Raw genomic sequence first — 55,870 nt, 5'->3', positions numbered from 1 at the left:
TGAAGGGAATGGCCTGAGCGGCATGCGCGAGCGCGTCGAGGCGGTGGACGGTCTTTTCGAACTCTGTGTTGAGGGCGGGTTTGCTGTTCGGGTGTCCTTGCCGGAGCAGCTGTCATGATCAAGGTGCTGATTGCCGAGGACCAGGTGATGTTGCGCGACGCCCTGGCAACATTGCTGGCGCTGGAGAGTGATATCGAGATCGTCGGCGCCGCTGCGACCGGTGACGAGGCGCTGCGCCATGTGCGCGCGGATGCACCGGATGTTCTGCTCAGCGATATCGAGATGCCGGGCATGACCGGGCTGGAGCTGGCGGCCACAATCCGGCGCGAGACGATCCGCACCCGGGTGTTGATCGTGACGACGTTCGACCGGCCGGGATATCTGCGGCGGGCGCTGGATGCCGGTGTCGCCGGATATGTCCTCAAGGACACACCCTCACAGGAATTGGCGCAGGCTATCCGCCGTGTCGTGGCGGGCGAACAGGTCATCCAGGAGGGGCTGATCCGGGAGGCCTGGGGTGAAACCGATCCGCTCAATGACACCGAACGCCGCCTGCTTCGCCTTGCCGAGACAGGGCTGGACAGTATCCAGATCGCGGAGGCAAGCGGGCTGGCGCGGGGCACGGTGCGCAATTATCTGCACAAGGCCAGCAGCAAGCTGGGCGCAACGAACCGGGTGGAAGCTGCACGCTTGGCGCGAGAAAGGGGCTGGCTGTAACTGCCGCTTGGTCTTAAACTGGACCCACTCAAGGGAGATCCTGTTCGATGCGTATTCCTTTCGCCCTCTGGTCCGGCGTCCTCGCTGTCCTGGTCTATGGTGGCCTGTTGGCGCGTGACTTCATGAATTTCGGCACGCTGGAATTCCGTCCGGTTGTCCTGGGCATGGTCGCAGGCGGATGGCTGGCGCTGGTGATCCTGGTCGGATTTGTCGGCATGATCCGAAAGGCGACGACGTCGCGTCCGGTGGATGTTCCCAATGATGTAGCGCGTGAAATCGACCGTCATCCCGAACACTGACCGCTCATCTCGTTTTTCACACCACTGATCCCTGATCCGCTGGCACCTGCCAGGTGGTTGGGTATGGCTGGCTTCGAATTTTATTGGAGCAAGCGGTATGAAAACTCTCCTGAGCTGGGCTGTGTCCCTGTTTGTGATCACCGGTGCGGCCTTCGCCCAGACGGATGAGGCAACCCCGGCGGACGAATATGTCGAGGTCGAGCCGTCTGGCGGGGCGAGCATGCCCATGGGCTTTTACTTCCCGGATGATTTTGATCCCGACCGCGAATATCCGGTGATGATATCGGTCGGGACGTTTTTCCTGCACGACGATCCGGCGGAGTTCGGCTGGGTTGTGGTGCGTGCCGGTGTCGAGGAGCGGCAGTATTCTGTCGAGCAGTCTGCCGAGGCGCTGGACTATATCGCCTCACCTGTGAATGTGGCTTCGGACCGTTTCCACATCTTTGGCTATTCCGCCAGCAGTGCCGGTGTCTTCCGTATCGCAGCCGCGCTGCCGGATCGTTTCCGCGGCGTGCTGGCCATGCCCGGGCATCCACGCCAGCGTTCCGAATACGAGCCGCTGTCCGACATGCAGATCCGTTTCATCGTCGGCGAGAATGACGGTTACTGGCTGCGTGAGAGCGAGGCCGCCCATCGCCGTTTCGAACGCATGGGTACGGATACGGAAATCGAGATCATCGAAAACGGTGGCTATGTACTGTCCCAGCTCTCCGGCCGACCGCTCTTTCAGCGCATCGAGGCCGAGTTCGGTGAGGGCTCCCGCGCACATCACTAGATCCGCGCCAATTGTCTCCTGGTGCGAGGGCGGGCTTTCCGGGCCCGCCCTATCTTCTGGGGTCGTGCTTATTCATTGACCTTGAGCGGGCAGGGCCTAGTTTCGCTCGCAACTGTTGAGTTGCGAGGGTGATATGCGATTGAAATTCCTGCTTGCTGCGGCCGGTGGCTGCCTCACCCTGGGTGCCTGCGCGAGCAATGTCGCCCAGGTGCAGACCCTGTCCAGCTATGAGCGCCTGCAGGACGCCGAGCGCGGTCTGGTGCCGGTGCGGGAATATGCTGACAGCGCGGCCATGGCGGGCGTGGTCAGCATCTATCTCCAGCGTGCAAGCGTGGCCGCAGGTGTGGCCGAGGCCTCGGGCGTGGATGCCGAGCGGCTGGACCGGGTCGCTGGGGTGCTGTCACGCACGATGTGTCGCCGGCTCGCGCGGGGCGGTTTCGAGGTGCGCAGTGATGCAGAAGGCGCCAGCCACTCGGTTGAGCTGACGATTACCGGCTTTGACGCGACCAATCCGGTCGCTGCCGGCGCTTCCGGGATTATCGGCGTTTTTGTGCCCGGACCGCTTAACCCGCGTGTGCCGATTGGTATCGGCGCTCTCGCCGCCGAGGGCGAGCTCCTCGACGAGAGCGGTCAGCAGATCGCGGCGATGCAGTATGATGCGCGCAATCACTTGGCCTCGGGCGGCGGCACCCTGACCCTGTTGCGCGGTGATATCGGCTCCACATCCGATGGCGAGGATCTCGCCCAGTCCTTTGCGGACGCGTTCGGCGACCTGCTGGTCAATACCCGCGACGAGGCCGGCGGCCCGCGCGGGGATACGCCGCGCGGAACCTGTCCGGAATACTTCGAGGGTGAGGGCTTCGAGACCGAAGACGTGTCGCAGGACTAGTCCGGGCTCGGGCAGACGCGCAGCATGGTGAGCTGGTTGCGGCGGCGTTCGATGACTTCGAAACGCACGCCGTGGAAGCGGAAAACCTGGCCGCGTTCCGGGATGGTCTGGGCCTCGTGGATCACAAGTCCGGCCACCGTCACAGCTTCCTCGTCCGGCAGGTCCCAGTCGAGCGCACGGTTAAGATCGCGGATTGGGACGACGCCATCAACGACCCAGGTGCCGTCTTCTTCCGCTTGAATACCCTCGACCTGGATATCGTGTTCATCCTCGATCGTGCCGACAATCTCCTCGAGAATGTCTTCGAGTGTTACCAGCCCCATCAGGGCACCGTATTCATCGACGACCAGGGCAAAATGCTCGCGCTTTTCGCGGAAGGCGTTGAGCTGGTCGAGCACTTCGGTGGTTTCCGGTACAAACCAAGGATCGCGGCGAATGGCGTTGATATCGACCTGGGACGCGTCACCCTCGGCTTCGTGCAGGGCCCGGGCAAGATCGCGCACATGCAGCACGCCGGTGATGTTCTCCAGCTCGTCCTTGTAGAGCGGCAGGCGGGTATGCGGGCTGTGCAGGGCGGTGGAGACGATCTCCTCGGCCGGGCGATCCGCATCAATCATGAGGATGGATTTGCGGTGCACCATGATGTCGTCGACGGTCAGGTCACGCAGGTCCAGCACGCCACCCAGCATGTCGCGGTCATCCTTGACCACGCCGCCTTCCTCGTGGTGCAGCTCGATGGTGCCGCGCAGCTCGTCATGGGCCGACAGGACCGGGCCTTCAACCTTGGCGCCAAACAGGGTCAGCACGCCGCGCACGATGAACTGAACGCCCGCCACGATTGGTGCGAACACGCGTACGGCCAGCAGGATGGGGCGCGAGACCGCCAGCGCGAACCGGTCCGGATTGGACAGGGCATAGGTTTTCGGCAGGACCTCGGCAAAGATCAGAACCAGGAAGGTCATCACCAGGGTGGCCCAGAGAATGGCATTGCCGCCCAGCATGCGTTCGAACAATTGTCCGACGATCATCGAGGCGGCGATATTGACCAGATTATTGCCAAGCAGGATCGATCCGAGCAGGCTTTCCCCGTCTGATATCAACCGGTTGACCCGGCCGGCGGCGGGTGTTCCATCCTTCTCCAGCTGCAGCATTCGCGCACGCGACGTCGCGGTAAGGGACGTTTCCGATCCCGAAAAGAAAGCGGACAGGCACAGCAGTCCGACAATCATGAGTGCTGGTCCGACCAGACTCCAGTCAATGCTCATTTGAGCTTTGTCTCCAGAAAGGCGACGAGATCCGTCTCGTCCACATTGGTTTCAATGTAGGCGTTTCCGATGCCGCGCGCGAGGATGAGTGTGATACGCCCGTCCTGGTTTTTCTTGTCGTCGCGCATGCGGGCAACCAGCCGCCGCGCATCCCACTCCGTGTGAGCGAGCTTTCCGGCTGCGCTGGGCAGGCCGATATCGTCCAGGTGCGCGATAACCCGCGCGGCATCCTCTGCCGGGCAGACGCCCAGCTGCACCGAGTATTCAAACGCCAGCGCCATGCCGGCTGCCACGGCCTCGCCATGACGGATAACATCCTTGGGCGCCTCGGCCTCGAACGCGTGTCCGAAGGTGTGGCCCAGATTGAGCAGGGCGCGGCGGCCGCGTTCCTGTTCGTCCTCGGCGACAATGCGGGCCTTGAAGGCGACGGCGGCAGCGATGGCCTGTGATAGCGCGCGGCTGTCAAACACCTGCACGCCGATCTTTTCCAGCAAGTCAAAGAGCCTGGCGTCATCGATCAGCGCTGCTTTCACGATCTCCGCATATCCCGACAGCAGTTCGCGGTCAGGCAGGGTGGTTAGCAGGCCGAGATCAGCGACGACCATCCGGGGTTGGTGGAAGGCGCCCACAAAATTCTTGCCGTGACCGGTATTGATACCGGTCTTTCCGCCCACCGAGCTGTCGACTTGCGACAGCAGCGTCGTCGGGATCTGGATGAAATTTACCCCGCGCTTGGTCACGGCCGCTGCAAATCCCGCCAGGTCGCCAATGACCCCGCCGCCCAGGGCGATGATGGTCTCGTTGCGGTCAACATTGAGATCGAGCAGGCGGCTCACCACACCTTCCAGGCCGGCGAAACTCTTGCTCGTTTCACCCGGTGGCATGGTGATGGTTTCCACGGTGAGTCCCTGGGCCGTCAGGAGGGTTTTGACACCGGCCAGGTGGTGCTGGGCGACAATCTCGTCCGTCACGATGATCGCCCGGCCACGCTGCATCATCTCGGCGACAAGCGGAGACACCGTCATCAGCGCTTCCGGGCCGATGACGACATTATAGCTGCGCTCCCCGAGGGGAATCTCGACGGTGATCAGATCAGACATTGTTCTGATTCAAGGTTTTGAGCGCTTCGACGATACGGTCAAGGGTTCCCTGGTGGGAGCTCCCGCCCGCATCGACGTGCAGATCGGCCTCGGCATAGGCCGGCGTGCGCTTGCCGAGCAGCTCGCCCAACACGGTTCTGGGGTTCTTGCCCCGCAGCAGTGGGCGGGTATCCCGGCGTTTCACACGTGCGACCAGCGTGTCGACATCAGCTGTCAGCCAGATCGAGGTCGCATGGGCCTTGATCAGCGCGCGCGTATCGGGATCGACAAAGGCACCGCCACCCAGCGCCAGCACCATGGGCGGTTCCTGCAGCAGACGGGCGATGACCTTGCGTTCGCCCTCGCGAAAGCCGGCCTCGCCGAAATCGGCAAAAATCTCGCTGACTGAACGGCCAGCGGCGCGTTCGATCTCTTCATCGGCATCGCGGAACGGCAGATCCAGCGCCTGTGCCAGGCGGCGGCCAACGGTTGTTTTTCCCACACCCATAAGGCCAATGAGGGTGATGGTTTTATCCGGCGCGCACTGCAAACTCATATCTTTGGTATAAAGCGTCTGGAAATCGCCGCAATCGCGGTTAGGCTCTTGCGCCGAAGAGTTTGCAGTGACCATGCCGGTCACGCCAGGACACGAGGGGATATTCATGCGGGGTTTTCTGATCGGTTTTGCGGTCGTTGCGGTGCTTGTTATGACAGGTTTCGGCGCGCTGGTTCTGATCGCCAACGGCATGGAGCCCACTCGTGAAGAAGTCAGAGTAGAGTTGGATGATGATTTTCCGCGCTAGCCTGCTGGTCCTCGCGCTGGGCTCCAATGCCTTTGCGCAGGATGATATCGAGGTTCAGAGCCTGGACGCCCTGGACCCGATGGAAGTCGGACTTCCCGGCGCCATTTTCGATATGACGCTGTGGGACGGCACGACGGCCATGCTGGCCCGGACCGCGCTCAGCCAGCTGCCTGCAGCCGACAGCGAGGGATATGCTTCCAGTGCGCTGGCCGAAATGTCGCGGGCGATTCTGGTCTCGGGTGGTTATCCGCCATCTGGTGCCCGCGGAGAGACCAGCCTGGCGGCCCTGCGCGCCGACCGTCTGCTGGCTGCGGGCGGGGCCTATGACGGGTTCGACCTGCTCGAGCGTACCCCAAATCTCAATCGCAGTCCGGAACTGGCGCGCCTGCACACAGATCTGGGTTTCGCCACCGATAATGTGGAACGGGCTTGTTACACCGCGCGCGCCCTGCTGGATGAACGCGACAGCGCCTATTGGGTGCGGGTTCGCGCCCTGTGCATGGCCGCGGAAGGCCAGAACTCGGCTGCCGAGCTGACGGCTGAACTGGCCGATACGATCGAGCCCGATCCGGACTATAACCGGATGTTCTTTGCCTTCACGCTGGGGCAGATGATCGAGGACGAGATGCCGGCCGTCGACAGTGCTGTCGACATGGCGCTCTATCGTGTCACGGCGGCTGATCAGAGCGCGGGCGTTCCGTTTGCGGAAGGTACACCGGTCTGGCTGGTCAATGCGGTCGGCGAGCCGCGCCTGCCCAATTTCCTGCAGACAGATGATCCGCAAGCTGAACTCGCCCGTGCCGAGACACTGGACGGGCATCAGCGCCGGATCGCGCTGATCTCCGTGCTTGCGACACCCGGCGACAATGCCGCCGCCGCAACAGCGCTGAACCTGCTGATGACGGACGAGGCGGACCCGCTCGACGGGCTGCGCCTCTATGGCTCCGATGTGTCCAGCATCCAGGTCGATGCTGACACGCTGGTCCATGCCGAACGTTTCGCCATGGCCGCTGTCCTCGCCGGAGATATCCGCACGGCACGTCGCTGGCTCAACGGTATGGTCGATGGCCCGCCGGCCCCGGACATGATGCCGGGCGAGCTCCCGGGCAAACCCGATGTGGCGGGTGAGGCACTCGAGGGCGCAGAGGTGGCGTCGGAATGGACACCGGCATCCGCGGACCAGATCGTGGCCGTTCAACTGGCGATGGCGCTGGCGGAAGACCGGGTCGAAACGCCGTCCATGGAAGCCCTGCTGGCTGCCTATCTGGAACGTCATGGCGATACGGTGCTGGCCGATGTCATTGCCCTGCAGCGCCTCGGTGCTCCGGCGGTTGAAAACCTGCGCGGACGCCTTGCCGGTCGCGAGCCGGAAACGGTCTCGCCCTATGTGCTGGCGATGGAAGAGGCGGCTGCTGTTGGTGCCCGTGCCGAGGCCGGCCTGTTTGCCGTTGCTGCGCTCAACGCTTCGCAGGATGTCGATACCATGGCGCGCACGGCACCGGTTCTCAACGAGCTGGGACTGCGCCGGGCCATGCTTGAGCTGGTGCTTGAAAGATTGATCCAGCGATCCTCATGAGCCAGACCTCGATAGGTTTGTTCCTCGACATGATGGCCGCCGAACGTGGAGCGGCGCAGAACACGCTGGATGCCTATCGCCGCGATCTGGACGATGCTGCCGCGCGCATGGCCGCGCGAGGTGTGGATCTGGACAAGGCCGCAACAGCGGATATCGAGCGTGTGCTCGCGGACCTGCGCGCAGACGGCCTGTCACCCGCCACAGCGGCGCGGCGACTGTCCGCCCTGAAACGCTTCTACCGTTTCCTGCTCTCCGAAGGCATTCGCGCGGATGATCCCTGCCACGCGCTGAGCGGACCCAAACAGGGTCGCAGCCTGCCCAAAGTTCTCGCCGAGGCCGATGTTGATCGCCTGTTTGCCGCCTGTTCTGCAAAAACCGACGCGGCAGGATTGCGCACCCGGGCGCTGATGGAAGTGCTTTATGCGGGCGGATTGCGTGTGACCGAACTGGTCAGCCTGCCCCTCCAGGCGTTCGCCACGGGCGAGCGCATGATCTTTGTGAAGGGCAAGGGCAACAAGGAGAGGCTGGTGCCGATGACCCTGTCCGCACTGGAGGCGGTCGAGGCCTACAAGGCCGTGCGCGCCGCACACCTGCCCAAGGCGGAAGAGAACAGGAGCCGGGCCGGGAAGTTTCTCTTTCCCTCGGCGACGTCCAGGCAGGGGCATATGACCCGCGAGCGTTTCGCTCAGATCCTGCGTGAGCTCGCCATCGCAGCGGGGCTGGATCCGTCCGGGATCTCGCCGCACGTCCTGCGCCACGCCTTTGCCACCCACCTGCTCAGTCGCGGCGCGGATCTGCGCAGTGTACAGGTGCTGCTGGGACATGCCGATGTCTCGACCACCCAGATCTATACCCATGTGCTGGACGAACGTCTGAAACAACTCGTCAACTCGGCCCACCCGCTGGCAAAAAGGGGGTGAGGTGATCTTCCCCATTCATGGGGAAGTGGGCTCGCCGAAGCCTTGGCGTAGGCGAGGTCGAAGGGGGCGAGCGCAGCGAGCGAACCTCCGTCCTTCTTCGCCAAGGCTACGAAGGACACCTTTCCGGTGGGAAGGATTGTCGTCTCGCCGCCCGAGCGAAATTCCGTAAACACCCGTCCACTCCGCAAACCCTGTTCGCTTCCCCTGCACCCCAGCCGTATTGCGCTCTTGTGACACCCGTCGGGTCTGGTTAGTTTGCGGGCTCTTTTGCAGTGTTCAGGACAGTGGCACTAAATGTCTGATCCGACCCGTACCTATCTCGATTTCGAACGTCCGCTCGCCGAGCTTGAAGCCAAGATCGAAGAGCTGGAGAGTATTTCGCGCGCTTCCGGTGATGATGCGCCGGACACGGCTGAAGAGACCGCCAGGCTTCGTCAGAAGGCGGAAGAACAGCTCGCAGCGATTTATGGAAAGCTGGACCCGTGGCGCAAGACCCAGGTCGCGCGCCATCCCGAGCGTCCGCATTTCCGTGACTACCGCGCCGCGCTGATCGAGGATTTCGAGGAGCTGTGCGGTGACCGCCGTTTCTCCGAGGACAATGCCATTGTCGGTGGTCTGGGCCGTTTCCGCGGGCGTTCCGTTGTCGTCATGGGCCATGAAAAGGGTCACGACACCGAGAGCCGTCTGAAGCACAATTTCGGCATGGCGCGTCCGGAAGGTTATCGCAAGGCGATCCGCCTGATGGACATGGCCGAGAAGTTCAACCTGCCTGTTCTGACATTTGTCGATACGGCCGGTGCCTATCCGGGCCTGGGCGCTGAAGAGCGTGGCCAGGCGGAAGCCATTGCCCGCTCCACCGAGCGCTGCCTGTCGCTGGGTACGCCGCTGATCTCGGTCATTACGGGTGAGGGTGGTTCTGGTGGTGCTGTGGCCCTGGCCAGTGCCAACGTCGTCATGATGCTGGAACACTCCATCTATTCGGTGATTTCGCCGGAAGGCTGTGCCTCGATCCTGTGGAAGGACAGCGCTCGTGCCAAGGATGCGGCTGTCGCCATGAAGATCACCGGCCCGGACCTTCTGGGCCTGAAGATCGTCGACCAGATCATCCCCGAACCCATCGGTGGAGCGCACCGCCACGTGACCGCGACCATGCGCGCCGTGGGTGATGCGATCGAGTCCAACCTGGCCAAGATGGACGGTCTGGACGCCGCAGCCCTGCGCCAGAAACGCCGCGAGCGCTTCCTGGCCATCGGTCGTCTGGAAGCCGAGGCGGGCTAGCCTAGCGGCTCGCCCGCCAGCTCGGTCACTTCACAATATGAACCGTCCCTATGTAGTATTCTGCATGCCCGTTCGGCTGCGCCGCGTGTTGGCCATGCCCCCGCTTGCAGCCGATGAAAGGGCTCAATGGCGTCTCGAGAGATTGTTGTGAGGCGTGCTGAACGTTGCCCGAGCAGCTCGGGATATCGATATCTGAATTCAAGCCATCCGTAGCGCGCCGCTGTTTGAGAACCATACGACGCCAGGTGTATCGCGAAGTGCGGGTGTGGAGCGACATCCAGATCATACGACGCGGCCGACCTTGGGCCTGGGGAATATGAGCCGGCGGAGGTCGGGACAGAACGGGTTTCAGCGTAGGAAGCGTACTGTCGATCACAATAGGTTTCGGGCAGATTGTAGAGCTCCAGAACAAATTCCCAGACGGCACGATCGATCATCGAGCGCACCGCGGTCTGTACGGGTTCAAGTGCTCTTTCCCCGCCGCCAATATCGATGATTGAGCCATCGAGGAAAGCAAAAACGCCGGCCTCGACTTCTCGACCGCGGATCTGCTTGCGAAATGCCCGGATGCTGACGACTTCAGTCGAGCGCACATCAATCAATCTCAGATCAATGCCCACATCGATGATGTAATCGCTGTTGCGCAAGGTCACGCCGATGCCATCACGGTCTGCCGTATTGGCGAACGCATTATTGCCGCCGGATCTGATGTTGGGATTGTATTCGGTAATGCCGCCGACGAGGTAAAGGTCAGACCCCTGGATCTGGCCCTGCTCGATCCGGCGCAGCTGGTCCGGAGCGTCTCGCACCAGCCCGGACTGGGACAGTTCAAGTTCGACCTGGGGAATGCCCATGTCATAGCGCTCGACCAATCTTAGTCCGGACTGCCCGATCGCGGTCATGGCCATCAGCGTCGCGCCTTGTGTCAGCCGGCGGCCATTAAAATAGTCGTGCGTTCCGGTGAGGTCGTTGATATGGCCTACCGAAACGCGCGGCGCTTCAAAAGTCTGTTGACCTACAAAACCAGCCAAACAGGCCAGGCGCTGTGTGTATTCGGTGTCCGCGCCGACGATTTCGCTGCCTTGAAGCGGCGTAACATGGGCAACAGGGCGATTGGGGTCGATGGTCGATGCACAGCCTGCAATCAGCCCTGCTCCAAAGGCGCTGGCCAGGATATTACGGATTGGGTTGATCGTCATCGGAGCGTCCTTGGTGGTGGTTCACAACGGTGGCGTTTTGGTCTCCGGAATTGATCTGGTGGATGACGATTGTGCTGAACACAGCTCCGGTGATGTTGACGGAATTGCCTACGGCGATCGCCCGGGGACCCCGAAGCGCGATATGCTCCCCCGGTGAGGGCAGGCGATGGGAATGGTGCGATAGTCCCCCCGGCGAGCGGAGCGTGACCGCCTCGCCGTTGATGATGATGCGATTGTTGGATGCGTCTCTCGCGTAGGGATGGAAGGGCGCTTCATAGACTCGCATCATTTGAGCCCAGGGCTCGGTCTGCGGATGGCCAGCAGAAACCTGAGCGGCGGCCGAAGACCCGAGCGCCAAGCATGCGGATAGTAACAGAGCATTGGTTGCGAACATGTTTCCTCCTAAGACCTTCAATCAGGAGGGTGCATGAGCAGGTCCGATCGTTGCTCCAGTGCTTTTGATTCATAAAAATACATTTAAAACAATGGCTTGGTTTGTGTGGGTGCGCTGCGATAACGTTGAGTGCTGGAGTGTTGTTCGCATTTCGCCAAATGGCCGCCTCGCAATTTGCAAGCGAACCGATGCGATATGAGTTGGCGGCCATTCTGGGGAGTGGAAGGGGGCGCCAAACATATACTTCAAGGCGTTGAATTTAATCGATTTTGTTCAGCTCGCCACCCTCCCCCGAGACCGGGCTCAATTTTGAGGTCTATCGAGCGTCGTTAAACTTGAAAAAAGGGGAAAGCGAAATGCGGAACGCCCGAAAAGTCGCGCTCTTGGTACTGGCTGGAGTTTTTTTGTTGGATGCTGGCGGTGCGCACGCGCAATCGCGCAATGTCGATGCCACACAGGATAGTTGGGCTTACACGCGTGCCGAGTTGAATGCCGGCATACGGCGGATAGGCGAAAATGTCGATTTGACGACTGCGGCCATCAACAACTCGGCCTCAGTCTCGCTCAACCGAAGTGTGGGGCTCGATGTCTCCCAGATTGCGCGACAGGGTGCTTCTGCGATCAGCGATATCTCTGTCGTTGGTGTGGGGGAGAGTGTTTCCTCGACGGCCGCAGCGATCGGCAACTCGCTTTCAGTCGACCTGGATGGCGCGGTCCGCGCCGCAAGGCGTCGTCGGTCGGACGTTGAGGTCAACCAGGTTGCTGACGGTGCGACGCTGGCCGATCTGAACCTGTATCAGCTGCAGCGTGTTGGCGGCGATGTTGCCGGCACCAGTGCGGCACTGAGCAATTCCGCATCAGTCTCGGTGAACCGGATTCGGCGTGCTGAGCTGGGGATTGAACAGGTCGCTCGCGCGCCTTCGACTGCCGAGATGTATGCCCGGATATCGCGGGTCGGAGAGGATGTTAGCCTTACGACGGCGGCCATTGGTAATTCGGCGAGTTTGGATCTCGAACGAGTGCGCCGGGTTGGTATAGATGCGGAACAAACCAATACAGGTGCGCGTTTCGCGGAGCTCAGCTCTATCGTTCGCAAGGTTGAAGATGACGTAGATGTAACCGCAGCGGCCATCGGCAACTCGTTCTCCGCCAACTCGCTGCCCAGGTTGTCCCAAATGGATGCCAGCCTGGCACAGGGCAATACGGCTTATGTCGGCGCGGTTGCCGACATACGTGTCGGGGCGATCGGTGATGATGTGGCAGCCACGGCGGCTGCGATTGGCAACTCGCTCACCATAGCGACTGACGGCTTCTAGGGCTCGCCATCGATCGCAAACCTGAGGTCGCTACTGCCTAGGATCGCATGACCGGCAATCCCTGATAGGCGGTGACACGGCAATCCCCGCCGCGCGCGCGGATCTGTTCGCAGGCGCCGGAAGCCTCGGTCTCGTTTTGCCAGCTGCCAGCAAGCAGTCGGAAGACGACACCGCGATCCGGCGTTTGCAGACGGGTGATCCGTGCGTCGCGTCCGGCCAGGACATCGGCATACATGACCCGCAGCTCACGCCAGTCCTGGTTGGCCTGCCAGACGGTGTGCTGCGATGCGATGTGCAGGCCATACCCGTTGGCGGGCGGCAATTGTGCCTCGGGCAATTGGGTCTGCACCGGCGCTGCGGTGTTGGCCATTTGTTGCTGTTGTGGAGCGGGCTGCGCGGCAGGCGCAGCCGCCGCGGTCTGGCGCTGGATCGCGATGGCGGGCTGGCCCCCCACGCAGGATCCCGATTCCAGATCATAGAGCATGCCCATGAACTCGAAGACTGCGCGGTCGATCATGCTGCGTACAGCGGTCTGAACCGGTTCCAGTGCCCGTTCGCCGCCGCCGATATCCAGCACGGTGCCATCAAGGAAGGCGTAAATACCGGCCTCAACCTCTCGGCCGCGGATCTGCTTGCGCAGGGAGCGGACGGCGAGGACTTCGGTAGAGCGGACATCAATCAGGCGCAGGTCGATGCCGACATCGACGACATAGTCGCTGCCACCGACAGCCAGGGCGCCACCGGTTTCTCCGCTGGTATTGGCGAAGGCATTGGTGCCGCTGGAGCGGATATTCGGATTGAACTCGGTGATACCGCCTACGAGATAAAGATCGGCGCCCTCCATTTGTCCCTGTTGAACCGTGCGCAGGACATTTGGCGCATCGCGCAGCAGACCGCTCTGGGCATAGTCCAGCTCGACCTGGACCACGCCCATGTCGAAACGCTCAACCAGACGCATGCCGGCTTCCGACGTCGCTGTAATTGCCATCAGCGTTGCACCCTGCGTCAGGCGACGACCCGATAGATAGTCTTCTGCTCCGGTAAGGTCAGAGATGTGACCTACCGCAACACGCGGTGCCGGATAGGGCTGAGCGCGTGCATAATCTGACAGGCATTGCAGGGCGGCGCTGTAGTCGCTGGTGACTTCCATCACCGGGCTCCCCGACAAGGGCTGGACATGGGCGACCGGCTCGTTCGGGTCAATGCTTGTGGCGCAGGCCGAAAGGGTGAGCGCGCTGAGCAGCGGGGCGATCAATCGCGACATCTCAGTTCCCCCCGTCCTGTTCGGTACCATTCACATTGACCGTCTGCGATGCGTTATTGGTCTGGTTGATGATGATCGTGCTGCCAAACGTGCCGTTGATCGAGACGCTGTTACCGATGCTGACGGCCGTGACACCGGCTGCACCCAGCGTGGAGTTCGGCAGGGTGGATCCGCCCGGGCTGGCGATGCTGCCGGAGCGGCGCGCCGGATTGGATGTACCGGACCCGATCACCTGGCCGTTTATGACAATGCGATTGCCGTTCTCGTCCCGGGCCGGTGGCGTGTAGGGGCGCGAGGCGTCGCCGGCATTCATGCCATAGGGCTGGGTCTGCGGTGTGCCCTGTTGCGCGTTCGACTGGGCGTTCGCAGGCATGCTGGCGGCCAGGGCGCCCACAAGAGCTATATAATATAGTGGGTAACTCATTTTGCGCTCCAAAATAAAAACTTGACCACCACGCTGCAACGAGGGGGCCAGCAGGAGAGCGTCCGCACTGTAATTTGATTCAATTTTTAATAAAAACAACCAGTTGAGTGATTTCGCGATATTTCGTTAAGGTTAAGTCTTCGTAAATATTCACCTGAGAATAAGCCGAGATAGATAAAATTCTACAGATTTTGTCGCCTGGTGCGCGAGTTGAATATTCTTATTACGGCTATGAATTGAGTGGGAAAAATATGAAACAGTTCAAATTGGCACGATCGAAATCTTAAGACTTGATCAACCAAACGATGTGCCCGAATGAAACAAATTAAAATATTGTGTGCCGAAATTTGAGTTAATTTTGCCGCGAAAACTTGATCTTTTTAACCATTTCCTCGACGGCCGATGATTGCGGGCAAAATTCGTATTTGTTTTTAATACGATGAAGTATTTTAACCCCCAGTAAAGCTTAACGTATCGGTTACGAATTGGGTGGGCCGTCAATTGCGACTTTCCAGGTGCTGCCGGACGGGGGTTCGGCGAACATCAAGTTGGAAGGATCCACACATGACAACCAAGACTCTTTATAAGTACGCCGCGTCCGCACTCGCCCTTGCTGCTTTCGCTGGAACAGCGGTCGCCCAGGACCGCACGATCAACAATGTTCAGTCAAACTGGGCACAGGCGCGTGCGCAGCTCAACTCCGACATCGAGAACATCAATGGTGAGGTCTCGTTGACCGCTGCGGCGATCAACAATTCCTTCTCCGCGGATGTGGCCGGTGACGCCCAGATCCGCAATGCGCAGTACACGATCCGCGGTGCGGCGGCGGAACTGAACGCTGACATCGACGGTGTGACTGGCAATGTCTCAACGACGGCGGCTGCCATTGGAAACTCCGCCAGCATTGCTGCCGAAGGTGATTATGCATCCGTCAACAACTACCAGGCCGCCATTGGCAATTTCGATGCGGACCTCAATATCGGTGTTGACGGTGTCGCCGGAGATGTAAGCGGTACGGCCGCTGCGATCGGTAACTCGCTGTCTGTTGAAGTCGCCGGTTCGGGCGCCAACCTGAACAATCGCCAGTTTTTCCGTGGTGATGCCGTATCCGAACTGAATGGTCATGTCGAGAACGTGACGGGCGAGGTCGCCCTGACGTCGGCGGCAATTGCAAACTCCGCCTCGTTCCAGATCGAGTCCACCGACTGGGCGAATGTCAATAACTACCAGACCACGAATATCGACCCGCGCGCCTATTCCAACGTTGGTGTTGAGGATGTTGCGGGCGATGTCACTTCGACGACGGCGGCGATCTCCAACTCGCTCAGCGTTTCCACACTGCCGAATACGGCTGATGTGAACATCAATTCCACGCAGTTGAACAATGCCTATACCGGCGCTGTTGCGAACGCGACGATTGCGGATGTGAGCGGTGATGTCTCGGCAACCGCAGCCGCCATCGGCAACTCTGTATCGGTGAGTTCCATCACCGACTTCTAGTCCAAGCGCATTCCAGGGACGGATGCGATGACAGCCCTCAAACTCCATTGCATCCCAGGTAGCCGGTTCTGTTCCCACAGAGCCGGCTACTGCCTGTCCGCAAGGCGCTACAGCGTGATTTCAAGCCAGGGCAATTCCCGCCCCTTGAACACGTCGGACGGGCGCATGGCGACCCGTTTGGCGCCCATGTGAAGATAGGCCGGTTCGGCATAGGGATCGGACAGGATCGTCATGACCGTCTCGCCGCGGGCACGCAGCAGATCCTTGGCGTGTTCGAACAGGAGCTGGCCAACACCCTGGCCGATCGCGGTGGGCGAGATGAAAAGCAGGTCCAGCGAGCCGTGATCACTGCCCGGCTCGATCTGGCAGACGCCCAGAACTTCGCCATCCTCGCTCTCGGCAACCGTGGCACGGCCTTCGCGGATGGCCTCGGCGGTGACACGCAGATGCGGCGCGACGGCGTCCATGAATTCGGCATCATATCCCCAGACCGCCTTGGACTTGAGGCAGAGTTCGGAGAGCTGGTCTTCCTCGCCGGTACGGGCCGGGCGGAGTTTGGGGGCGGTCACGGGCGTTTGGCTCCAAAAATCAGGCGCGAGGCTTGCTGCTCGGCCGAGCGGGGGATGAAGGCTTCACTGGCACTGCCGTGGCAGTGCGTGATCTCGCCAACAAGAATGGCGGTCCCGTCAGTATAGAGGTCAACGCGCACGAATTCGAACGGCTGGGCCAGTCGCCCTGCCAGATCAAGCAGCGCGTCCAGATTGGCCGGGCAAGGATGATCCTGGTCGGTGCCCTCGTAACACAGCGAGAACGGCAGGCGATTCCACGCCGTGTCGAACAGCTGGCGTGTGTGCCGGGTCTGGCGATCCAGATCACACTGGATCATGCGAGGCTCGCCGCGATGGCAGAAGATCTTGTAATCGGTAGGCTCGGTCTGACCAAAGATCAGGGTCTCGACAATAATGCGCGGCGGCAGTCCCTGATAGTTCGCTTCCCGGCTGATCCGGTAATAGTCCTCGTCGAGCCAGCCCACGATCTCCTCGCGGTCGATCTCTTCGCCGCCTGTGCGCAGGATCACGTGCTGGCTGGAATGTGCCGGCTTGACCACGCAGATCGGCGGGAAGTCGAAACTGCGGATCTCGTCTGCCGTGTTCAGCACCGCCAGAGTTGGCACGACATGCTGCTGTCCTGCCAGCTGGGCGATATAGGACTTGGCCTCGACCTTGTCCGTCGTGCGCTTGCGCAAGGCATCGCGCAGGGTGCCATCGGTCTTGATACGGTAGAGCACATCGTTGAACAGCATCTGGTCGCGTGGCAGGCGGCCCTGGGTCCACACGAATTTGAGCGTCCCAGCCAGCCAGTCCCCGAAACCGGAAGCCGGCAGAAGGTGGAACAGCACGTTCCGTAGACGCGTCTTGAAGCCCGGACGGCTGGATCGTGGGGCATGTGCGGGCCTCGATGCATGCGTCAGATTCTCCGCTGAAGCCCCCTGAAACATCAGCCGTGACATTTCCTGTTCTGCCTCTGCGGGGTGGAATTGTTCGGACGCGTTGCCGTGAATATGGGTCAACTCCCCGAACACGTATTCGTCTCTCCTGCAGAACACATCGATGCGGACGAAATAGAAATCCCTCGCCAGGCGTTCGACATCGCGCAGAAGCGGCTCCAGGCAGTCGGGAGCGGGTCGGGTTGAGTTGAGAACCGGCATGCCCAGTGAGCAATCCAGCGGTTCCCACCGTCTGGTGTAAAAGCGCGCGAGGTCCTTGGAGTGGTTCGGTTCATGCAGGATCGCCCGCACTTTCCCCTTGAAACAGAAAAATCGGAAATCTTCCGGGTCCTCCCGGTTGAAAACCAGGGGTTCGACGATGATCTTGCGCTCCAATGGGCGGTACTGGGCCTCGCGGCTGCGCATATAGAAATCATCATCCAGCCAGGAAGCGATCATCGCCGGATCGATGGGGTCACCCTTGTAGCGGATATAGAATTTGCCACTCGAATGCGTCGCCTTGATCACACAGACCTCGGGATAGTCAAAGTTGTGGACCTCTTCCGGCGTTCGCAGGATAGCCAGGGTCGGCACAGTGTGCTCGCGGCCCACACGCTCGGCGACATACGCCTTGGCCAATTCCTTGTCTGCGGTCAGCACCTGCTGGGGCGTCGGAAAGGCCCTGTCAGTCTTCATCCGGTAGAGCACGTCGTTCAAGCGCATCTGGCGAGATGGCAAGCGCCCATTATTCTTGATGAATTTGGCGAAGGCGAAGACTCGATCCCAGAACCGGCCCCGTGGCAGGGGCCAAAATTGCGTATGCGATCGACCCTGATGCATTCTTCCTTGGGTCCCCCCCCCGAAACCTTGCAGAAGGTGTTGTGGGGCAAAGGAAACGGTGAATCAACACTTGCGCCGTTTGCGCGCGAACTTTCTCCGGCTGGAGATGACGGAACAAACAAAACAGCCGCCCCGGAAGGAGCGGCTGTTGTGATTGTCTATGCCGGTGCGGACCTAGTTGTTGAGGGCACCGTGGCAGTGTTTGTACTTCTTGCCGGAGCCACACGGGCAGGGGGCGTTGCGGGCGACACGGCCCCAGGTCTCCGGCTTGTTCGGATCCAGTGCCGTCGGGGCACGACGATGCGTCGGCGCGACGCGCGGAGCGACGGGTGCTCCACCGGGACCATCCATCTCGTTGCGGCCGGTGCGTGGATCGATATGCGTCTCGGTCAGACCCTGCGGCGGTTGTGGCGGTGCCGGTGCACGCTCGAAACGGACCATCATCAGACGCGCAGTTACTTCGGAACGAAGTCCATCCATCATGCGTTCGAACATGGTGAAGGCTTCAGTCTTGAACTCGTTCAGCGGGTTGCGCTGGGCATACGAACGCAGGCCAATCATGGAACGCATTGCGTCGAGGCCCTGAAGGTGTTCGCGCCAGTTGAGATCGATCGCGCTCAGAAGGAAGCGTTTCTCGATTGTACGCATCAGATCCGGCCCGGCCTCTTCCGCTTTTGAAGCGTAGACCTTGTCGGCTTCCGCGCTCAGACGCTCCAGGATCTCCTCGTCGGCAATACCGTCTTCCTGCGCCCACTCCTTGATCGGCTGTTCAAAGCCGAACGTCTTGCTGAACTCCTCGTTCAGGCCCTGGATGTCCCAGGAGTCCGCATAGGCTTTCGGCGGGATGTGGCGCTCCACCATGTCCTCAAGCGTCTGGTGGCGCATGTCGCTGATAACGTCAGAGACATCGTCCGCTGTCATGAATTCAATGCGTTGTTCAAAGATCGCCTTGCGCTGGTCATTCATCACGTCGTCGTATTTGAGGACGTTCTTGCGGATGTCGAAATTGCGTTGTTCGACCTTGCGCTGCGAGGTTTCCAGGGCCTTGGACATCCACGGGTGCTGGATGGCCTCGCCTTCCTTCATGCCCAGCGTGCGCATGATACCGTCAAGACGTTCCGGCGCGAAGATGCGCAGCAGGTCGTCCTGGACGGAAATGAAGAATTTTGAGCGACCCGGATCACCCTGGCGGCCGGTACGACCACGCAGCTGGTTATCGATACGGCGGCTCTCGTGGCGTTCGGTCGCGAGAACATAAAGACCGCCGGCATTGAGCGCGGTTTCCTTCTTGGACGCAATGTCAGCCACGATCTTCTCGCGCTGTTCGGCAATTTCGGCCTCGGTGAGAGCCTTGCCGGCCTTTTCCATTTCGGTCTGCCAGCCGGACAGGCGCATCTCGACATTGCCGCCGAGCTGGATATCGGTACCACGGCCAGCCATGTTGGTGGCGATGGTCACTGCCCCGGGAACACCGGCTTCCGCGACGATCAGGGCTTCCTGCTCGTGGTAGCGGGCGTTGAGGACCTGGTGATCAATCGGGATAAGCTTGAGCATTTCCGGCAGCGGACGGGCATCCGGACGACCGGTCTTCCTGAATTCCTCGACGGATTTTTCGTCCTTCGGGTAGAGATGGCCCAGCGCCTTGCGGAAGCTCGCCTTGTCGCTCAGCAGCATGGAGAGCTGTTCCGACTTCTCGATGGAGACCGTACCGACGAGGACGGGCTGGCCGCGCTCCTGGCAATCGACGATATCGTCGATGATGGAGGCGTATTTTTCCTCATAGGTCCGGTAGACCTCGTCCTCATTGTCGATACGGGCAATCGGACGATTGGTCGGGATTTCAACAACACCAAGCTTGTAGATGTCGTGAAATTCCTCGGCCTCGGTCGCCGCTGTACCGGTCATGCCGGACAGCTTGCCGTAGAGGCGGAAATAGTTCTGGAAGGTGATCGAGGCCAGGGTCTGGTTTTCCGGCTGGATCTGGGCGCCTTCCTTGGCCTCGATGGCCTGGTGCAGGCCTTCGGACAGGCGGCGGCCCGGCATCATGCGGCCGGTGAACTCATCAATCAGGACAACGGCATTGTCCTTGATGATGTAATCTTTGTCGCGATTGAACAGCTTGTGGGCCTTCATCGCTTGGTTGACGTGGTGCACGACCATGACGTTGTCGACGTCATAGAGGTCCGCATCCTCGGCGATCATCTCGCGCTCTTTCAGGATGCGCTCGATCTCTTCATTACCCTCTTCCGTCAGCAGGATGGAGCGGGCCTTCTCGTCGATCTCGAAACACTCATCGCCCAGAAGCGGAATGAGTTCGTTGATCTTGAGGTAGAACTCGGTCTTGTCCTCGGTCGGGCCGGAGATGATCAGCGGCGTACGCGCCTCGTCGACCAGGATTGAATCGACCTCGTCCACGATGGCGTAGGCGTGACCGCGCTGCACCATGTTTTCCGTGGAATGTTCCATGTTGTCGCGCAGATAGTCGAAGCCGAGCTCGTTATTGGTGCCGTAGGTGATGTCACAGGCATAGGCGTCGCGACGCTCATCCTTCTGCATGCCATTGGTGATCACGCCGGTTGTCATGCCCAGCTGGGCGTAGACCTTGCCCATCCATTCGGCATCGCGCTGGGCCAGGTAGTCGTTGACCGTGACGACATGCACACCCTTGCCTGGCAAGGCGTTGAGGTAACAGGCGAGGGTCGCGACGAGGGTCTTGCCCTCACCGGTCTTCATCTCGGCGATCGAGCCCTGATTGAGGACCATGCCGCCCATCATCTGGACATCATAGTGACGCAGGCCGAGTGCGCGCTTGGCGCCTTCCCGAACCGTTGCGAACGCTTCCGGCAACAGGTCGTCGAGCTTTTCGCCCTTTTCCAGACGGTCCCGGAACTCCTGGGTCTTGGCCTTGAGCTCGTCGTCGGACAGAGATTGAAAGTCCGGCTCTAGAGCATTGATTTTCTCTACCGTCGGTTTCATGCGACGGATGAGACGATCATTTGCGGTGCCGAAAAGTTTGCGGACGATGGACAGCATGAGTTTGTGCTTTGCGAACTATATAAAAGGGCCAGCGCTCCCTACCACGGATCTGCAAGAAGTGGCACTAACACTAGCATTGCTTTGAAACCTTGAGCTGACTTAAGGATGGGGCGAGTGTGTGTCAATCAATCGGCGCGGCTATCAGTCTTTGTTACGGGGCGGTAAGTGATGAAAATTTCGACCTTTTCTTCGGTTTCAGCCGCACTGCTACTGGTTGCGTCGCTGAGCGCGTGCGGTCCTGAGCCCCGGCAAACGACCGAGGAAATTGTCAGCGAGAGCGAGATCGTCCAGCCCGACGAGATCGATCCGGTGATCGCCCGGGTCAATGACAGCATGATCCGGCTGTCCGATGTGCATCGAGAATTCCAGGCGCGTGATTACGATCTGGCCGCAATGCCGGAGCGCGGTACGGAAGTTTTTGACGCGGTGGTTGGCGAACTGGTGGACCAGAAACTGCTGGCACTCGAAGCGCGCAGCCGCGGCCTGCACCGCAGCCCGGAAGCGCGCCGCCGCATGGCCCAGGCCGAGGAGCAGATCCTGGGCAATGTCCTGCTGGAGAGCGAGATCGACGAAGCGACTTCGCCGGAAATGATCGAGCGTATCTACCAGGAACAGGTGCGCATGGTCCCGCGTGACGACGAAATCATGGCGCGCCACATTCTCGTGGAGACCCGGGAGCAGGCCGACGCAGCCCGGGCGCTGCTCGATGCGGGTGAGGATTTCGCTGATCTGGCTGTTCGGATCAGCCTGGATCACGCCACGCGACTGGATGGTGGCAGTCTGGGCTATTTCACGCGCTCGGGTGTTTCCAGTGTTTTTGGCGAGGTGGCTTTTGCCACCCCGGTCGGCGAGGTTTCGCGTCCCTTCGAGACGGAATTCGGCTGGCATTTGCTGACCGTTGTCGATCGTCGTCGCCAACCCGCGCCTTCGTTCGAGACGCTGCAGCAGCGTATCGTCGAGATCCGGATGTTCGAGCGCATCAATGAATTGCTGGTCGAGCTGCGGGACGGGGCCGAAATCACGATCATCCAACCCGCTCCGGCGGAGGTTGAGGGCAGGGATGTATCCGATCCCAACCCTGCCGAGACGCCTGAATAAGGCTTGATTAACCGTGTTTCTGCACCGGTCTTTAAGGGAGATTGCCCATAATGAATGACCAAGGCCCCAAAAAGGTCCTCTACGTTGTTGCGTGTGCCTTGCTCGATGCGGATGGCCGCATCCTGCTCACACGACGTCCCGAGGGCAAACCCATGGCGGGGCTGTGGGAGTTTCCGGGCGGCAAGATCGAGCCCGGAGAAACGCCGGAACAGGCCGCGATCCGCGAGCTGAGAGAGGAATTGAGTGTTGAGCCCTGTGAGAGATGCCTGCATCCCTTCGCATTCGTTTCGCACCCTTATGACGATTTCCACATCGTCATGCCGCTCTTCCTGTGCCGTACTTGGGATGGTTTCCCGCAACCCAATGAAGGCCAGGAACTGGCCTGGGTCCGCAAGGAAAACCTCCGCAAATACCCCATGCCGGCTGCTGACATGCCGCTGGCAGCGGAAATAAGGGACCGGTTATGAGACAGTTGATGCGCAAATTCCTGGCTTGCGAACACGGTGGTTCGGCGATCGAGTATTCACTGATCGCAGTGCTGATTTCCATTGCCGGAGTGGCAGCGCTCATGCTGATCGGACCGGCGGTGATGACCATGTTCACGGACGCTGGCGGCGCTTTCTAACCACCCGCCTTTTCACCGGCCGAATGTTCCTTGACGCCCAGCGCGTCCGCCAGTCGTGTCGTGGCCGAGCCCGGACGCTTGGCCCGGGGCTGGTCGGGGTGCGGCGCCCAGCCGCCAAAATGCACGATCTCGAAACTTGCCCGAATCCGCCCATCCGCGTCCGCAAAACGGTCTGCGTAGATTTCGGCTGTTCGCATCATCAGGGCGCGTGTCGCCGGCTTACGGCTGCGCTCGGCGAGAATATTCGTTTCGCCCATTCCACGGAGATCGTGCATCAACTTGAAAACATTGTCATAACGCACGGTGACACGATCGATGTCTGCGACGGGCATGGCAAAGCCTGCGCGCTGTAGCAGAGCCGCCATGTCGAAGGTCCCAGCGAGGGGAGAGACGCGGGCGCTGGCACCGCCGGTCAGTTCGCTCTCGGCGGTCATCAGTGACTGGCGAAGCTCGGTCAGCGAGGCGCCACCGAACAGGGCTCCGGCGAAAAATCCGTCCGGTTTCAAGGCGCGGTTGATCTGGACCAGCACGCCGGGCAGGTCGTTGGTCCAGTGCAGGTTCATCGGCGCCAGGACCAGGTCCAGCGAATGTTCGGCGACCGGCAGGTATTCCTCATCGATGGCGAGGGCCGGGTGGCCAAGCCGCGCAGCCACTGCAGGTGCCAGATCGCTCTGGGCCAGCCAGCCAATCTTTCCGGCTGCCGAGCGCTGGGCGAGCTCCTCGCGCAGATCCGGCCCACCCCCCAGGATGAGGGCACGGTCGAAATCGCGGGTAATGCTCTCCACCCGATCCAGCATGTCGTCAAAAGCCCGCTTCGCGAGGAAGCTGTAATGCGATAGATTGCCCGCTGCGCGGTTGCGGCGGTGTTTCAGCAATGCGCGGTCGAACAGCTGGGGAGGAAGATCGGTCATGCCTGTGCATATACCCTCTTTGCCGGCGATATGAAGATGTCGGCGCCGTGGCGTGCAGTATTGAGTGAAGCCCAGAATCTGATCTGGCCACCGCTATGCCCCGTGTCTCACCAGCCGGTGCGGGCACATGGCGAGCTGGCGGCAGAGGCCTGGTCCCGCCTGCGATTTGTCGCCGACCCGCTGTGCAGGACCTGCGGGCTGCCTTTTGACTACCCGTTTGGCGGAGCCGATGTCACGGGTAGGTTTTGTGCCAGCTGCATCGCCAGACCACCATATTATGACCGGGCCCGTGCGCCACTGGTTTATGACGAGGTGTCGCGGGATCTTGTTCTGCCGCTCAAACATGCTGACCGGCGCGAGAGTGTGGAGCGTTTCGCGCGCTGGATGTGGATGAGTATCGGCCGACAGGTCCAGGATGGGGCCTTGATTTTGCCCGTGCCGCTGCACTGGAAACGCCTGATGAAGCGTCGTTACAACCAGGCGGGACTTCTGGCCCGGGCGATGGCGCGGCAGGCGGGGTTGGGTTTCGAGCCGGATCTTCTCCTGCGCCGGAAGGCGACGCCCAGCCAGGCGGGTCAGGGCGCCCGCTCGCGCAAGCGCAATGTGTCAGGCGCGTTTGAACTGACCGGTAAGCTTGAGGGCCAGGATATCCTGCTGGTCGATGATGTGCTCACCACTGGGGCAACGGTGAATGCCTGCGCCAGTCTGCTCAAGCGATCTGGATCAGGGCGTGTGGACGTCGTGACACTTTGCCGAGTTGTAAGAGAAACAGATCTGACTATTTAGGGAGCAAAGGAGAATTCTATGTCCCAAGTCACGATCTATACGCGCTCGATGTGCGGTTACTGCGCCCGCGCTGTCGCGCTGTTGAAAGAGAAGAAGGCTGATTTCACCGAGATCGACGCCGGCATGAATGCCGCGGCGCGCCGGGAAATGTTCGAGAAGTCCAATGGCAGCCGTACCTTCCCGCAGATCTTTGTCGGCGATACTCACATTGGTGGATGCGACGACATGATGGCGCTGGAACGTGCCGGCAAGCTCGACGCCATGCTCGCTGCGGATCTCTGATCCATGCGCTGCGCCCTTATCCAGATGCGTTCGGGTATCGACCCGCAGGCCAATATCGAGACGGCCTGCGAGATGATCCGTCGGGCTGCCGCGGAGGGCGCGGAGTTTATCGCGACGCCGGAGACAACTCATCTGGTGCAGAAGGATGCCGATCAGGCCTTTGCCGTCATGAAGCCCGAGGCAGATGAGCCTGCCATCCCGGCTTTCTCGGCGCTGGCGAAAGAGCTGGGTATCACGCTGTTGATCGGTTCGCTGGCCATATGGCTGGGCGAGCGCAAGGCCGCCAATCGCTCTTTCCTGTTTGGGCCCGAGGGCGAGGTCCTGGCGCGATATGACAAGGCGCACATGTTCGATGTCGGCCTGGGCCAGGGCGAGACTTATCGCGAGAGCGCAAACTATCAGGCCGGTGAGACGCTCAGCGTGACCGATCTGGGCGAGGCCCGGCTGGGGCTGTCCATCTGTTATGATGTGCGCTTTGCCTATCTTTACCGGGCGCTGGCAAAGGCGGGGGCGGAGATCATCTCCGTGCCGGCGGCCTTTACCCGTCCGACCGGGCGGGCGCACTGGGAGGTCCTGTTGCGCGCCCGGGCGATAGAGACCGGCAGCTATGTCATCGCACCCGCCCAGGGCGGGCTGCACGAGGATGGGCGCAAGACCTGGGGGCATTCGATGATCGTTGGCCCGTGGGGCGAGATCGTCGCCCAGCTGGAGCATGCGGAACCTGGTATCTTGCACGCCGATCTGGATCTGCGAAAAGTGGCCGAGGCACGCCGGCGGATCCCTGCGCTGGAGCATGATCGCGAGTTAACGCTCCAGGCAGCGTTTCGCGAGAGATTGATACGATGATCAAATACGCCCTGCTTTGCGACCAGGACCATGAATTCGAAGCCTGGTTCTCCAATTCGGCATCCTATGACGACCAGGTCGCTCGCAATCTGGTTGAATGCCCGCATTGCGGCTCGCTGGAAGTGCGCAAGGCGCTGATGGCGCCTGCGGTGCGGACCTCGCGCAAGCGCGAAGCCTCGCCGGAGGAGCAGGTCAAGCAGATGGCCTCGAAAGTTCGCGCGCATATCCGGGACAATTACGACTATGTCGGCGATGAATTCGCCTCCGAAGCCCGGGCCATGCATGAGGGCGAGAAGCCGGAACGGCTGATCTATGGGGAGACCTCCGCCGAGGAGAGCAAGTCCCTCAAGGATGACGGGGTTCCGGTAGCGCCCCTGCCGGATGCATTTGCCCCGACACCGCCCAAGAAAGCGAACTGAGCGCATGGGCGCGAATGTCGAGATCGAGCGGAAATTCCGTGTCCTGCCGGAGCGATTGCCGCCGCTGTCGGGTTTGCAGGCGAAGCGGCTCAGCCAGTTCTATCTGGGTGAGGGGTTTGATCCGGCCTTGCGTGTGCGCATCGTCGACGAGACACAGGCCTGGCTGACTATCAAGGGCTGGTCCACCGGTCTTGCTGCGCCGGAGTTCGAATACGAGATCCCGCTCGCCGATGCCCGCGAAATGGCACAGGTGCTCAGGGCGAGCGTGGTGGTGGAGAAGACGCGCTACCTGCTGCCGCAGGGCAGTTTGGTCTGGGAGCTGGATGTCTTCGCCGGCGCCAATGCGGGACTGGTGATGGCCGAGATCGAGCTGGACAAAGAAGACCAGGTCGTTGATCTGCCCGACTGGTGCGGCGCCGAGGTCAGCACCGATCCGCGTTTCAAGAATATCAATCTGGCGCTGAACCCTTATCGGGACTGGCGCGACCAGGCCTAGTCCGGCTTGCGTGCGACCATCATGTAATTCACCGAGACGTCGCTGCCGATCGAGAACTGGTCATTGAGCGGGTTATAGGTCACGCCAACCGGTGGTTCGGTTTCCATGCCGCCCTGGGACAGGGCTGTGCGGATTTCCGAGGGGCGTACAAGCTTGCCGAAACGATGCGTGCCGCGCGGCAGCCATCCCATGATCCATTCCGCCCCGACAATGGCCAGTGCAAAGGCCTTGGGCGTGCGGTTGATGGTGGCACAGATCATCAGACCACCCGGTTTGACCAGGTGCGCGCAATCAATCAGGAAAGTGTGCGGATTGGCGACATGTTCCATCACTTCCAGATTGAGCACGACATCGAATTGTTCGCCGGCCTCGAGCAATTGCTCGGCGACACCGTGGCGATAGTCGATCTCCAGCCCGACTTCCTGTGCATGCACGCTGGCAGTCTTGATATTGGCTTCCGAGGCATCGACCGACACCATCTCAGCGCCGAGGCGAGCCATGGGTTCGGAAACCAGTCCGCCGCCACAGCCAATGTCCAGCACGCGTAGTCCTGCAAAGGGTTTGTCGCCGGAGCGGTTGAAGTGCAGGCTGACGGTGTCGCGGATGAAGTCCAGGCGGACCGGGTTGAACTTGTGCAGGGGTTTGAACTTGCTGTCCGGATCCCACCATTCCGCGGCAATGCGCGAGAATTTCTCGACCTCTTCCGGGTCGATCGAGGGGCGGTTGAGAGTGTCCGGTGCGGCTTGGCTGCCCATGGCTTGTCCTTTGATATTCCCACGGTTCTGGACGGTCACGAGTCGTCGTCCCTTGCGTTGTGACATTGCATAGCGGCTGTCAGCGCATTAGGACAGGCGACGGATTGGCGCGTCGCGCCTTAATATGGCCGCAGGCCGGGGTGTAATCGAGGCCCGCGCGCAATTATATGCAGCCATAGAGCAGTCGGGGCAGCGAGGGACGGCCTGAATGACACGTGTTGTCGCCAAGTTTGGCGGAACTTCTGTGGGCTCTATCGAGAGAATTCGGCACTCCGCCCGCCTGATCCAACACGCTGTCGAGCAAGGCGAAACGCCGATCGTCGTTGTTTCCGCCATGTCCGGTGAAACCGACCGCCTGCTGGGCCTGTCCAGCGAACTGGGTGGTGGATTGGGCGATCGTGAAACCGATGTCGCCCTGGCCGCTGGCGAACAGGTCTCTGCCTCGCTTATGGCCTTGGCTCTGCGTGAACTGGGACTGAAATCGCGCTCCATCATGGGCTGGCAGGCGCCGGTCGTGACGACGGGCCCCTGTGGCGCTGCCTCCATCGCCGACATGGATGTGCAGATTTTCGAGGACGCGCTGGCGGCAGGCGAAGTGCCTGTGCTGGCCGGATATCAGGGCATTACGCGTGAGGCCGAATTGCGGACGCTGGGGCGAGGTGGAACCGATCTGTCCGCAGCGGCGCTGGCCGCAGCGCTGAAAGCACGTTGTGACATCTATACCGATGTGGATGGTGTCTACACGACCGATCCGCGTGTCGAGCCGCAGGCGACGCGCCTGGACGCCGTCAGTCATGACGAAATGCTGGAGCTCGCCAGCCAGGGCGCGAAAGTCCTGCAGCCGCGATCTGTCGAGTATGCCAAGGCCCAGGGCGTCGAGATGAAAGTCGTCTCCAGCTTTGCCGCGCCGGGAGAAAGTCGGGGGACCCATGTTGTGCCTGAGCGAGCGCTGGGCGAGCGCCGACTGGTCAGTGGTGTGGCCTATGCCCGTGACCAGGCGCGTATTGCGCTGTTGGGCGCGACGGAGCCGAGCCGTCTTGCGGAAACCGTGTTCGAGGCGCTCGCGAATGCAGGCATTGGCGTGGACATGATCGTCCAGGCGCATGGCCGCGATGACGGCCGCCATAATCTGGAGTTTTCGGTTTCCCAGCGTGATCTCAGGGGCGCGCTGGCGGCGGTTGAAGAGGCCGCGGACGGATCCGTGCTTTCGCATGAGACCGGTCTGGCAAAGGTTTCCGTTGTCGGTGCAGGCCTGCGCCAGCGCGCCGACATCGCCCGTTCCCTCTTTGGAGTTCTCGGCCAGGCAGGAATCGCCGTAAAGGTCCTTGCAACTTCGGAGATCAAGATTTCTGCACTGATCGAGAATGATGCTGTGGAGCAGGCTGTGCGGGCCTTGCATGCAGCTTACGGACTGGACCATATCAACGCATGACCGAAACGACCCAACCGGCCGTCAGGGATCCCCGCAGGCTGCTGACGCGCATGCGCGAGCTTATGGCCGTGCAGGAAAATGCGCAGGAGCGACTGGACCACCTCACCGACATGATTTCGGAGGAGGCGGGCTGGGATGTGTGCTCGATCTACCTGTCGCGAAAATCCAGCTCGCTTGAGCTGTGCGCGACGCACGGTCTGAAAACCGAGTCCGTTCACAAGGTTCGTCTCAAGCCGGGCGAGGGCCTTGTCGGCCTGGTCGCCCGCAATGCCCGTCCGTTGACGACATCAAGCGCCAGCCAGCATCCGGCCTTCTCCTACAAGCCGGAAACCGGTGAGGAACCCTTCGACACCTTTGTCGGTGTTCCAATTCTGCGCGGTGGTCGCCTGGTGGGGGTCCTGACGGCCCAGGCGGCGGCCAAGCGGGAGATTTCCGAGGAGGAAGTCGAGACGCTGCAGACCGTCGCCATGGTCCTGGCCGAGATCGTCGCCAGTGGCGATATCGCCGAAGCCGAGGAAATGGCGGAACTGGATGTTCGCCAGTCCAAGCCGGAGCGTTTCCAGGGCGGGGCCTTCGCCAGCGGTCTGGCCAAGGGCGTTGCTGTCCTGTTCGAGCCGCATGTCGGCACGGACCATCTGATCGCCGACGACATGGAGCGCGAGGAGCTACGGCTCGAACTGGCGCTGACCGCCTTGCGGGCCGCCGTGGACGAGATGCTCGAGGGTGGCCGCGGTGCCTTTGGTGGCCCAACCCGCGAAGTCCTGCAGGCGTATCGCATGTTTGCCCAGGACCGGGGCTGGCTGGAACGTCTGCGCGAGGCCGTCCGTCTTGGTCTGACTGCCGAGGCTGCGGTCGAGCGGGTGCGAAACGAGAACCGTGCCCGCCTGATGAAATCGCCGGATCCGTATTTCCGCGATCGCCTGCATGATCTGGAAGACCTGGCCAACCGCCTGCTGCGGCACCTGGACGAGGCCTATACGGGCGCCAGCATCAAACTGCCGGACAATGCGATCATCGTGGCCCGCAATCTGGGCCCCGCGGAAGTGCTCGATTTCGATCGTGACAAGCTCAAGGGCATAGCCTTGGAGGAGGGGTCTGCCTCCTCGCACGCCGCCATCGTCGCCAAGGCGCTCGGCATCCCGCTGGTCGGCAATCTGGAGGGCGCGCTCGACCGCGCCGAGGATGGCGACCCGCTGATCCTGGATGGCGAGTTTGGCCTGCTGCACATTCGACCCACCGATGATGTTGTCGCGACCTATGACGAACGCATCGAGGCTCGTTCGGCCCGTCAGGAACGTTACGCCCAGCTGCGCGGTCCGGCCCGGACCCGGGATGGACGTGAGGTCACGGTTCAGATGAATGCCGGCCTGCTGATCGAAATGACACAGCTGGAAGAACTGGGCGCCGATGGTGTGGGGCTGTTCCGCACCGAATTCCAGTTCATGGTCTCCGATACCCTGCCGCGCCTGGACGAGCAGGCCACAGTCTATCGATCTGTTCTGGAAGCTGCCGGGGACAAGCCGGTGGTGTTCCGCACGCTGGATCTGGGCGGCGACAAGGTAGCGCCTTTTGCGCCATCAGCTGTTGAACCGAATCCGGCGCTGGGCTGGCGGGCCATCCGCATGGGGCTCGATCGGCCCGGCCTGCTGCGTTACCAGCTGCGGGCGCTGATCGGGGCTGCGGCCGGCCGGTCGCTGAGAGTCATGTTCCCGATGATCGCCGCGCCGTGGGAAATGCGCGCGGCGCGCGACATGCTCGATCGCGAACTGCGTCAGGCGGAAAAGCGGGGACACGAACTGCCCAGCGAAGTCCAGGTCGGCATGATGCTGGAAACTCCCGCCATCGCCTGGGCCATGGAACAAGTCGTTGACATCATCGATTTCGTGTCCGTCGGCGCCAATGATCTGATGCAGTACTTCTTCGCGGCGGACCGGGACAATGCCCGTGTCTCGGATCGGTACGATGTGTTGAGCCCGCCCGCCCTGGGACTGTTCCAGCAGATCAGCCAGACCTGTCAGAAATACGAGATTCCGGTCTCTGTTTGCGGTGAAACCGCCTCCCGTCCGCTCGAAGCTGCGGTGCTGATTGCTCTTGGTTTCCAAAGCCTTTCCATGTCCGCCTCAAATATCGGTCCGGTCAAAAGCATGATTTCGCAAATGGATGCGAACAAGCTTGGCACCTGGATTGCTGATCACATGAATGAACCGGTCAATAGCTTGCGTTCGATGATGCTCGAAGCAGGTGAAGAGGCCGGGCTGCCAGGTGCGGCAGTTGATAATGTGGTTAAGATTTGATCTAATCGAGGTGCGCGAGCTGAGGGGGCTATTCAGATTGCGCATTTGGGTGAGGTCGCTCTTGAAATGAGCGATGGGTGGTAATGTCGAGTCAAGCTATGAGCACGGGCTTTGTCCCAGTTGATGCTGTGTTTGCAGATGAAGGCGTAGATATTCTCCAGCTTTCTGCAGGTGAACGCCTGCGTGAGGCGCGTGAAAAAGCCGGGCTGAGCCTGGATGAGGCCGCCACCCAGACCCGTATCCGCAAGGATTATCTTGAAGCGATTGAAACCATGGATCCGCGCGGCCTTCCGGCGCGTGCCTATGCTATTGGTTATCTGCGGACCTATGCCGGTTTCCTGTCCCTGGACAGCATCGCCATCGTTGACCAGTTCAAACGTGAAGTGGATACCGAAACAGGTCGTGCCCAGCCGACAGCTGCGGCCCAGACCCGTCGCGAAATCAAGCTGCCACGCGGTGTTTTTGGCGCTGCCATGATCCTGGCCAGCGTTGCGGCTGTTGCCTTCTGGTATGCCGAGCAGGCAGGCAATGACACCGGCCTGACCAATATGCCATCGCCGCCGGACGCTGCTCCGGCCTGGGCGCGCGAGGATTTCGCCGCCAATCGCCAGCCGGTGACGGTCGCCGATATCTGGTCGGACCTGCCGCTGGGAACGGCCACCGTACCACAGGACGTGATCATGCGGGCCACAGCGCCGACCTGGTTTGAAGTGCGCGACGCCTCTGGCCGTGTGCTTTTTGCGCGTGAGCTGGCGGCAGGTGAAGCCTATCGGGCCCAGGAAGACGGTCTGACCGTTTCCGCCCGCAATGCCGGTGCCATCCAGCTGGAGGTAGACGGCGAGCTTGTCGGTTCGCTGGGCGAGGAAGGCCTATCCGTAGAGAACCAGCCGGTTCTGGCCCAGGCGGAAACTGCACAAGGTGAGCGCTAAGCGAGTTCATCCTCTCGAAAGCGCCACATGAAGCCGCTATATCGGGTCTGAAACCTGATTGGAGCGTTTTCGCATGTCCGACCTCAGCAAAGATCCGCGCAGCGTTCGTCCGTGGCGCATGATCGAGCGTCGCAAGAGCCGCAAGATCAAGGTCGGTGATCTGCAGGTCGGCGGTGATGCGCCGATTACCGTCCAGACCATGACCAATACCGTGACTGCCGATGCCGGCGCGACGATCGACCAGATCCGTCGTTGTGAAGAGGCCGGCGTCGATATGGTGCGTGTGTCCTGTCCGGACGAGGCGTCGACTGCCGCGTTCCGGGAAATCGCCCGCGCAGCGACCGTGCCGCTGATTGCCGATATCCATTTTCACTACAAGCGCGGTATCGAGGCGGCAGAGGCGGGCGCAGCCTGCCTGCGCATCAATCCGGGCAATATCGGTTCGATGGACCGGGTAAGGGATGTCGTCCAGGCCGCGCGCGATCATGGCTGTGCCATCCGCATCGGTGTGAATGCCGGTTCGCTGGAAAAACACCTGCTGGAAAAATACGGCGAGCCCTGTCCCGAGGCGATGGTGGAAAGCGCGCTGGACCACGCCCGCATCCTCGAGGATCTCGATTTCCGCGATTACAAGATCTCGGTGAAGGCGTCCGACGCCTTCCTGACCGTGGCCGCTTATCAGGCTTTGTCGGAAGCGACTGATGCGCCGCTGCATCTTGGTGTCACCGAGGCCGGCGGGCAGCGCATCGGCACGGTGAAATCCTCCATCGGTATCGGCTCCCTCCTATGGGCGGGCATCGGTGACACCATCCGTGTGTCCCTGTCGGCCGAGCCGGAGGAAGAGGTCCGTGTCGGTTTTGATATCCTCAAATCGCTGGGCCTGCGCACGCGAGGCGTCAATATCATCGCCTGTCCGTCCTGCGCGCGTCAGGGGTTTGACGTGATCCGCACGGTGCAGACGCTGGAAGAGCGTCTGGCGCACATTTCCGAACCCATTTCGCTGTCCATCATCGGCTGTGTCGTCAATGGTCCGGGTGAAGCGCTGATGACCGATCTTGGATTTACCGGCGGTGGTGCTGGCCGTGGCAAGATGTATGTCTCCGGCCGACCCGACCACAATGTCTCCAACGAGGAGATGGTCGAACATATCGTTGAAATGGTTGAGAAACGCGCTGAGGAAATGCGTGCTGAAACCGAGAACGTTTGACGCGATTTTCGCGATTTTCGCTTGCAGACGGGCGCACCAATCGTCACGGTAAAGTGATGCTTCGGGCTCAAGACAGATCAATCAGGATACCACGCGAATACTGGCTTTTGCAGAGTCGAGAGTATGCATTTGTGGTCATGGTTGCTGGCCTGTCCGTTATGCTGGTTGTGGTTTTGAATCTTGTCCTGAACGAACTCAGCCTTCCGGATTGGCCATTCAAGGTCATAGCGCTGCTGCCGATTTTTGTCGCAGCCGTCGTTGCAGCCCGGTTCACAGTTCAGCTTGGGTGGAAAGCCTTTGCTCCAACAACTGTGGAACGCGTCCGCTTTCGGCTGGCAAGGCAGCTTCCACGGTCATATTTCCGGGCCAAGCGATTGAGCGGCGCCGGGGTGCGAAAATACAATCCGCTGTACTTTTTCGACGGGCGGTCCCGCTGGCTCGTCCTCACCCATAGTGCCTTATTGGGCGGCTTGGTGGCTTTCGCTCCGTCATTGTTGGCTTCTGTCGGTTTCCCAGGGTTTTCGCCGGATGCTGTGCAGTCCGAGCTGACGGTCATGGCGGTGATGTTCGCTGGTGCGACAGCGGTGCAATACATCACCAGACGGATTCATTGGCATTGGGTTCGTGAGCAGATGAACAAGTATGCGAAGCGTGAAAACGTGGCCCAAGTTGGAGCGCCCGTCTCCATAAATGCCTTGGCTTGGACTGGCAGATCCAGCAGCTCTTGAACGCGCTGCGACGGAAGTCACAACCTAGCGGGACGCTCCCGCAAACCATCCCCCTTTCGCCAAGACTAAACAAAAGCTCATTTGTCCGGCACGGCTGAGCCAGAATAGGCTTATGCTAGGAGTTACATTGCGAGGGACCGGGCCGACAGGGCCCGTGGGAGCTGTTATGCTGGAACTATCCGGACTTACGAAAACCTATGGCAACAAGGTGCGCGCGCTCGATGGCGTGTCGCTTTCCATCCCCAAGGGGATGTTCGGGCTGCTGGGCCCGAATGGCGCGGGCAAGTCGTCGCTGATGCGCACGATCGCCACGCTGCAATCACCGGATCAGGGCAGCCTGACCTTTGGTGATATCGATATTCTCAAGGACCCGCAGGCCCTGCGCGCCACGCTGGGTTATCTGCCCCAGGATTTCGGCGTCTATCCGCGCATGTCGGCGCGCGCCATGCTGGACCACCTGGCTGTGCTCAAGGGCCTGTCGAACGCCAAGGAGCGCAAGACTGTGGTGGAGACACTGCTCGAACAGACCAATCTGTCCCAGCACGCCAACAAGGCCGTTGCCAGTTATTCCGGCGGCATGCGCCAGCGTTTCGGCATCGCCCAGGCCTTGCTGGGTGACCCGCAGCTGATCATCGTCGACGAGCCGACTGCCGGCCTCGACCCGGAAGAGCGTAACCGCTTCCACAACCTGCTGTCTGAAATCGGTGAGAATGTCGTGGTTATCCTGTCCACGCACATCGTTGAAGACGTGGCTGACCTGTGTCCGCAAATGGCCATCATGAACCGCGGCCAGATTGTTTCTGCCGGAGCGCCGAATGACCTCATTGCAGATCTGAACGGCAAGGTCTGGGCAAAGACAATCGAGAAATCCGAGTTGGCGGGCCTGCGTGGCAAGTACCAGATCATCTCCGAGCGTCTGACGGTCGGTAAGGTGCGTATCCACGTATTGGCGGACAGCGACCCGGGTGATGGCTTTGAATCCATCCAGCCGGATCTGGAAGACGTCTATTTCGCCACCATCCGTGGTGGTCAATCCGAAGCGGCTGCGGCCTGATTTCAAACCCTGTCTGAAAGGAGCACGTCATGCTCTCCAAGATCGCCGGGTTTGAGGTTCGCTATCAGCTCTTCTCTCCCGTATTCATTGCCGTCTTCGCCATCTTCTTCCTGCTGGTGTTTGGCGGTGTCACCATTGACAACATCCAGGTGGGCGGCGGCGGTGCGACGAATATCAATTCGCCCAACGCCCTGACCATCAACATCATGATTTTCTCCCTCTTCGGGGGGCTGATCCCGGCGGCGTTTCTGTCGTCCGGCGTAATTCGTGACCGAAGTTTCAAGTCGGAAGAGCTCTTCTTCTCCCGTCCGGTGAAGGAGTTCGACTTTGTCTTGGGACGGTTCACAGGCGGTTTCATCGCGACGGCATTGTGTTTCGCATCCGTACCGCTCGCCTTCCTGATCGGTTCCATGATGCCCTGGCTGGACCAGGAGCTGATCGGACCGACCAATCTGGGCTGGTATCTCTACGTCTATGCCTCCATCGGCCTGGTCAATATGTGGGTCGTGGGCACGGTCTTGTTCGCCGTCGCCAATTTCACCCGCTCCCAGATCTTCGTCTGGGTCGCCTTCCTCGGCCTGTTGGTGCTCTATTTTGTCGGCAGCGCAATCGCCGGCCAGGAGCCGGAATTGCGTGACGAGTTCGCGCTGATCGATCCGTTTGCCTTCAACACATTCGGCGAAGTGACACGCTATTGGACCGCATTCGAGGCCAATACCCAGGTCATTCCGTTCGAGGGGCTGTTCCTGATGAACCGCCTGATCTGGATCGGTATCGGTCTGGCCTTGTTGCTGCTCAGCGTGTTCACTTTCCGCTTCCGCAAGGGCGGTTCGGCGAGCGCGTCCAAGAAGAGCAAGGCGCAGGCGGCTGTTGGACCGAAGAGCGCGATCTCTGATCTTGAACTGCCGCGCATGCAGCCGGTCCTGAACGGGACGACAACGCGTCAGCAGTTCGTCGCGCGCCTCGGATTCGAGGTGAAAGGTGTTGTCCTGAACGTCGCCTTCTGGGTGATCCTGGCGTTCGGTTTGTTCAATACCGTGCCCGGATTTTTCTTCGCCAATGGCATTTACGGCACAGATAATTATCCGGTCACTCGGGTCATGATGAACACCATCAATGGTGCTTATTCGATCATCCCGATCATCATCGTGATCTATTACGCGGCTGAACTGATGTGGCGCGAACGTCGTTTCCGTTTCAACGAAATCACGGATGCGACGCCGACACCGAGCTGGGTATTTATCACCTCGAAATTCCTGGCGATGATGGTCGTCATCCTTTCGCTAGCCGTAGTGGCCGTTGTTGCTGCGGCACTGTCTCAGCTGGCGATGGGTTATACGGCCATCGAGATGGATCAGTACTTCATCCGGTCGGTGATGGAGATCATTGTGCCGGCGGCCTTGCTGTCCGCGCTGGCGATTTTCCTGCAGGTTCTGCTGAATAATCGCTGGCTGGGCATGGCGGCCATGCTGGTCTTCTTTGTGGCTTCGTTGATCATGAGCCAGATCGGTTTTGACCATAATCTCTATCAGTATGGCGGTTCACCCGGAGCTCCGTATTCGGATATGAACGGGTATGGCCACTTCCTGGGCATCTCACTCTGGTTCACGCTGTATTGGAGCTTCTGGGCCCTGTTCCTCATGGTACTGGCCTATCAGCTCTGGAGCCGTGGCGCGCTCACCCCGATCGGTACTCGTCTGAAGAACCTGTTTGTCGGCTTTACCCCCGCAACGGCAGGTCTGGCGATGATTTCGCTGATCGGTGCCGGGGTGACCGGTGGTTGGATCTTCTACAACACCAATGTCATCAACCAGTATGTCTCCGGACCGCAGGCGCGCACCATGCGTGCGGAGTATGAGCGGACCTACGACCATCTCGTAGATCTGCCTCAGCCGACGATCACGGCGACATCCTATGAAGTCGAGATTTATCCGGAAGACCGCCGGTATGAAGCGGTGGGTCAGTATGTGATGGAAAACCAGACCGAGGCGCCGCTGGATACGCTCTGGCTGTCCTATGGCGCGGGCACGACTGTGGTCCGTCAAGAGATGGAAGGCGCAACGCCCGACACGACTGACGAAGGCATGTACATCTATTCCTTCACGCTGGAACCGCCGATGCAGCCGGGCGAAGTACGGACGCTGGACTTTGAGGTCCATCGCAACAATCCCGGTTTTCGTAACAGCGGCAATGTGACGACGGTCAACTACAACGGCACCTTCTTTAACAACGGCGAGTCCATGCCGCAGATCGGTGTGAACCAGGGATGGTTCCTGCAGGATCGGCAGCAGCGTCGTCGTGAAGGTCTGGAGCCTCTGCCGCGGGCCTATCCGCTTGAGGACGAGCATCGCTGGTTTGAAAGTGGCTTTGGCCAGTCTGCCCACTTTGTCGATTTCCGCACGGAGGTCTGCACCGTGGCGGGCGAAATCGCGGTGGCACCGGGTTATCTTGAGCGGGAATGGTCCGAACAGGACGCATCCGGTCGTGACCGTGCCTGTTACGAGTACATCATGGATCGCCCGATCCTGAACTTCTACTCGTGGCTGTCTGCCGATTATGAAGTTGCCGAACAGGAGTTCGACGGCATCAATCTGCAGGTCTTCTATCACCAGCCGCATGACTGGAATGTCGAGCGCATGATTGAGGCTTCGGCTGACTCCCTGCGTTACTTCTCCCAGGTGCACAGCCCGTTCCAGTACAGCCAGTTCCGTATTCTGGAATTCCCGTCCTATCAGACCTTTGCCCAATCCTTCCCGAACACGATCCCGTATTCGGAAGGCATTGGTTTCATCGGTGATCTGACGGATCCGGACGCCATTGACTATGTCTACTACGTCACCGCGCACGAAGCGGCGCACCAGTGGTGGGCGCACCAGGTGATGGCAGCCAATGTCCAGGGTGGCACGATGCTGATCGAATCCTTCGCTCAATATTCTGCGCTGATGGTCATGCGCCAGGAGTATGGCGAGGACGCGATGCGTCGCTTCCTCAAATACGAGCTGGACAGCTATCTGGGATCGCGTGGTTCAGAAGCCATCGAGGAGCAGCCGCTCTATCGGGTCGAGAACCAGCAATACATCCACTATCGCAAGGGCTCTGTGATCATGTACGCCCTGCAGGACTATATCGGTGAAGACACCGTGAACCGGGCCCTGCAGCGTCTGATCGAGGAGCGGGCCTTCTCGTCCGAACCCTATGCCACCACGCTCGATTTCCTGCGTATACTACGCGAGGAAGCCGGTCCGGAGTGGGATAGTGTGATCACCGACTTCTTCGAGCGGATCATCCTGTTTGATCTGCAGGTCACCGACGCGACGGCGACGCAGCGGGAAGATGGCCGCTGGGATGTCGTGATCGATGTCGAGGCCCGCAAGTTCGAGGCTGATGGCGAAGGCCAGCAGACCGAGGAGGCGATCGACTATCTGATCGATATCGGGGTGTTCACCCGTGATCTCGAGGGAGCTATCGAGGGTTCCGACCACGTGCTCTACATGGAGAAGCACCGTGTGAACGAGAACACGATGCGGTTCGAGCTGATCGTTGACGAGGAGCCGCTTTATGTCGGTATCGATCCGTACAACAAGCTGGTCGATCGTAATTCCGACGACAACCTGTCGCGCGTGACGATCGAGTAAAACCGATCAGCGTTTCACGCTTGAAATGAAAAGAGGGAGCGGGCCTAGTTCTGCTCCCTTTTTGATTCCGGGAGACATCATGACCACGCTGTACGGGTTGAAGAATTGCGACACCTGCAAGAAAGCCATGAAGGCGATGGATGCGGCGGGCACGGCCTACACATTTGTCGACATCCGCGCCGAGGCTGACCTGGCGGCGAAGGCACCGCTCTGGCTGGAGGCTGTGGGTGCCAAGGCGCTGGTGAATACCCGCTCGACCACGTGGCGCGGTCTGGACGAGGCCCAGCGGGCGCGTGTCGAGACGGATGCGGCGGGCTTGCTGGCGGAAAACCCGACCCTGGTCAAACGCCCGGTGATTGAACATGCGGGCGAGGTGCGTGTCGGCTGGACGGCGGCGAGCCAGGCGGGGCTGGTCTGAGATGGACAAGGCGCTGAAAGCGGGCTGCGAGCTGGATCTGGGTTTCCCCTTTCACCGACCGGAAACACCGGCGCAGCGCCTGCGCGCGATTGCGGACTGGATGGAGGCGGACGGCAAGGGCTGGGAACTCTATGTCACCGGCGAGACCGCCCAGGCGCTGGAACAGCGCATCGCCGAACTGACCGGAAAGCCGGCTGCGGTCTGGATGCCCACCGGAACGATGGGCCAGGCGCTGGCGGCGCGGCTGCATTGTGAAAGCCGGGGCAATTACCGCCTCGCCCTGCACCCAAATTCCCACCTCCTGCTGCACGAGCAGGAGGGCGCGCGTTATGTGCACGGGCTCGACCCGGTCGAGATGGGGGAGTGGGCCAAGGTGCTCACCGCAAGTGATCTGCCCGACAATGCCGGTTGCGCGATCGTTGAGCTGGGCCAGCGCCATAATGGTGGTCTCCTGCCGCGCTGGGGTGTGCTGGAAGCGCTCAAGGCGCGGGCTGCCGAGCTGGACCTGCCCCTGCACATGGACGGCGCCCGCCTGTGGTCAACCCGGCCGCATTTCGACGATCGTTCCTATGCCGAGATCTGCGAGGGTTTCGCCTCGGTCTATGTCTCGCTCTACAAGGATATTGGCGCGATTGGCGGGGCGGTCCTGGCCGGGGAAGAGGCCTTTATCGAACAGATGCGCACCTGGCGCGCCCGGCTGGGCGGCATGTTTCCCATGGCCTGGCCGAACACGGCCGATGCGCTGCGCCTGCTGGACGAACAGGTTGAATTGATGCCGGAACTGGTGGCGCGGGCGAGGATGCTGGGCGACGCGATTGACCGGCTGGACGGTCTGTCGGTGACGCCCTCCCCAGTGCAGACCAATCTCTTTCACGTCGAGGCTGATGCCTCGGTCGACGCTATTGATGCCGCGCGTGATGCGGTCGCGCGTGACCATTGCGTCTGGCTGTTTTCACGCTGCTGGGACTTGCCACAACAGGAGCGTCCGGCCATCGAGGTTACGGTGGGTGCCAAGCTCTACGACATGCCGCCGGAACGTGTGATCGAGGCGTTTGCCGGGCTGGCCAGGCGGCTGGCCTAGTCGACGATCGCAAACATCTCCAGCACGCGTTCGATCACTGCGCCGTCGCGTTCAATGATCAGGGGCAGGGTGTTTGCCTCGGGCGGATTACAGCCGCGTTCACCGATCGGTGTGCCGTGGAAATGGGTGATCAGATCGCCTGCGCGAATATCGACCCGTGAGGCCGGCGTGTTCGGCAGGATGTCGGCGACGCGGAAGCCGTTCGGCTCGGGCTGAAAGACCATGCCGTGGCTGACGACCGGTTCAAACGTGATCGGTGCGTCCGGATCGATGCGTTCGATACGCACACGTTCGCGGCGCTGGTCAAAGGTCCAGATGAAATGTTGCATGATCTCGCCACCGATCAGCTCGGTGCCGGGAGTGGACTGGATGGTCGGGGTGACCAGCTCGTTGGGGCCAAACCGCGCATTCTCGCTGAGCCGGGCCGAAGAGCGGCGCTCGATATGATTGAGCCGGAAGGAGGCGCCGGACGCGACGGGATCGGCGGTCGTCTCGAAACGGTCGATATGATTGACCGAAAAGCCGGAGAGCGCCGCGCCGCTATCGATCAGCATGCGCCGGGTACGGTTGGAAAACTCGATCCGCAGCCAGGGGCGGTCATCCGGTCCGCTGGCATTGAACACGGTCTGGCGGTCCGGTCGCGGCAGTTCCCCCGGCTCGATACGCATTTCATCGCGGGCATAATCCAGCGTCAGCAGATAATCATCAAAGGCATCAAAGGCGAGAATGCCATCGACCTCCCGGCCCAGGGCCAGGGAGAGATGATCGAGATCCTGTACACGGGCGCGCAGGCTGGTCACCCGCAGCGGGCCCATCGACATTTCCGGAAAGTTCGCGCGCTGGCCCTCGCGCACACGGGTGGAGGAAATGCGCGCCACACTGTCCGGATCGACATAGGTGGTTGAGGCGCCGGTGTCATAGATGAACCAGAGCGTCCGGTCTTCCGCGCCATCTTCGCCGGGGCGCAGGGTCACCGGGACAAAGAAATAACCGCGACACATCTCGCTGGGCACGGTGATCGGGAATTCGGGCTCATTGCCGGACACGGTTTCCGCGACGGGCTGGTTCGTAAGGGCGAGCGCAAGCAGTGCGAACTTCATTTGCATATTCCTCCTCCGCCGGAAGCAGGATAGAGGAGTTGGGTGGGGTTCCAACAGGGATTGATCTCGATGAAATCCATTTGCGTCTACTGTGGTTCCAATCCTGGTAAGAAGCCGGTCTATGTCACCGCTGCGCGCAAGGTCGGCCAGGTGTTGGCGCGGCGCGGGATCGAAGTCGTCTATGGCGGGGGCCAGGTTGGCCTGATGGGCGAGGTCGCCGACGCGGCACTGGACGCCGGCGGGCGTGTCGTCGGTGTCATCCCCGAATTCATGGCGCTCAAGGAAATCGCCCACATGGATCTTTCCGAGCTGCACGTCGTGCAGTCCATGCACGCGCGCAAGGCCAAGATGGTCAAGCTTTCAGACGCTTTCATTGCCCTGCCGGGCGGGATCGGCACGATGGAGGAGATGTTCGAGATCTGGACGTGGGGACAGCTCGGCCAACACCGCCACCCGGTCGGTCTTTTGAATGTGGACGGCTATTATGATGACCTGGTCGGCTTCCTCGACACGATGACGGAACAGGGTTTCCTGGCGCCTGAACATCGTGGCGCACTGAAGGTGGATGACCGGGTGGAAGGCCTGCTGGAACAGTTTGATAGCTATGAGGCGCCTGCCGCGGATGTGCGCCTGAAAACATTGCAGACCTGACAACCGGAATTTCGCTCGCTTTTTTCCGGCGAAGCGCTCTAATCTCCGACCCGACTGGTTGGTTTTTCAGGGGCGATTCGATGAATTCCATTCTCACACCTATGTTGGCATTGATCATCTGGACCTTTGTCATGTGGTTCTGGATGTATGCGACCCGAATCCCCGCCATGCAGAAGGCAGGCATCAATGCCGCCAAGATGAAAGCCAAGTCCGAGATGGATGTGCTGCCCATCGAGGTGAAGCGCATCGCGGACAATTTCAATCACCTACACGAACAGCCCACCATCTTTTTCGCGCTGGTCATCTATTGCCACCTGGCCGGCGTCGCGGACGGTCTGAACATCGCCCTGGCCTGGGCCTATGTCGGCCTGCGTGTTTCACACAGCCTGGTGCAGGCCCTGTGGAATTTCATACCTGTGCGCTTCTTCATCTTCGCCGCCAGCACCATCGTCATGATGGTCATCGGTGTGCGGGCAGCGCTGGCGCTGGGATAACAGCGTCAAGGCATTTCCAATTGTCGCGCGCAATGATACCTCACGCCCATGCACGCACCTGAAGCCCGACTCGAACAAGTCATCGACCGATTTGACCAGGTCGAAGCCCGTCTTGGCGCTGCCGCCGATGCGGAGGAGATCGTCAAACTCTCCAAGGAACACGCCGAGCTTCGCCCGGTGGCCGAAAAGGCTGCCGAGCTGAAAGCGGCGCGTCAGGAACTCATCGATCTCGAGGAGATGATGAATTCCGACGATGCCGAGATGGCGGAAATGGCCAAGGACGAGTTCTACGAGCTGAAGGAGCGCCTGCCCGAGCTGGAGCACGGGATGAATCTCCTGCTTCTGCCCAAGGACAAGGATGACAGCGCCAACGCCCTGGTCGAGATCCGGGCCGGAACCGGAGGTGACGAGGCGGCGTTGTTCGCCGGCGATCTCTATCGCATGTATGAGCGTTACGCCCAGCTGCAGGGCTGGACCTGGGAGCTGGACAGTGCGTCGGAAGGCGAGCATGGCGGCTATAAGGAAGTTATCGCTTCTGTTTCCGGAGCGGGCGTGTTCGGGCGTCTGAAGTTTGAAAGCGGCGTGCACCGTGTCCAGCGTGTGCCGGCGACGGAAAGCCAGGGCCGTATCCACACGTCTGCGGCGACGGTGGCGATCATGCCCAAGCCGGACGATATCGAGAGCGGGCTGGATATGAGCGAGGTTCGTGTCGACACGATGCGCGCGTCCGGTGCCGGTGGCCAGCACGTCAACAAGACCGAGTCCGCGGTTCGCATGACCCACTTGCCGACGGGCATCATGGTGGTCTGCGCCGAGAAGTCCCAGCACCAGAACCGTGCCAAGGCCGCCGAGCTGCTTGCGGCCAAGCTCTATGACATGAAGCGCGAAGCCGCGGCTGCTGAACGGGCCGCCGAGCGCAAGGACCAGATCGGTTCCGGCGACCGTTCCGAACGTATCCGCACCTATAATTATCCGCAGGGCCGTGTTTCCGATCACCGCATCAATCTGACGCTCTACAAGCTGGATCAGATTGTCGCCGGAGACGGGCTGGACGAGGTTGTCACCGCTCTGATCTCCGAGGACCAGGCTGCGCGTCTGGCCGCGATGGAGCAGGACGGGTAATTTTCCTTCCCCTTGATGGGGAAGGTGGACCCGATGAAATCGGGTTCGGATAGGGTGACGTGCCGAAGGCACGAAGCCAACGGTCGTTTTTGCGGCTGCGCCGCGCACCCACTCCCCCCGGACGGGTCCGGGGACCTCGCCCATCAAGGGCGAGGAGCTAGACAGGCTGAGCCACCGTGAACTCCGATTTTGATAAAATGGTTGTGGATGCCCGCACCGTCTTTGACGCCAGCGCCAGCAAGCCCCTGCGCGATGCCTGGGCTGAGCTGGGCCTGGTGGAGGTGCGTGCGGACCTGGTCAGACGCCTCGGCGAGGCCGGCATTGGCGAGGCCGAGACGGATACACGTTTTCTGCTGGCGCATGTGCTGGCGCCCGCCGGTTTTGCGGAGGCCGTGGCAGACCCGGCGCTGTGTTCCTGGCAACAGATCAGCCATCTGGCTGAGCTGGCCTGGGAGCGCATCCACCGCAAGCCGATGTCACAGGTTCTGGGCACCCAGCCCTTCTGGACGCTCGAGCTGGAGGTCACAGGCGATGTGCTGACCCCGCGCGCGGATACCGAAACCCTGGTCGAGGCGGTGCTGAAGGAACGGGCAGACGAGACCGCGCGTGTGCTGGATATCGGCACCGGTTCCGGTGCGATCCTTTTGGCCCTGCTCAGCGAGCGCCAAGCCTGGCAAGGCGTCGGCGTGGATGTGTCCGAGGCGGCCCTGGATGTCGCGGCGAGGAATGCACGCCGTTGTGGTCTGGATGAGCGGGCTGAATTCCTGCAGGCGAGCTGGGGGCGGGGACTGCCGGCCGCGACGTTCGACATCCTGGTGTCCAACCCGCCCTATATTCGCTCTGATGTCATGGAGACGCTGGATCCGGAAGTACGTGATTACGAACCGCACCTGGCGCTGGACGGTGGCTTGGACGGGCTGGATGCCTATCGCGCCATCCTCGAGGAGGCGCAGGGCCTGGTCAAACCCGGCGGGCTGGTGGCTTTCGAGATCGGTTATGACCAGGGCGAGGCGGTGAGCGGGCTGCTGGGCGCTCAAGGCCTGTCGGGAATCGCCATAATCAAGGATCTGGCCGGGCATGATCGTGTCGTGCTCGGGTCTTTGTCATAAAGAAACGGCTAAAAGGGCTTGGAAAGCTGCAAAGGGCGGTCTAGGTTCCGTTCATCAGGTGGACGCGCCTTGGGGGCCGTGCGCGGCCGGATGAACCACCTGACAGATCCGGCTAATTGAACAACCCCGAACAGGCGACAGGCTTATCATTGCAGCTGCACGGTTAGGCCAGAGGTTATTACCGCTGTTTACACAGGGAACGACGATATGAAGCGTCAGCGCGGTCGAGGTCGGAAGCCAGGCAATCCTGCGAACCGGACCTTTGAGAGCAATGGTCCTGAGGTGAAGATCCGGGGCAATGCGACCCAGATCCACGACAAGTATCTCCAGCTGGCGCGCGATGCGTCCTCCTCGGGCGACCGCGTCCGGGCCGAGAACCTGTATCAGCACGCCGAACACTATTACCGCATCATCCAGGCCAACCAGCCCAAGCGCGATCCCGCTGCTGAGGAAGGTGCCGAGAACGCGGAAGCCAATGGCGAGAACGCCGAGGGCGAGGACCAGTCCCAGGGCGAGGGCAATGACCGTCGCGGTCGTGGCCGTGGTCGCGGACGTGGCCGCCGCCAGCAAGAGGATAATGCAACGCCGGAAGGCGAGCAGTCCGAAGCGGCCAAGGCTGATGGCGAAGAGTCGTCCGAGGAAGCCGCTGCGGCTCCGGAAGGTGATGAGGAGGCTCCGCGCCGCCGCACCCGCCGCCCGCGTCGTCCGCGCGCATCGGAAGGTTCCGACGGCGCTGAAGCGTCTGCCGAAGCCGGCGAAAAATCCTCCGAGGACAGCGAAAGCGAAGCTGCTTAAACGCTGTAGGTTTCAAGATTTGAACCCGCGATTGCCTGGCGATCGCGGGTTTTTATTTGCCTGAAACTCTGTCCCCTGCCGCGACGCTGCCGCCGCGTTCCACCGATACATACACACCGCAATCCATGTGCCCGAAACTGTCGAACAGGGCCTTGGGGATGTCGGCGTCCCTGGCCGCGGTGACAGGGTTGATGCTGGTCGCGACACAGCGGCGGATGCGGGCGCGGATCTCGACCTCGGCTTCGCCAATCACCAGGCGTTCGCCCACCATGTCCAGCTCGGCCCAGGGTTCCAGGTCATCGATCAGCAGATTGCCGCGAAAGCGGACCGGATCGAGCGCCTGGCCGGTGCGTTCCGCCAGATCGCGCACCGAGGCAAGATTGATGATGGACGGGTAGGGATCGGGGATATCGGTCATGGCCTGGCTGCCCGCCTGAATCAGGCGCAGGCGTCCGCGGACCTGGTCCGACAGGGCCTGGCTGAGATGGTCGAACAGTGCCGCGTGTGTTTCCGCATCATTGAGATCGACCTGGAGGCAGGTGCCATCCGGCGCGATGACGGTCCAGATCTGGTGTTCAGCGTTGAAACGCGTGCTCCAGCCCGCCAGGTCAGACTGGGCGGCGAGCATGAGGAAATTCTTCTTGGAGACATGTCCCGGTGCGGTCGCATCATACTGTCCCGGGCCGTTCTCGATCGCCCAGTGGCGGTCAAATGGCAGGCCTTTTCCCTGTGTCAGCTCGATCTGGTCCAGGACTTGCGGGCTGAACCCTTTGACGGGAAACCGGTGAATGGCGCTAAGCTTGGGCATGAAGGTGGAATCTCCGCTGGGTGGTCAGAATGTCGCGCGACCACCTCTTGTGTGATGGTTGTGCCACACCTACATGCCATACGAAAAGCGAATTTGCCGTGCCTTATCAGGGCGGTCCTTCGCACCCATCTCGCCTCTAACGGGAGATAGACATGGACTTTGAAAACTACACGGACCGGGCCCGGTCCATAATCCAGGCCGCTCAGGGGCTGGCGCTCAAATCCAGCCACCAGCAATTTGCGCCCGAACACATTCTGAAAGCCTTGCTGGACGACGAAACCGGTCTGGCCGGAAACCTCATCCAGGCTGCAGGCGGGCGTTTGCGCCAGGTGCAGGACGCCGTCGACCAGGCCCTCGACGCCATGCCGAAAGTGGAAGGCGGCCAGGGCAAGCTCTATCTCGCCCCGCAAACGGCGAAGGTGTTCGGCGCTGCAGATGACGCCGCCAAGCGGGCCGGCGATCAATTCGTCTCCGCTGAACGTATCCTGCAGGCGATTTCCCTCAATCCCGACAACAAGGCCCATGACGCGCTCAAGGCTGCGGGTGTCACCCCGCAGGCGCTGAACACGGCCATCAATGATCTGCGTGCCGGCCGCACGGCGGACAGTCAGTCGGCGGAAGACAGTTATGAGGCGCTCAAGAAATACGCCCGCGACCTGACGGAAGTTGCGCGCGAGGGCAAGCTAGATCCGGTGATCGGCCGGGACGAGGAAATCCGCCGCGCCATCCAGGTGCTTTCCCGCCGGACCAAGAACAATCCGGTTCTCATCGGTGAGCCGGGTGTCGGCAAGACCGCCATCGCGGAAGGCCTGGCGCTGCGCATCGTCAATGGCGATGTGCCGGAAAGCCTCAAGGAAAAACGTCTTCTCGCCTTGGACATGGGCGCACTGATCGCCGGTGCGAAATATCGCGGTGAGTTCGAGGAGCGTCTCAAGGCCGTGCTGTCGGAAGTCGAAAGCGCCAATGGCGAGATCGTGCTCTTCATCGACGAGATGCATACGCTTGTGGGTGCAGGCAAGACGGATGGCGCCATGGATGCGTCCAATCTGCTCAAGCCTGCCCTGGCCCGTGGTGAACTGCACTGTGTGGGTGCCACGACACTGGATGAATACCGCAAGCATGTTGAAAAGGATGCGGCCCTGGCCCGGCGGTTCCAGCCGGTCATGGTCGAGGAGCCGACGGTCGAGGACACCGTCTCGATCCTGCGTGGCCTGAAGGAGAAATACGAGGTGCATCACGGCGTTCGTATCGCTGATAGTGCCATCGTCTCCGCGGCCAATCTGTCCAATCGCTACATCACCGACCGTTTCCTGCCGGACAAGGCCATCGACCTGATGGACGAGGCCGCCTCGCGCCTGCGCATGCAGGTCGACAGCAAGCCGGAGGAACTCGACGAGATCGATCGCCGGGCTATCCAGCTGAAAATCGAGGCGGAAGCGCTGAAGAAGGAAAGCGATGACGCGTCCCGCGAGCGTTTTGCCAATCTGGGCAAGGAAATCGCCGAGCTCGAAGCCCGGTCCGCCGAACTGACCGCCGCCTGGCGCGCCGAGAAGGACAAGCTGGCCTCGGCGACCACGCTGAAGGAAGGCCTCGAACGGGCGCGCCAGGAACTTCTTGATGCCGAGCGTCGGGGCGACTTGGCCAAGGCCTCCGAGATCAAATACGGCCGTTTGCCGGATCTGGAGCGCAAGCTCGCAGAAGCCGAGCAGCAGGGCGATGAAGACCAGATGGTGCAGGAAGTCGTCGATGACGAGCAAATCGCCCATGTCGTCTCGCGCTGGACCGGTGTTCCGGTGGACAAGATGCTGGAAGGCGAACGCGACAAGCTTTTGCGCATGGAAGACGGATTGCGCGGCCGCGTGATCGGTCAGGAAGAAGCGCTGGTCGCCGTGTCCGACGCCGTGCGCCGTGCGCGTGCGGGTCTGAAGGATCCAAGCCGTCCGATCGGTTCCTTCCTGTTCCTGGGCCCGACCGGTGTCGGCAAGACCGAGCTGACCAAGGCATTGGCCGAATTCCTCTTCGATAACGAGACTGCGGTGACCCGCATGGACATGTCGGAATACATGGAGAAACACTCCGTTGCCCGCATGATCGGCGCGCCTCCGGGTTATGTCGGTTACGAGGAGGGCGGTGCCCTGACCGAAAGCGTCCGTCGCCGGCCCTATCAGGTCGTGCTGCTGGACGAGGTCGAGAAGGCGCACACGGATGTCTTCAACGTGCTCCTGCAGGTGCTCGATGACGGCCGGCTGACCGATGGTCAGGGGCGTACCGTCGATTTCCGCAACACAATCATCATCATGACGTCCAATCTGGGTGCCGAGCACCTGCAACTGGTCGATGATGTCACCGAAGCGCGCGATGGTGTGATGGCGGTGATGCGCGGACATTTCCGGCCGGAATTCCTCAACCGGATCGACGAGACCATCCTCTTCTCCAAGCTCAAGCCGGAGGATATGGGCGCAATTGTCGACATCCAGCTGCGGGGTCTCGCACATCTTCTGGAGGATCGCCGCATGACGATCGAGCTGGACGCTGCCGCGCGTGACTGGCTGGCGGTGAAAGGCTTTGATCCGGCCTATGGCGCACGGCCCCTCAAGCGGGTGATCCAGAAAGAGGTCCAGGATCCGCTCGCCCGCCTGTTGCTGCAGGGCGATATCAAGGATGGCGACGAGATCCGTGTAAGTGCGGAGGCCGGTGTGCTGGTCATCAATGGTGTCGCTGTCAGCGAAGCCAGGCCGGTCAGCGAGACCGTCAACTAGACCCGGAACAAAAAAAAGGGGCTGGATTTCCAGCCCCTTTTCCTTTGTCAGCTGTCCGGTATCAGCAGTCGAGCGCCAATACCGGCTCTCCGTCCGACGTTCGTGCATAGGTTTCGCCGGTTTTTTCCAGCGTGCCCGTGATGCGCTGGCGGAAGGATGAAAACCAGCTGGATTTCACCACATCGATGGGTTCGTCTAGGTGCAGGGCGACCTGGCGGCGACCGCCGGCCAGGTTCTGCAAACCCAGCAAGGTGCCGGTAAAGGCATGGCCGAGATAACGGCCGGTGACGCGGTGGCCGACTTGCAGCCCGGTCTTGCCAGGCTTGTCCAGCGCTGCGCTCATCGTGTTCCAGTCCCGGAAGCCATACTGTTTCGAGACAAGTTCGAGGGCCTCGGAGTGGGACATAAAATTGCCCTCCGCGACCAGGGATTGGCGCAGGCGTTTGGCCTGGGTCTTGATCGTCGAACGATCAGGCAGGTTCAGGGTGTCAGACATCGTCTTTCCTCATGCGTTGCAAGCATGCGTAAAGCGTGATGGGGCTCGCCTTGCCATCGCATCGCATGCCGCGCAGTGCGGAATGGGATCGATGTGATCCGGATTTTCACCATGACCAGAGGTCTGCGAGCGGCGGGCAATCCGGGGCCGGGCTGTCAGATAAGAAGCCCAGCGCGCCGGGTCAAGTCAGACCTTGTTACTGCGCGCCGCCTTCGCCAGCCTCGGCCAACACGGGGCGATTGCTGGAAGCCACACTCGCCGCCGCATCACGGACCGCGATAATACGATCCCGTTCGGCGAAGAAGGCCGGCATCTCGTCATCATCCAGCTGGCGACCTGTCGGCAGGTCCAGCGTCATCGGATTCACCGGATTGCCGTTGAGGTGCACTTCATAGTGCAGGTGTGGACCGGTGGAGCGCCCCGTCGTGCCGACATAGCCGATGATCTGGCCCTGGGTGACCCGTGTGCCGGAGCGAATGCCGCGCGCAAAACCGTTGAGGTGCGCATAGGCAGTCTGGAAACCGTTGGCGTGACGGATACGAATGTAATTGCCGAAACTGCCAAAGCGGTTGGCACGTTCCACGACACCGTTGCCAGCTGCCATGATCGGTGTGCCACGCGGAGCGGCGAAGTCGGTGCCGTTATGGCGTCGTGTATAGCCCAGTATGGGGTGACGGCGGGCGCGTGAGAAATGCGAGGACAGGCGCGCACCATTGATCGGGGTCAGCATCAACAGACGCTGGGCACTTTCGCCCTCGGCGCTGTAATAGCCAACCAGGCCGTCATCGGTCTGGAAGCGGAAGAAATCCATCGGTTCGCCGCGCCCATCATATCGGGCATAGAGAATGTCGCCCGTACGCGCCGTGTCACCTTCCTCGTCGACGAAACGCTCGAACAGGATGTCGAACTCGTCGCCCGGATGGATGGAGCGCTGGAAGTCGATGGCGTAACCCAGAACGGTTGCCAGCTCGACCACAACCCGGTCGGTGGCGCCGGAATTCAGGGCATCAACATAAAGCGATGTGGTGATGGAGCCGGTCGCGCGAACCATTTCGCTGCGGAACTCAGCCGTGGTCTCGCGGGCGCGATAGCCGTTGTCATAGGTTCGAGCGACCGTGATGGAGCGCTCGATATCCGGGCGGAAGGAGAGGCCACGCAGAGAGGCATTTCCAGTGTCCGTGTTTTCCAGATAGATGCTGATTTCCTCGCCCACACGAAGCTGGCGCAGATTGAAAACGTCCCCGAGTGCGGCGATCGCCCGGGCCGCTTCAACACGGTCGACACCGGCATCATCCAGCACGCCCGCAAGCGTGCCTCCGCGCGGTACGGAGCGCTCGATCAGGGCAACCGGTGCGCAGCTATCGCATTCGGCAAAAGCATCGGCGTCAAAGGCGATCGGATCCGTGCGCGGCGCAAAGATGAAGGGCTCGGCGTAAAGGCGCGACGGTTCAACATAGTTTGACGGGGCCGTGGCGCGCTGGACAAGGTCGCGGACGCTGGATGGCGGGACCGGGGCAAGTGCGGCGAACTCAGGTTCGGTGATATCCGTCTCGGCGATGAAGCTGTCAGCTTGAACCGCTGCATCGCGACTGGTCCACAGCGCGATGGCCAGGGCTGCAGAAACACTCAGGGATGCCAGCGCCACAAGGCCGCGGGCCCGGTTCTTGTCGGCTCGGGTAACATCAAATCCGGACATGACTTTGCTATAACTCCGCTCGGTCTCACCTCGGCCTGGCACCGTCTCGATGTCCAGGCGAATTCTTTCTAGCAAGTTCCGCACCGATATGCAGTGCCAAACACGAATTGCAAAGACAGCTCCCCAGCTGTCCGAATCATGTCCTGCCCTGATCTGGTTGCCAAGTCCTTTCCACGCCTTGAATTGCTACAAAGTGTCAAAAAGGGTCAGATTCACGAAGAATCATGTATCCGTATCGCCATGACACAAGAACTGCCTGCCGAACTGGCCTCCGACCAACTGGCCGCGCTGCTGTGCGCGCGTCTCTGCCATGATCTAGTCAGCCCCGTCTCTGCACTGGGTGCTGCGCTGAGCGTTCTGGACGATCCGGACAGCTCTGACATGCATGACGACGCTATGGAGCTGGTTCGTGAAAGTTCACGCCAGGCCCAGGCCAAGCTGGAATTTGCGCGCCTCGCGTTTGGCGCGGGAGGTTCTGCCCCGGCGACGCTGGATACGCGTGAGCTGCAGCGCCTCACCGAGGCGATGTTCTCGGCGGTCAAGCCGGAGATTGTCTGGAAAGTTGAAGCGCCGGGCCTGGAAAAGTCCCCGTCGCGCCTGCTGCTGAATCTGTGCATCATGGGTGTCGACGCTGCGCCACGTGGTGGCACGGTGACCGTCGAGGCCACGGAAACGGCTGGTAGCACACGTATTCGTATCGTGTCTGAAGGGCGTCGCGCCCGGATTGAGGAGGCGGCGGGACAGGCCCTGGACGGCCAGATTCCCGAGAATGGCCTGGACGGTCGTTCCATCCAGCCGTTTTACGCAGGCCTCATCGCACGCAATGCCGGTGGCCGTGTAAGTGCGCGTGCAGATGAAGATCGAGTGGAGTTTGTTGCTCTACTTGAAGAATCTGCAGAGCGCGCGGCGTAATTAATATCCTATAACCACTGTTCGTAACTTTGCTTGGTGCGGGCCAACAGTCCGTTAACCATGCACATGGCACGTTTCGAGGGAATCAGACGCAGTCGTGCGTCCACTCCTAAGATACGAGGCCTGTCATGGATGATCTCATCAGCGAGTTTTTGACCGAGACCGCGGAAAGTCTTGACGTCATCGACTCCGAACTGGTGCGTTTCGAGAATAACCCGGACGATCGGGCGATCCTCGATAATATCTTCCGTCTTCTTCACACCGTTAAAGGTACTTGCGGCTTCCTTGGGCTGCCGCGCCTGGAAGCGGTTGCACACGCAGGTGAAACCCTGCTGGGCAAGTTCCGTGACGGAGAATTGCAGGTTTCGCCACCCATGGTGACCCTGGTTCTGGAGTCGATCGATCAGATCAAGGTGCTGTTGGAATCGCTGGAAGCAACCGGTGCCGAACCGGCCGGCGATGACGGCGCCCTGATCAAGCGTCTCGAAGACGCAGCCATGGGCAAGCTGAATACGGGCGCCTCTGCCGAGGACGCCGCTCCGGCCGAACCGGAAGTGCCTGATGACTACGACCAGGATCTGGGCCGCGAACTGCGCCCGGGTGAAGTCTCTCTCGCCGATCTGGAAGCCGCGTTCCAGAATGCGGAATCAGATGTGCCTGTCGAAAATCCGGCCGATACTGCCGCTGCTGAAAGCGAAGGCCACCTCAAGACCGGTGATTTTGATCCCGATCTGGGCCGCGAACTGCGTCCGGGCGAAGTTTCCGCTGCCGAGCTGGAAGCGGCCTTCGCAGCTGCCGAGCCGGATCCGGGCATGGAGCCGGGCACGCCGGATCTGATCACCAAGGATATGAGCACCGAAGAAGCTCTGGCCACAGCCATGGCGGAGCTCAAGGGCGGCGGTGATGCTGCTTCCGCCGAAGGCGGGCCGCGTGTCCAGCAGACAGTACGTGTCGGCGTTGACGTGCTTGAAGCGCTGATGACGACGGTTTCCGAGCTTGTACTGACACGTAACCAGTTGATGCAGACTGTGCGTGGTCTGGAAGACGATGACCTGAAAGGCCCGCTACAGCGCCTGTCTGCCGTAACCGGCGAGCTGCAGGACGGTGTCATGAAGACCCGGATGCAGCCGATCGGAGATGCCTGGCGCAAGCTTCCCCGCATCATCCGCGATGTTTCCACGGATCTGGGCAAGAAGATTGAACTGGTCATGGAAGGCCAGGATACCGAGCTGGACCGTCAGGTTCTCGAACTGATCAAGGATCCGCTGACCCATATGGTCCGCAACTCGGCCGACCACGGCCTGGAGATGCCGGAAGATCGTGTGAAGGCGGGCAAGACCGAGAAGGGCATCATCAAGCTCTCTGCCTATCACGAAGGCGGTCACATCATCATTGCCATTGCCGATGACGGCAAGGGCCTGGACACCAAGCGCATCGGCGACAAGGCCCTGGAAAAAGGCCTGACTACGCACGAAGAACTGTCGCGTATGACCGAGGCGCAGATCCATCGCTTCATCTTTGCGCCGGGCTTCTCGACGGCAGCCAAGGTCACAAACCTTTCCGGCCGCGGTGTCGGCATGGACGTGGTGCGCACGAATATCGAACAGATCGGCGGCGTCGTGGATGTATCGTCCACGACTGGTCGTGGTTCCCACTTCACCATCAAAATCCCGCTGACACTTGCGATCGTTTCCGCGCTCATCGTGGGCTGCCAGGAACAGCGTTTTGCCATTCCGCAGCTGGCGGTTCGCGAGCTGGTGCGTGTCGGCATGGGTTCCGAGCATACGGTTGAGAAGCTCAACGGCGCCAGCGTCATGCGACTGCGTGACCGTCTGATGCCTATAGTCGATTTGCAAGGCGTCCTGCGCCTCGACAGTGGCGATCCGGGGGAAGATGAAGCCGGATTTGTTGTTGTTCTCGATGCGGGCGGCCGCAATGTCGGCGTGGTCGTCGACAATGTTCTCGACACCGAGGAAATCGTTGTGAAGCCGCTGTCGGAAAGCCTGCGCGGCGTCTCCGCCTATTCCGGCGCGACCATCCTGGGTGATGGATCCGTTATCATGATCCTCGACCCGAACGGACTGGCAGGCGATATCGTCTCCGCCATGGAAGAGGAAAGCTCTGCAGAGGCACTTGCAGCAGCCAACAGTGACATGCCTCAAACCCAACGCCTGCTGCTGGTTCGCGCTGGCGGCGAGGAGCCGAAAGCGGTTCCACTCTCTCTCGTCACACGTCTCGAGGAATTCGATCCGGACAACATCGAGCACACGAACGGCCACAATGTGGTCCAGTATCGTGGCCGCCTGATGCCGATCGTACCGCTGGGCGATCAGATCCAGTGCACCGAAGGGCAGCGCCAGCCGGTTCTGGTCTTCGCCGAGAACCACACTTCCATCGGCCTGGCTGTCGACGAGATCGTCGATGTGGTCGAAGAGCGTGTCGACCTGCAGATGGGTTCCGACCGCGAGGGTGTTATCGGTTCCGCCATCATCAAGGGCAAGGCCACGGATGTCGTCGACATCGCCTGGTATCTTGACCAGTCCCGGGCTGGCGATATCCAGCGTCGCACCTCCAAGCGCCGCCGCCGCGTGCTGCTTGTTGACGCGGACGCCTTTGCGCGCCGCATGATCGCACCGCTGCTGGCTGCCGCTGGCTACGACGTCACCCCGACGGGCGGCATGCATGAAGTCAACTCCATCGCCGAAGCCGAGGAGCAGTTTGATGTTCTTGTCGGTGATCCGGCAGCGCTGGCGCGTATCCAGGCGTCTGGCATGTGGGCAGACCTGCCGACTGTCGCTGTCACGGACTGGCCCGATGACGGTAGCGGCGAGGGCCTCACGGCTGTACTGCCGCGTTCCGATCGCAGCGCGCTTATCGCAACCCTTGACCAAGTTTCCCACCAGGAGAATGCGGCATGACCGGTCACCAGAACGATGTGAATGAGCTGAGTGCAGAAGCCGTCAACGAATACGTATCCGTTCGTATCGGCGACCAGCTCTTTGGCGCCCCGGTCAATGCGATCCGCGAGGTATTCACTCCCCAATCCGTCACCGAAGTACCGCTGGCACCGTCAGAAGTCGCCGGACTGCTCAATCTCCGCGGTCGTATCGTCACCGCAATTGACGCACGCCGCCGCCTTGGACTGCCGCCGCGCGAGGCCGGAGATGCTGGAATGGCACTCGGTGTGGAGCGTGGTAGCGAAATCTTTGGATTAATCGTGGACAGTGTTGGTGAGGTTCTTCGCAGACCAAGCGCTGAACTCGAACCAGTGCCCGCTCATGTCGACGCAACTTTCCGTTCGATGGTCAAGGGTGTGCACAAACTGGAAAAAGAACTTTTGGCGGTTCTGGATGTATCTGCCGTGATCGGTTCGGCAGCCGGAGCTGAAGCCGCGTAAGGGGAAAGTGGATGAAAACTTGTCTCGTAGTGGACGACAGCCGCGTAATTCGCAAAGTCGCCCGCAAAATCATCGAAGAGCTCGATTTCGAGTGCGTCGAAGCCGCAGATGGCTCCGAAGCCCTGGAAGCGTGCCGCAAGCAGATGCCGGATGCGGTTCTGCTCGACTGGAACATGCCGGTCATGAACGGCCTGGACTTCGTCAAGGCGCTTCGCCGAGAGGAAGCCGGTGATCAGCCGGTGGTCGTGTTCTGTACGACTGAAAACGACATGGCGCACATCACCGAGGCACTTCGTGCCGGTGCCGACGAATACGTCATGAAGCCGTTTGATGGCGACATCATCGAATCGAAATTTCAGCAAACCGGTTTGTTGCGCGCGTCCTGAAGGGGCACTGAATGTCTGCCAATCCGTCACAATCTGCAGCATCCCAGTCCATAGCGCGGGTGCTGGTCATCGACGACTCCGCGGTAGCG

The 55,870-nt window shown here is 61.0% G+C and carries 55 protein-coding genes (2 of these 55 only partly in view); 39 read left to right on the top strand and 16 right to left on the bottom strand.

The features are described from left to right. From JJ889_RS09730 to JJ889_RS09710, 5 genes are all read left to right on the top strand, one after another. A protein-coding gene (locus JJ889_RS09730; RefSeq protein ID WP_291894408.1) for a sensor histidine kinase crosses the window boundary here: on the top strand, positions 1–118 show its 3' portion. 953 nt of this gene lie to the left of the window's left edge; 118 of the gene's 1,071 nt are visible here — the last part of the coding sequence; its start codon lies off the left edge, out of view; its stop codon occupies positions 116–118. After that, a complete protein-coding gene (locus JJ889_RS09725; protein ID WP_291894405.1) occupies positions 115–717 on the top strand; it encodes a response regulator transcription factor in 603 nt (200 codons plus the stop codon). Before JJ889_RS09730 ends, JJ889_RS09725 begins: the two co-directional genes overlap by 4 nt. 47 nt (positions 718–764) lie before the next feature. Beyond that, positions 765–1,016 carry a hypothetical protein gene (locus JJ889_RS09720; RefSeq protein WP_291894402.1) on the top strand — a complete coding sequence of 84 codons (252 nt, stop codon included), beginning with the start codon at positions 765–767 and terminating at the stop codon, positions 1,014–1,016. A 97-nt stretch (positions 1,017–1,113) separates the two neighbouring features. Further along, on the top strand, positions 1,114–1,791 hold the full coding sequence (locus JJ889_RS09715; protein ID WP_291894399.1) for a hypothetical protein: 678 nt from the start codon (positions 1,114–1,116) through the stop codon (positions 1,789–1,791). Positions 1,792–1,924: 133 nt separating this feature from the next. Next, the gene (locus JJ889_RS09710) at positions 1,925–2,680 is read left to right on the top strand and encodes a DUF3313 family protein (protein ID WP_291894395.1); all 756 of its coding nucleotides are present in this window, start codon (positions 1,925–1,927) and stop codon (positions 2,678–2,680) included. Here the strand turns inward: JJ889_RS09710 and JJ889_RS09705 are convergent. Genes JJ889_RS09705 through JJ889_RS09695 form a run of 3 tightly spaced genes read right to left on the bottom strand, consistent with a single transcriptional unit; the run spans position 2,677 to position 5,580 of the window. Continuing rightward, positions 2,677–3,945, bottom strand: coding sequence for an HlyC/CorC family transporter (locus tag JJ889_RS09705; protein ID WP_291894392.1), 1,269 nt, complete (start codon positions 3,943–3,945; stop codon positions 2,677–2,679). The two genes, JJ889_RS09710 and JJ889_RS09705, sit on opposite strands and share 4 nt — an antisense overlap. Beyond that, on the bottom strand, positions 3,942–5,045 hold the full coding sequence (gene aroB, locus JJ889_RS09700) for a 3-dehydroquinate synthase (RefSeq protein ID WP_291894390.1): 1,104 nt from the start codon (positions 5,043–5,045) through the stop codon (positions 3,942–3,944). Before aroB ends, JJ889_RS09705 begins: the two co-directional genes overlap by 4 nt. Continuing rightward, positions 5,038–5,580, bottom strand: coding sequence for a shikimate kinase (locus tag JJ889_RS09695; RefSeq protein ID WP_366940091.1), 543 nt, complete (start codon positions 5,578–5,580; stop codon positions 5,038–5,040). The genes aroB and JJ889_RS09695 overlap by 8 nt, the downstream gene beginning before the upstream one ends. A 106-nt stretch (positions 5,581–5,686) precedes the next feature. Here JJ889_RS09695 and JJ889_RS09690 point away from each other — a divergent pair, with 106 nt between their 5' ends. The 4 genes from JJ889_RS09690 to JJ889_RS09675 all read left to right on the top strand — a co-directional run bounded on the left by JJ889_RS09690 (position 5,687) and on the right by JJ889_RS09675 (position 9,601). Beyond that, on the top strand, positions 5,687–5,827 hold the full coding sequence (locus tag JJ889_RS09690; protein WP_291894385.1) for a hypothetical protein: 141 nt from the start codon (positions 5,687–5,689) through the stop codon (positions 5,825–5,827). Further along, a complete protein-coding gene (locus tag JJ889_RS09685) occupies positions 5,811–7,403 on the top strand; it encodes a hypothetical protein (RefSeq protein ID WP_291894382.1) in 1,593 nt (530 codons plus the stop codon). The genes JJ889_RS09690 and JJ889_RS09685 overlap by 17 nt, the downstream gene beginning before the upstream one ends. Continuing rightward, positions 7,400–8,323 carry a site-specific tyrosine recombinase XerD gene (gene xerD / locus JJ889_RS09680; RefSeq protein ID WP_291894379.1) on the top strand — a complete coding sequence of 308 codons (924 nt, stop codon included), beginning with the start codon at positions 7,400–7,402 and terminating at the stop codon, positions 8,321–8,323. The genes JJ889_RS09685 and xerD overlap by 4 nt, the downstream gene beginning before the upstream one ends. A gap of 294 nt (positions 8,324–8,617) precedes the next feature. Continuing rightward, the gene (locus JJ889_RS09675) at positions 8,618–9,601 is read left to right on the top strand and encodes an acetyl-CoA carboxylase carboxyltransferase subunit alpha (protein WP_291894376.1); all 984 of its coding nucleotides are present in this window, start codon (positions 8,618–8,620) and stop codon (positions 9,599–9,601) included. Here JJ889_RS09675 and JJ889_RS09670 read toward each other — a convergent pair. Both JJ889_RS09670 and JJ889_RS09665 read right to left on the bottom strand, forming a co-directional pair. Beyond that, positions 9,598–10,800 (bottom strand): CsgG/HfaB family protein, encoded by a 1,203-nt coding sequence (locus JJ889_RS09670; protein ID WP_291894372.1) that lies wholly within the window; start codon positions 10,798–10,800, stop codon positions 9,598–9,600. The genes JJ889_RS09675 and JJ889_RS09670 overlap by 4 nt on opposite strands. Further along, the gene (locus JJ889_RS09665) at positions 10,778–11,194 is read right to left on the bottom strand and encodes a hypothetical protein (RefSeq protein ID WP_291894369.1); all 417 of its coding nucleotides are present in this window, start codon (positions 11,192–11,194) and stop codon (positions 10,778–10,780) included. Before JJ889_RS09665 ends, JJ889_RS09670 begins: the two co-directional genes overlap by 23 nt. A gap of 356 nt (positions 11,195–11,550) precedes the next feature. Here JJ889_RS09665 and JJ889_RS09660 point away from each other — a divergent pair, with 356 nt between their 5' ends. Further along, on the top strand, positions 11,551–12,510 hold the full coding sequence (locus JJ889_RS09660) for a hypothetical protein (protein WP_291894366.1): 960 nt from the start codon (positions 11,551–11,553) through the stop codon (positions 12,508–12,510). A gap of 37 nt (positions 12,511–12,547) precedes the next feature. Here JJ889_RS09660 and JJ889_RS09655 read toward each other — a convergent pair whose 3' ends face one another. Both JJ889_RS09655 and JJ889_RS09650 read right to left on the bottom strand, forming a co-directional pair. Further along, positions 12,548–13,774 carry a CsgG/HfaB family protein gene (locus JJ889_RS09655; protein ID WP_291894363.1) on the bottom strand — a complete coding sequence of 409 codons (1,227 nt, stop codon included), beginning with the start codon at positions 13,772–13,774 and terminating at the stop codon, positions 12,548–12,550. A 1-nt stretch (position 13,775) separates the two neighbouring features. Continuing rightward, entirely contained in the window at positions 13,776–14,198 is a 423-nt protein-coding gene (locus tag JJ889_RS09650) for a hypothetical protein (protein WP_291894360.1), read from the bottom strand. A 564-nt stretch (positions 14,199–14,762) separates the two neighbouring features. Between JJ889_RS09650 and JJ889_RS09645 the strand changes: the two genes are divergently transcribed. Beyond that, positions 14,763–15,698, top strand: a complete 936-nt coding sequence (locus tag JJ889_RS09645) for a hypothetical protein (protein ID WP_291894357.1) — start codon at positions 14,763–14,765, stop codon at positions 15,696–15,698. Positions 15,699–15,805: 107 nt separating this feature from the next. On the opposite strand, the gene JJ889_RS09640 is transcribed toward JJ889_RS09645, so the two are convergent. From JJ889_RS09640 to secA, 3 genes are all read right to left on the bottom strand, one after another. After that, positions 15,806–16,267: a GNAT family N-acetyltransferase gene (locus JJ889_RS09640; RefSeq protein ID WP_291894354.1), complete on the bottom strand. Its 462-nt coding sequence runs from the start codon at positions 16,265–16,267 to the stop codon at positions 15,806–15,808. After that, the gene (locus tag JJ889_RS09635) at positions 16,264–17,892 is read right to left on the bottom strand and encodes an ATP-grasp fold amidoligase family protein (RefSeq protein ID WP_291895189.1); all 1,629 of its coding nucleotides are present in this window, start codon (positions 17,890–17,892) and stop codon (positions 16,264–16,266) included. Before JJ889_RS09635 ends, JJ889_RS09640 begins: the two co-directional genes overlap by 4 nt. Positions 17,893–18,198: 306 nt before the next feature. Continuing rightward, positions 18,199–21,057: a preprotein translocase subunit SecA gene (gene secA / locus JJ889_RS09630; protein ID WP_291894351.1), complete on the bottom strand. Its 2,859-nt coding sequence runs from the start codon at positions 21,055–21,057 to the stop codon at positions 18,199–18,201. Between the two features lie 171 nt (positions 21,058–21,228). Between secA and JJ889_RS09625 the strand changes: the two genes are divergently transcribed. Genes JJ889_RS09625 through JJ889_RS09615 form a run of 3 tightly spaced genes read left to right on the top strand, consistent with a single transcriptional unit; the run spans position 21,229 to position 22,783 of the window. Beyond that, the gene (locus JJ889_RS09625; protein WP_291894347.1) at positions 21,229–22,158 is read left to right on the top strand and encodes a peptidylprolyl isomerase; all 930 of its coding nucleotides are present in this window, start codon (positions 21,229–21,231) and stop codon (positions 22,156–22,158) included. Positions 22,159–22,208: 50 nt separating this feature from the next. Then, complete coding sequence (mutT, locus tag JJ889_RS09620) at positions 22,209–22,625, top strand: 8-oxo-dGTP diphosphatase MutT (RefSeq protein WP_291894344.1); 417 nt, start codon at positions 22,209–22,211, stop codon at positions 22,623–22,625. After that, the gene (locus JJ889_RS09615) at positions 22,622–22,783 is read left to right on the top strand and encodes a Flp family type IVb pilin (RefSeq protein WP_291894342.1); all 162 of its coding nucleotides are present in this window, start codon (positions 22,622–22,624) and stop codon (positions 22,781–22,783) included. Before mutT ends, JJ889_RS09615 begins: the two co-directional genes overlap by 4 nt. Here the strand turns inward: JJ889_RS09615 and JJ889_RS09610 are convergent. Beyond that, positions 22,780–23,694, bottom strand: a complete 915-nt coding sequence (locus JJ889_RS09610) for a methyltransferase domain-containing protein (protein WP_291894339.1) — start codon at positions 23,692–23,694, stop codon at positions 22,780–22,782. The genes JJ889_RS09615 and JJ889_RS09610 overlap by 4 nt on opposite strands. 36 nt (positions 23,695–23,730) lie before the next feature. On the opposite strand from JJ889_RS09610, the gene JJ889_RS09605 reads away from it, so the two are divergent. From JJ889_RS09605 to JJ889_RS09585, 5 genes are read left to right on the top strand one after another with little or no spacing between them, the layout of a single operon-like run. Continuing rightward, a complete protein-coding gene (locus JJ889_RS09605) occupies positions 23,731–24,480 on the top strand; it encodes a ComF family protein (RefSeq protein ID WP_291894336.1) in 750 nt (249 codons plus the stop codon). 18 nt (positions 24,481–24,498) lie between these two features. Beyond that, positions 24,499–24,762: a glutaredoxin 3 gene (grxC, locus tag JJ889_RS09600; protein ID WP_291894334.1), complete on the top strand. Its 264-nt coding sequence runs from the start codon at positions 24,499–24,501 to the stop codon at positions 24,760–24,762. Between the two features lie 3 nt (positions 24,763–24,765). Next, positions 24,766–25,608, top strand: coding sequence for a carbon-nitrogen hydrolase family protein (locus tag JJ889_RS09595; RefSeq protein WP_291894332.1), 843 nt, complete (start codon positions 24,766–24,768; stop codon positions 25,606–25,608). Then, the gene (locus tag JJ889_RS09590) at positions 25,605–26,027 is read left to right on the top strand and encodes a DUF1178 family protein (RefSeq protein WP_291894330.1); all 423 of its coding nucleotides are present in this window, start codon (positions 25,605–25,607) and stop codon (positions 26,025–26,027) included. Before JJ889_RS09595 ends, JJ889_RS09590 begins: the two co-directional genes overlap by 4 nt. 4 nt (positions 26,028–26,031) lie before the next feature. Beyond that, entirely contained in the window at positions 26,032–26,523 is a 492-nt protein-coding gene (locus JJ889_RS09585) for a CYTH domain-containing protein (protein ID WP_291894328.1), read from the top strand. On the opposite strand, the gene ubiG is transcribed toward JJ889_RS09585, so the two are convergent. Then, a complete protein-coding gene (gene ubiG / locus JJ889_RS09580) occupies positions 26,520–27,278 on the bottom strand; it encodes a bifunctional 2-polyprenyl-6-hydroxyphenol methylase/3-demethylubiquinol 3-O-methyltransferase UbiG (RefSeq protein ID WP_291894325.1) in 759 nt (252 codons plus the stop codon). The two genes, JJ889_RS09585 and ubiG, sit on opposite strands and share 4 nt — an antisense overlap. A gap of 208 nt (positions 27,279–27,486) precedes the next feature. Between ubiG and JJ889_RS09575 the strand changes: the two genes are divergently transcribed. The 9 genes from JJ889_RS09575 to JJ889_RS09535 all read left to right on the top strand — a co-directional run bounded on the left by JJ889_RS09575 (position 27,487) and on the right by JJ889_RS09535 (position 40,056). Next, complete coding sequence (locus JJ889_RS09575) at positions 27,487–28,710, top strand: aspartate kinase (RefSeq protein ID WP_291894322.1); 1,224 nt, start codon at positions 27,487–27,489, stop codon at positions 28,708–28,710. A 50-nt stretch (positions 28,711–28,760) separates the two neighbouring features. Beyond that, positions 28,761–31,004: a phosphoenolpyruvate--protein phosphotransferase gene (gene ptsP / locus JJ889_RS09570; protein ID WP_291894319.1), complete on the top strand. Its 2,244-nt coding sequence runs from the start codon at positions 28,761–28,763 to the stop codon at positions 31,002–31,004. Positions 31,005–31,102: 98 nt separating this feature from the next. Further along, positions 31,103–31,933, top strand: a complete 831-nt coding sequence (locus JJ889_RS09565) for a helix-turn-helix domain-containing protein (RefSeq protein WP_291894316.1) — start codon at positions 31,103–31,105, stop codon at positions 31,931–31,933. Between the two features lie 73 nt (positions 31,934–32,006). Continuing rightward, on the top strand, positions 32,007–33,140 hold the full coding sequence (gene ispG, locus JJ889_RS09560; RefSeq protein WP_291894313.1) for a flavodoxin-dependent (E)-4-hydroxy-3-methylbut-2-enyl-diphosphate synthase: 1,134 nt from the start codon (positions 32,007–32,009) through the stop codon (positions 33,138–33,140). Then, positions 33,137–33,868, top strand: coding sequence for a hypothetical protein (locus JJ889_RS09555; RefSeq protein ID WP_291894309.1), 732 nt, complete (start codon positions 33,137–33,139; stop codon positions 33,866–33,868). The genes ispG and JJ889_RS09555 overlap by 4 nt, the downstream gene beginning before the upstream one ends. Positions 33,869–34,034: 166 nt before the next feature. Continuing rightward, on the top strand, positions 34,035–34,922 hold the full coding sequence (locus tag JJ889_RS09550) for an ABC transporter ATP-binding protein (protein ID WP_291894306.1): 888 nt from the start codon (positions 34,035–34,037) through the stop codon (positions 34,920–34,922). Positions 34,923–34,951: 29 nt separating this feature from the next. Continuing rightward, positions 34,952–38,557, top strand: coding sequence for a M1 family aminopeptidase (locus JJ889_RS09545; RefSeq protein WP_291894303.1), 3,606 nt, complete (start codon positions 34,952–34,954; stop codon positions 38,555–38,557). A 79-nt stretch (positions 38,558–38,636) separates the two neighbouring features. Next, entirely contained in the window at positions 38,637–38,975 is a 339-nt protein-coding gene (locus JJ889_RS09540) for an ArsC/Spx/MgsR family protein (RefSeq protein WP_291894300.1), read from the top strand. Position 38,976: 1 nt separating this feature from the next. Next, on the top strand, positions 38,977–40,056 hold the full coding sequence (locus JJ889_RS09535) for a low specificity L-threonine aldolase (protein WP_291894297.1): 1,080 nt from the start codon (positions 38,977–38,979) through the stop codon (positions 40,054–40,056). Here the strand turns inward: JJ889_RS09535 and JJ889_RS09530 are convergent. Continuing rightward, positions 40,053–41,156, bottom strand: a complete 1,104-nt coding sequence (locus tag JJ889_RS09530; RefSeq protein WP_291894294.1) for a hypothetical protein — start codon at positions 41,154–41,156, stop codon at positions 40,053–40,055. The two genes, JJ889_RS09535 and JJ889_RS09530, sit on opposite strands and share 4 nt — an antisense overlap. Before the next feature lie 63 nt (positions 41,157–41,219). On the opposite strand from JJ889_RS09530, the gene JJ889_RS09525 reads away from it, so the two are divergent. From JJ889_RS09525 to JJ889_RS09505, 5 genes are all read left to right on the top strand, one after another. Beyond that, entirely contained in the window at positions 41,220–41,807 is a 588-nt protein-coding gene (locus JJ889_RS09525; protein WP_366940090.1) for a TIGR00730 family Rossman fold protein, read from the top strand. An 80-nt stretch (positions 41,808–41,887) separates the two neighbouring features. Further along, the gene (locus JJ889_RS09520) at positions 41,888–42,301 is read left to right on the top strand and encodes an MAPEG family protein (protein ID WP_291894289.1); all 414 of its coding nucleotides are present in this window, start codon (positions 41,888–41,890) and stop codon (positions 42,299–42,301) included. A gap of 48 nt (positions 42,302–42,349) precedes the next feature. Beyond that, positions 42,350–43,423 (top strand): peptide chain release factor 1, encoded by a 1,074-nt coding sequence (prfA, locus tag JJ889_RS09515; RefSeq protein ID WP_291894286.1) that lies wholly within the window; start codon positions 42,350–42,352, stop codon positions 43,421–43,423. A gap of 176 nt (positions 43,424–43,599) precedes the next feature. Next, a complete protein-coding gene (gene prmC, locus JJ889_RS09510; protein WP_291894283.1) occupies positions 43,600–44,532 on the top strand; it encodes a peptide chain release factor N(5)-glutamine methyltransferase in 933 nt (310 codons plus the stop codon). A 207-nt stretch (positions 44,533–44,739) separates the two neighbouring features. Continuing rightward, entirely contained in the window at positions 44,740–45,327 is a 588-nt protein-coding gene (locus tag JJ889_RS09505) for a DUF4167 domain-containing protein (protein ID WP_291894280.1), read from the top strand. Positions 45,328–45,379: 52 nt separating this feature from the next. On the opposite strand, the gene JJ889_RS09500 is transcribed toward JJ889_RS09505, so the two are convergent. Continuing rightward, on the bottom strand, positions 45,380–46,135 hold the full coding sequence (locus JJ889_RS09500; RefSeq protein ID WP_291894277.1) for an MOSC domain-containing protein: 756 nt from the start codon (positions 46,133–46,135) through the stop codon (positions 45,380–45,382). A 152-nt stretch (positions 46,136–46,287) separates the two neighbouring features. Between JJ889_RS09500 and clpB the strand changes: the two genes are divergently transcribed. Then, the gene (gene clpB, locus JJ889_RS09495; RefSeq protein ID WP_291894274.1) at positions 46,288–48,894 is read left to right on the top strand and encodes an ATP-dependent chaperone ClpB; all 2,607 of its coding nucleotides are present in this window, start codon (positions 46,288–46,290) and stop codon (positions 48,892–48,894) included. 61 nt (positions 48,895–48,955) lie between these two features. Here clpB and JJ889_RS09490 read toward each other — a convergent pair whose 3' ends face one another. Continuing rightward, a complete protein-coding gene (locus tag JJ889_RS09490) occupies positions 48,956–49,390 on the bottom strand; it encodes a glyoxalase superfamily protein (RefSeq protein ID WP_291894270.1) in 435 nt (144 codons plus the stop codon). Between the two features lie 196 nt (positions 49,391–49,586). Next, a complete protein-coding gene (locus JJ889_RS09485; protein WP_291894267.1) occupies positions 49,587–51,086 on the bottom strand; it encodes a peptidoglycan DD-metalloendopeptidase family protein in 1,500 nt (499 codons plus the stop codon). Between the two features lie 240 nt (positions 51,087–51,326). Between JJ889_RS09485 and chpT the strand changes: the two genes are divergently transcribed. From chpT to JJ889_RS09460, 5 genes are all read left to right on the top strand, one after another. Then, positions 51,327–51,998 (top strand): histidine phosphotransferase ChpT, encoded by a 672-nt coding sequence (gene chpT / locus JJ889_RS09480; RefSeq protein WP_291894264.1) that lies wholly within the window; start codon positions 51,327–51,329, stop codon positions 51,996–51,998. A 128-nt stretch (positions 51,999–52,126) separates the two neighbouring features. Next, entirely contained in the window at positions 52,127–54,916 is a 2,790-nt protein-coding gene (locus JJ889_RS09475; RefSeq protein WP_291894261.1) for a chemotaxis protein CheW, read from the top strand. Then, positions 54,913–55,395, top strand: a complete 483-nt coding sequence (locus JJ889_RS09470; RefSeq protein ID WP_291894258.1) for a chemotaxis protein CheW — start codon at positions 54,913–54,915, stop codon at positions 55,393–55,395. The genes JJ889_RS09475 and JJ889_RS09470 overlap by 4 nt, the downstream gene beginning before the upstream one ends. A gap of 11 nt (positions 55,396–55,406) precedes the next feature. Next, a complete protein-coding gene (locus tag JJ889_RS09465) occupies positions 55,407–55,781 on the top strand; it encodes a response regulator (protein WP_291894255.1) in 375 nt (124 codons plus the stop codon). An 11-nt stretch (positions 55,782–55,792) separates the two neighbouring features. Continuing rightward, positions 55,793–55,870: the start of a chemotaxis response regulator protein-glutamate methylesterase gene (locus JJ889_RS09460; RefSeq protein WP_291894252.1), read on the top strand. Its footprint extends 1,098 nt past the window's final position; 78 of the gene's 1,176 nt are visible here — the first part of the coding sequence; its start codon is at positions 55,793–55,795; the stop codon falls past the right edge of the window.

This window comes from Maricaulis sp. (assembly GCF_017643475.1).
In the GTDB taxonomy this organism is placed as follows: Bacteria; Pseudomonadota; Alphaproteobacteria; order Caulobacterales; family Maricaulaceae; genus Maricaulis.
The sequence above is the reverse complement of the archived record's forward strand: the minus strand, read 5'-3'. Positions and strand labels throughout refer to the sequence as shown.

Coding starts and splice junctions, on each gene's coding strand:
- JJ889_RS09535 (WP_291894297.1), top strand. CDS start 38,977: ATGGACAAGGCGCTGAAAGCGGGCTGCGAGCTGGATCTGGGTTTCCCC.
- JJ889_RS09505 (WP_291894280.1), top strand. CDS start 44,740: ATGAAGCGTCAGCGCGGTCGAGGTCGGAAGCCAGGCAATCCTGCGAAC.
- JJ889_RS09695 (WP_366940091.1), bottom strand. CDS start 5,580: ATGAGTTTGCAGTGCGCGCCGGATAAAACCATCACCCTCATTGGCCTT.
- JJ889_RS09725 (WP_291894405.1), top strand. CDS start 115: ATGATCAAGGTGCTGATTGCCGAGGACCAGGTGATGTTGCGCGACGCC.
- JJ889_RS09575 (WP_291894322.1), top strand. CDS start 27,487: ATGACACGTGTTGTCGCCAAGTTTGGCGGAACTTCTGTGGGCTCTATC.
- JJ889_RS09520 (WP_291894289.1), top strand. CDS start 41,888: ATGAATTCCATTCTCACACCTATGTTGGCATTGATCATCTGGACCTTT.
- clpB (WP_291894274.1), top strand. CDS start 46,288: ATGGACTTTGAAAACTACACGGACCGGGCCCGGTCCATAATCCAGGCC.
- JJ889_RS09705 (WP_291894392.1), bottom strand. CDS start 3,945: ATGAGCATTGACTGGAGTCTGGTCGGACCAGCACTCATGATTGTCGGA.
- JJ889_RS09590 (WP_291894330.1), top strand. CDS start 25,605: ATGATCAAATACGCCCTGCTTTGCGACCAGGACCATGAATTCGAAGCC.
- JJ889_RS09720 (WP_291894402.1), top strand. CDS start 765: ATGCGTATTCCTTTCGCCCTCTGGTCCGGCGTCCTCGCTGTCCTGGTC.
- JJ889_RS09565 (WP_291894316.1), top strand. CDS start 31,103: ATGAGCACGGGCTTTGTCCCAGTTGATGCTGTGTTTGCAGATGAAGGC.
- JJ889_RS09595 (WP_291894332.1), top strand. CDS start 24,766: ATGCGCTGCGCCCTTATCCAGATGCGTTCGGGTATCGACCCGCAGGCC.
- JJ889_RS09530 (WP_291894294.1), bottom strand. CDS start 41,156: ATGAAGTTCGCACTGCTTGCGCTCGCCCTTACGAACCAGCCCGTCGCG.
- JJ889_RS09625 (WP_291894347.1), top strand. CDS start 21,229: ATGAAAATTTCGACCTTTTCTTCGGTTTCAGCCGCACTGCTACTGGTT.
- aroB (WP_291894390.1), bottom strand. CDS start 5,045: ATGTCTGATCTGATCACCGTCGAGATTCCCCTCGGGGAGCGCAGCTAT.
- secA (WP_291894351.1), bottom strand. CDS start 21,057: ATGCTGTCCATCGTCCGCAAACTTTTCGGCACCGCAAATGATCGTCTC.
- JJ889_RS09690 (WP_291894385.1), top strand. CDS start 5,687: ATGCGGGGTTTTCTGATCGGTTTTGCGGTCGTTGCGGTGCTTGTTATG.
- ubiG (WP_291894325.1), bottom strand. CDS start 27,278: ATGGGCAGCCAAGCCGCACCGGACACTCTCAACCGCCCCTCGATCGAC.
- JJ889_RS09660 (WP_291894366.1), top strand. CDS start 11,551: ATGCGGAACGCCCGAAAAGTCGCGCTCTTGGTACTGGCTGGAGTTTTT.
- JJ889_RS09540 (WP_291894300.1), top strand. CDS start 38,637: ATGACCACGCTGTACGGGTTGAAGAATTGCGACACCTGCAAGAAAGCC.
- JJ889_RS09670 (WP_291894372.1), bottom strand. CDS start 10,800: ATGACGATCAACCCAATCCGTAATATCCTGGCCAGCGCCTTTGGAGCA.
- JJ889_RS09675 (WP_291894376.1), top strand. CDS start 8,618: ATGTCTGATCCGACCCGTACCTATCTCGATTTCGAACGTCCGCTCGCC.
- JJ889_RS09710 (WP_291894395.1), top strand. CDS start 1,925: ATGCGATTGAAATTCCTGCTTGCTGCGGCCGGTGGCTGCCTCACCCTG.
- JJ889_RS09500 (WP_291894277.1), bottom strand. CDS start 46,135: ATGCCCAAGCTTAGCGCCATTCACCGGTTTCCCGTCAAAGGGTTCAGC.
- ptsP (WP_291894319.1), top strand. CDS start 28,761: ATGCGCGAGCTTATGGCCGTGCAGGAAAATGCGCAGGAGCGACTGGAC.
- JJ889_RS09610 (WP_291894339.1), bottom strand. CDS start 23,694: ATGACCGATCTTCCTCCCCAGCTGTTCGACCGCGCATTGCTGAAACAC.
- chpT (WP_291894264.1), top strand. CDS start 51,327: ATGACACAAGAACTGCCTGCCGAACTGGCCTCCGACCAACTGGCCGCG.
- ispG (WP_291894313.1), top strand. CDS start 32,007: ATGTCCGACCTCAGCAAAGATCCGCGCAGCGTTCGTCCGTGGCGCATG.
- JJ889_RS09655 (WP_291894363.1), bottom strand. CDS start 13,774: ATGTCGCGATTGATCGCCCCGCTGCTCAGCGCGCTCACCCTTTCGGCC.
- JJ889_RS09665 (WP_291894369.1), bottom strand. CDS start 11,194: ATGTTCGCAACCAATGCTCTGTTACTATCCGCATGCTTGGCGCTCGGG.
- JJ889_RS09490 (WP_291894270.1), bottom strand. CDS start 49,390: ATGTCTGACACCCTGAACCTGCCTGATCGTTCGACGATCAAGACCCAG.
- mutT (WP_291894344.1), top strand. CDS start 22,209: ATGAATGACCAAGGCCCCAAAAAGGTCCTCTACGTTGTTGCGTGTGCC.
- JJ889_RS09470 (WP_291894258.1), top strand. CDS start 54,913: ATGACCGGTCACCAGAACGATGTGAATGAGCTGAGTGCAGAAGCCGTC.
- JJ889_RS09605 (WP_291894336.1), top strand. CDS start 23,731: ATGTCGGCGCCGTGGCGTGCAGTATTGAGTGAAGCCCAGAATCTGATC.
- JJ889_RS09715 (WP_291894399.1), top strand. CDS start 1,114: ATGAAAACTCTCCTGAGCTGGGCTGTGTCCCTGTTTGTGATCACCGGT.
- JJ889_RS09585 (WP_291894328.1), top strand. CDS start 26,032: ATGGGCGCGAATGTCGAGATCGAGCGGAAATTCCGTGTCCTGCCGGAG.
- JJ889_RS09485 (WP_291894267.1), bottom strand. CDS start 51,086: ATGTCCGGATTTGATGTTACCCGAGCCGACAAGAACCGGGCCCGCGGC.
- xerD (WP_291894379.1), top strand. CDS start 7,400: ATGAGCCAGACCTCGATAGGTTTGTTCCTCGACATGATGGCCGCCGAA.
- JJ889_RS09685 (WP_291894382.1), top strand. CDS start 5,811: ATGATTTTCCGCGCTAGCCTGCTGGTCCTCGCGCTGGGCTCCAATGCC.
- JJ889_RS09465 (WP_291894255.1), top strand. CDS start 55,407: ATGAAAACTTGTCTCGTAGTGGACGACAGCCGCGTAATTCGCAAAGTC.
- grxC (WP_291894334.1), top strand. CDS start 24,499: ATGTCCCAAGTCACGATCTATACGCGCTCGATGTGCGGTTACTGCGCC.
- JJ889_RS09650 (WP_291894360.1), bottom strand. CDS start 14,198: ATGAGTTACCCACTATATTATATAGCTCTTGTGGGCGCCCTGGCCGCC.
- JJ889_RS09615 (WP_291894342.1), top strand. CDS start 22,622: ATGAGACAGTTGATGCGCAAATTCCTGGCTTGCGAACACGGTGGTTCG.
- JJ889_RS09545 (WP_291894303.1), top strand. CDS start 34,952: ATGCTCTCCAAGATCGCCGGGTTTGAGGTTCGCTATCAGCTCTTCTCT.
- prfA (WP_291894286.1), top strand. CDS start 42,350: ATGCACGCACCTGAAGCCCGACTCGAACAAGTCATCGACCGATTTGAC.
- JJ889_RS09550 (WP_291894306.1), top strand. CDS start 34,035: ATGCTGGAACTATCCGGACTTACGAAAACCTATGGCAACAAGGTGCGC.
- JJ889_RS09645 (WP_291894357.1), top strand. CDS start 14,763: ATGACAACCAAGACTCTTTATAAGTACGCCGCGTCCGCACTCGCCCTT.
- JJ889_RS09475 (WP_291894261.1), top strand. CDS start 52,127: ATGGATGATCTCATCAGCGAGTTTTTGACCGAGACCGCGGAAAGTCTT.